Origin of the sequence: Streptomyces sp. NPDC090741, assembly GCF_044769045.1 — a bacterium.
Classification (GTDB): Bacteria; Actinomycetota; Actinomycetes; order Streptomycetales; family Streptomycetaceae; genus Streptomyces.
The window spans coordinates 168,543-223,214 of the sequence record NZ_JBIVXF010000004.1 but is presented as its reverse complement, the minus strand read 5'-3'; the positions used below and the strand labels follow the sequence as shown (position 1 = coordinate 223,214).

The 54,672-nt window shown below is 72.9% G+C and carries 56 protein-coding genes and 1 tRNA gene (2 of these 57 running past the window's edge); 34 read left to right on the top strand and 23 right to left on the bottom strand.

Annotated features, from left to right (window positions below):
• Together ACIQU4_RS13130 and ACIQU4_RS13125 are read left to right on the top strand one after the other, a co-directional pair.
• Positions 1–446, top strand: the 3' portion of a protein-coding gene (locus ACIQU4_RS13130; RefSeq protein WP_403728837.1) for an MFS transporter. Its footprint begins 1,093 nt before the window's first position; 446 of the gene's 1,539 nt are visible here — the last part of the coding sequence; its start codon lies beyond the left edge, outside the window; its stop codon occupies positions 444–446.
• A 664-nt stretch (positions 447–1,110) separates the two neighbouring features.
• Positions 1,111–2,088: an RNA polymerase sigma factor RpoD/SigA gene (locus ACIQU4_RS13125; protein ID WP_403728835.1), complete on the top strand. Its 978-nt coding sequence runs from the start codon at positions 1,111–1,113 to the stop codon at positions 2,086–2,088.
• Between the two features lie 115 nt (positions 2,089–2,203).
• On the opposite strand, the gene ACIQU4_RS13120 is transcribed toward ACIQU4_RS13125, so the two are convergent.
• The gene (locus ACIQU4_RS13120; protein WP_403728833.1) at positions 2,204–3,154 is read right to left on the bottom strand and encodes a helix-turn-helix transcriptional regulator; all 951 of its coding nucleotides are present in this window, start codon (positions 3,152–3,154) and stop codon (positions 2,204–2,206) included.
• Positions 3,155–3,218: 64 nt separating this feature from the next.
• On the opposite strand from ACIQU4_RS13120, the gene ACIQU4_RS13115 reads away from it, so the two are divergent.
• The 3 genes from ACIQU4_RS13115 (at position 3,219) to pfkB (ending at position 6,541) form a co-directional block, all read left to right on the top strand.
• Positions 3,219–4,712: an MFS transporter gene (locus ACIQU4_RS13115; RefSeq protein WP_403728831.1), complete on the top strand. Its 1,494-nt coding sequence runs from the start codon at positions 3,219–3,221 to the stop codon at positions 4,710–4,712.
• A gap of 123 nt (positions 4,713–4,835) precedes the next feature.
• Positions 4,836–5,594, top strand: coding sequence for a DeoR/GlpR family DNA-binding transcription regulator (locus tag ACIQU4_RS13110; RefSeq protein WP_403728829.1), 759 nt, complete (start codon positions 4,836–4,838; stop codon positions 5,592–5,594).
• Positions 5,591–6,541 carry a 1-phosphofructokinase gene (gene pfkB, locus ACIQU4_RS13105; RefSeq protein ID WP_403728827.1) on the top strand — a complete coding sequence of 317 codons (951 nt, stop codon included), beginning with the start codon at positions 5,591–5,593 and terminating at the stop codon, positions 6,539–6,541. Before ACIQU4_RS13110 ends, pfkB begins: the two co-directional genes overlap by 4 nt.
• 39 nt (positions 6,542–6,580) lie before the next feature.
• Here pfkB and ACIQU4_RS13100 read toward each other — a convergent pair whose 3' ends face one another.
• Complete coding sequence (locus tag ACIQU4_RS13100; protein ID WP_403728825.1) at positions 6,581–7,363, bottom strand: DUF6227 family protein; 783 nt, start codon at positions 7,361–7,363, stop codon at positions 6,581–6,583.
• 192 nt (positions 7,364–7,555) lie between these two features.
• Between ACIQU4_RS13100 and ACIQU4_RS13095 the strand changes: the two genes are divergently transcribed.
• On the top strand, positions 7,556–8,197 hold the full coding sequence (locus ACIQU4_RS13095; protein ID WP_403728823.1) for a vitamin K epoxide reductase family protein: 642 nt from the start codon (positions 7,556–7,558) through the stop codon (positions 8,195–8,197).
• A 115-nt stretch (positions 8,198–8,312) separates the two neighbouring features.
• Here the strand turns inward: ACIQU4_RS13095 and ACIQU4_RS13090 are convergent, their stop codons facing one another.
• Positions 8,313–8,723 (bottom strand): rodlin, encoded by a 411-nt coding sequence (locus ACIQU4_RS13090; RefSeq protein WP_403729604.1) that lies wholly within the window; start codon positions 8,721–8,723, stop codon positions 8,313–8,315.
• Between the two features lie 282 nt (positions 8,724–9,005).
• On the opposite strand from ACIQU4_RS13090, the gene ACIQU4_RS13085 reads away from it, so the two are divergent.
• Positions 9,006–9,599 carry a hypothetical protein gene (locus ACIQU4_RS13085; protein ID WP_403728822.1) on the top strand — a complete coding sequence of 198 codons (594 nt, stop codon included), beginning with the start codon at positions 9,006–9,008 and terminating at the stop codon, positions 9,597–9,599.
• Positions 9,600–9,765: 166 nt separating this feature from the next.
• Positions 9,766–10,005 (top strand): chaplin, encoded by a 240-nt coding sequence (locus ACIQU4_RS13080; protein ID WP_403728821.1) that lies wholly within the window; start codon positions 9,766–9,768, stop codon positions 10,003–10,005.
• Between the two features lie 111 nt (positions 10,006–10,116).
• On the opposite strand, the gene ACIQU4_RS13075 is transcribed toward ACIQU4_RS13080, so the two are convergent.
• The 5 genes from ACIQU4_RS13075 to ACIQU4_RS13055 form a co-directional block, all read right to left on the bottom strand.
• The gene (locus ACIQU4_RS13075) at positions 10,117–10,467 is read right to left on the bottom strand and encodes a hypothetical protein (protein WP_403728820.1); all 351 of its coding nucleotides are present in this window, start codon (positions 10,465–10,467) and stop codon (positions 10,117–10,119) included.
• Positions 10,468–10,634: 167 nt separating this feature from the next.
• Positions 10,635–11,822, bottom strand: coding sequence for a chaplin (locus ACIQU4_RS13070; protein ID WP_403728818.1), 1,188 nt, complete (start codon positions 11,820–11,822; stop codon positions 10,635–10,637).
• A 119-nt stretch (positions 11,823–11,941) separates the two neighbouring features.
• The gene (locus tag ACIQU4_RS13065; RefSeq protein WP_403728816.1) at positions 11,942–12,175 is read right to left on the bottom strand and encodes a chaplin; all 234 of its coding nucleotides are present in this window, start codon (positions 12,173–12,175) and stop codon (positions 11,942–11,944) included.
• Positions 12,176–12,432: 257 nt separating this feature from the next.
• The gene (locus ACIQU4_RS13060) at positions 12,433–12,843 is read right to left on the bottom strand and encodes a rodlin (RefSeq protein WP_384713776.1); all 411 of its coding nucleotides are present in this window, start codon (positions 12,841–12,843) and stop codon (positions 12,433–12,435) included.
• A 142-nt stretch (positions 12,844–12,985) separates the two neighbouring features.
• The gene (locus tag ACIQU4_RS13055) at positions 12,986–13,213 is read right to left on the bottom strand and encodes a chaplin (RefSeq protein ID WP_403729600.1); all 228 of its coding nucleotides are present in this window, start codon (positions 13,211–13,213) and stop codon (positions 12,986–12,988) included.
• Positions 13,214–13,402: 189 nt separating this feature from the next.
• Here ACIQU4_RS13055 and ACIQU4_RS13050 point away from each other — a divergent pair, with 189 nt between their 5' ends.
• The 9 genes from ACIQU4_RS13050 to ACIQU4_RS13010 are packed head-to-tail and all read left to right on the top strand — an operon-like array spanning position 13,403 to position 24,317.
• Entirely contained in the window at positions 13,403–14,527 is a 1,125-nt protein-coding gene (locus ACIQU4_RS13050; RefSeq protein ID WP_403728814.1) for a DUF3344 domain-containing protein, read from the top strand.
• 19 nt (positions 14,528–14,546) lie between these two features.
• Complete coding sequence (locus ACIQU4_RS13045; protein WP_403728812.1) at positions 14,547–15,764, top strand: glycosyltransferase family 4 protein; 1,218 nt, start codon at positions 14,547–14,549, stop codon at positions 15,762–15,764.
• Positions 15,761–17,278, top strand: coding sequence for an exopolysaccharide biosynthesis polyprenyl glycosylphosphotransferase (locus tag ACIQU4_RS13040; protein WP_403728810.1), 1,518 nt, complete (start codon positions 15,761–15,763; stop codon positions 17,276–17,278). Before ACIQU4_RS13045 ends, ACIQU4_RS13040 begins: the two co-directional genes overlap by 4 nt.
• Positions 17,278–18,690, top strand: a complete 1,413-nt coding sequence (locus tag ACIQU4_RS13035; protein ID WP_403728808.1) for an O-antigen ligase family protein — start codon at positions 17,278–17,280, stop codon at positions 18,688–18,690. Before ACIQU4_RS13040 ends, ACIQU4_RS13035 begins: the two co-directional genes overlap by 1 nt.
• Positions 18,687–20,435, top strand: coding sequence for a murein biosynthesis integral membrane protein MurJ (murJ, locus tag ACIQU4_RS13030; protein WP_403728807.1), 1,749 nt, complete (start codon positions 18,687–18,689; stop codon positions 20,433–20,435). Before ACIQU4_RS13035 ends, murJ begins: the two co-directional genes overlap by 4 nt.
• A complete protein-coding gene (locus tag ACIQU4_RS13025; RefSeq protein WP_403728806.1) occupies positions 20,425–21,201 on the top strand; it encodes a polysaccharide deacetylase family protein in 777 nt (258 codons plus the stop codon). The genes murJ and ACIQU4_RS13025 overlap by 11 nt, the downstream gene beginning before the upstream one ends.
• 5 nt (positions 21,202–21,206) lie before the next feature.
• Positions 21,207–22,436, top strand: coding sequence for a glycosyltransferase (locus ACIQU4_RS13020; RefSeq protein ID WP_403729597.1), 1,230 nt, complete (start codon positions 21,207–21,209; stop codon positions 22,434–22,436).
• On the top strand, positions 22,429–23,178 hold the full coding sequence (locus ACIQU4_RS13015; RefSeq protein ID WP_403728804.1) for a lipopolysaccharide biosynthesis protein: 750 nt from the start codon (positions 22,429–22,431) through the stop codon (positions 23,176–23,178). The genes ACIQU4_RS13020 and ACIQU4_RS13015 overlap by 8 nt, the downstream gene beginning before the upstream one ends.
• Positions 23,175–24,317, top strand: coding sequence for a GNAT family N-acetyltransferase (locus ACIQU4_RS13010; RefSeq protein ID WP_403728803.1), 1,143 nt, complete (start codon positions 23,175–23,177; stop codon positions 24,315–24,317). Before ACIQU4_RS13015 ends, ACIQU4_RS13010 begins: the two co-directional genes overlap by 4 nt.
• A gap of 5 nt (positions 24,318–24,322) precedes the next feature.
• Here ACIQU4_RS13010 and ACIQU4_RS13005 read toward each other — a convergent pair whose 3' ends face one another.
• Complete coding sequence (locus ACIQU4_RS13005; protein WP_403728802.1) at positions 24,323–25,996, bottom strand: glycosyl hydrolase; 1,674 nt, start codon at positions 25,994–25,996, stop codon at positions 24,323–24,325.
• 294 nt (positions 25,997–26,290) lie between these two features.
• Between ACIQU4_RS13005 and ACIQU4_RS13000 the strand changes: the two genes are divergently transcribed.
• The 5 genes from ACIQU4_RS13000 (at position 26,291) to ACIQU4_RS12980 (ending at position 31,694) form a co-directional block, all read left to right on the top strand.
• Positions 26,291–27,640, top strand: coding sequence for an ATP-grasp domain-containing protein (locus ACIQU4_RS13000; RefSeq protein WP_403728800.1), 1,350 nt, complete (start codon positions 26,291–26,293; stop codon positions 27,638–27,640).
• Between the two features lie 92 nt (positions 27,641–27,732).
• The gene (locus tag ACIQU4_RS12995) at positions 27,733–29,007 is read left to right on the top strand and encodes an NAD(P)-binding domain-containing protein (RefSeq protein WP_403728798.1); all 1,275 of its coding nucleotides are present in this window, start codon (positions 27,733–27,735) and stop codon (positions 29,005–29,007) included.
• Between the two features lie 18 nt (positions 29,008–29,025).
• Positions 29,026–29,325: a hypothetical protein gene (locus tag ACIQU4_RS12990; protein ID WP_387286222.1), complete on the top strand. Its 300-nt coding sequence runs from the start codon at positions 29,026–29,028 to the stop codon at positions 29,323–29,325.
• Between the two features lie 12 nt (positions 29,326–29,337).
• On the top strand, positions 29,338–31,425 hold the full coding sequence (locus ACIQU4_RS12985; RefSeq protein WP_403728796.1) for a SpoIIE family protein phosphatase: 2,088 nt from the start codon (positions 29,338–29,340) through the stop codon (positions 31,423–31,425).
• Positions 31,426–31,514: 89 nt separating this feature from the next.
• Positions 31,515–31,694 carry a hypothetical protein gene (locus tag ACIQU4_RS12980; RefSeq protein WP_403728794.1) on the top strand — a complete coding sequence of 60 codons (180 nt, stop codon included), beginning with the start codon at positions 31,515–31,517 and terminating at the stop codon, positions 31,692–31,694.
• A gap of 56 nt (positions 31,695–31,750) precedes the next feature.
• Here ACIQU4_RS12980 and ACIQU4_RS12975 read toward each other — a convergent pair whose 3' ends face one another.
• Positions 31,751–32,191, bottom strand: coding sequence for a DUF6299 family protein (locus ACIQU4_RS12975; RefSeq protein WP_403728793.1), 441 nt, complete (start codon positions 32,189–32,191; stop codon positions 31,751–31,753).
• 164 nt (positions 32,192–32,355) lie between these two features.
• Between ACIQU4_RS12975 and ACIQU4_RS12970 the strand changes: the two genes are divergently transcribed.
• The gene (locus ACIQU4_RS12970) at positions 32,356–32,949 is read left to right on the top strand and encodes a hypothetical protein (protein WP_403728792.1); all 594 of its coding nucleotides are present in this window, start codon (positions 32,356–32,358) and stop codon (positions 32,947–32,949) included.
• Positions 32,950–33,005: 56 nt separating this feature from the next.
• Positions 33,006–33,497, top strand: coding sequence for a DUF5949 family protein (locus ACIQU4_RS12965; protein ID WP_403728790.1), 492 nt, complete (start codon positions 33,006–33,008; stop codon positions 33,495–33,497).
• Positions 33,498–33,609: 112 nt separating this feature from the next.
• Here ACIQU4_RS12965 and ACIQU4_RS12960 read toward each other — a convergent pair whose 3' ends face one another.
• Positions 33,610–34,878 (bottom strand): cytochrome P450, encoded by a 1,269-nt coding sequence (locus tag ACIQU4_RS12960; RefSeq protein ID WP_403728788.1) that lies wholly within the window; start codon positions 34,876–34,878, stop codon positions 33,610–33,612.
• A gap of 63 nt (positions 34,879–34,941) precedes the next feature.
• Entirely contained in the window at positions 34,942–36,096 is a 1,155-nt protein-coding gene (locus tag ACIQU4_RS12955; RefSeq protein ID WP_403728787.1) for a low temperature requirement protein A, read from the bottom strand.
• A 252-nt stretch (positions 36,097–36,348) separates the two neighbouring features.
• Between ACIQU4_RS12955 and ACIQU4_RS12950 the strand changes: the two genes are divergently transcribed.
• Positions 36,349–36,579 carry a hypothetical protein gene (locus tag ACIQU4_RS12950; protein WP_403728785.1) on the top strand — a complete coding sequence of 77 codons (231 nt, stop codon included), beginning with the start codon at positions 36,349–36,351 and terminating at the stop codon, positions 36,577–36,579.
• A gap of 4 nt (positions 36,580–36,583) precedes the next feature.
• Here ACIQU4_RS12950 and mscL read toward each other — a convergent pair whose 3' ends face one another.
• From mscL to ACIQU4_RS12935, 3 genes are all read right to left on the bottom strand, one after another.
• Positions 36,584–37,072 carry a large conductance mechanosensitive channel protein MscL gene (gene mscL, locus ACIQU4_RS12945; protein ID WP_403728784.1) on the bottom strand — a complete coding sequence of 163 codons (489 nt, stop codon included), beginning with the start codon at positions 37,070–37,072 and terminating at the stop codon, positions 36,584–36,586.
• 123 nt (positions 37,073–37,195) lie between these two features.
• Positions 37,196–37,705, bottom strand: a complete 510-nt coding sequence (locus ACIQU4_RS12940) for a hypothetical protein (protein WP_403728782.1) — start codon at positions 37,703–37,705, stop codon at positions 37,196–37,198.
• Between the two features lie 148 nt (positions 37,706–37,853).
• Positions 37,854–38,180: an ArsR/SmtB family transcription factor gene (locus ACIQU4_RS12935; RefSeq protein WP_403728780.1), complete on the bottom strand. Its 327-nt coding sequence runs from the start codon at positions 38,178–38,180 to the stop codon at positions 37,854–37,856.
• Between the two features lie 113 nt (positions 38,181–38,293).
• Here ACIQU4_RS12935 and ACIQU4_RS12930 point away from each other — a divergent pair, with 113 nt between their 5' ends.
• Positions 38,294–39,274, top strand: coding sequence for a zinc-binding alcohol dehydrogenase family protein (locus ACIQU4_RS12930; RefSeq protein WP_403728779.1), 981 nt, complete (start codon positions 38,294–38,296; stop codon positions 39,272–39,274).
• A gap of 142 nt (positions 39,275–39,416) precedes the next feature.
• Here the strand turns inward: ACIQU4_RS12930 and ACIQU4_RS12925 are convergent, their stop codons facing one another.
• The 5 genes from ACIQU4_RS12925 to ACIQU4_RS12905 form a co-directional block, all read right to left on the bottom strand.
• Entirely contained in the window at positions 39,417–39,698 is a 282-nt protein-coding gene (locus ACIQU4_RS12925) for a hypothetical protein (RefSeq protein WP_403728777.1), read from the bottom strand.
• A 13-nt stretch (positions 39,699–39,711) separates the two neighbouring features.
• On the bottom strand, positions 39,712–40,545 hold the full coding sequence (locus ACIQU4_RS12920) for an S-methyl-5'-thioadenosine phosphorylase (protein WP_403728776.1): 834 nt from the start codon (positions 40,543–40,545) through the stop codon (positions 39,712–39,714).
• An 84-nt stretch (positions 40,546–40,629) separates the two neighbouring features.
• Positions 40,630–40,935, bottom strand: a complete 306-nt coding sequence (locus tag ACIQU4_RS12915) for an FmdB family zinc ribbon protein (protein WP_403728774.1) — start codon at positions 40,933–40,935, stop codon at positions 40,630–40,632.
• A gap of 67 nt (positions 40,936–41,002) precedes the next feature.
• Positions 41,003–42,337 carry an MFS transporter gene (locus tag ACIQU4_RS12910; RefSeq protein WP_403728773.1) on the bottom strand — a complete coding sequence of 445 codons (1,335 nt, stop codon included), beginning with the start codon at positions 42,335–42,337 and terminating at the stop codon, positions 41,003–41,005.
• A gap of 407 nt (positions 42,338–42,744) precedes the next feature.
• Positions 42,745–44,202, bottom strand: coding sequence for a potassium/proton antiporter (locus ACIQU4_RS12905; RefSeq protein WP_403728771.1), 1,458 nt, complete (start codon positions 44,200–44,202; stop codon positions 42,745–42,747).
• Between the two features lie 289 nt (positions 44,203–44,491).
• On the opposite strand from ACIQU4_RS12905, the gene ACIQU4_RS12900 reads away from it, so the two are divergent.
• The gene (locus ACIQU4_RS12900) at positions 44,492–47,344 is read left to right on the top strand and encodes a penicillin acylase family protein (RefSeq protein ID WP_403728770.1); all 2,853 of its coding nucleotides are present in this window, start codon (positions 44,492–44,494) and stop codon (positions 47,342–47,344) included.
• Here the strand turns inward: ACIQU4_RS12900 and ACIQU4_RS12895 are convergent.
• On the bottom strand, positions 47,334–47,948 hold the full coding sequence (locus ACIQU4_RS12895) for a 5-formyltetrahydrofolate cyclo-ligase (protein WP_385589403.1): 615 nt from the start codon (positions 47,946–47,948) through the stop codon (positions 47,334–47,336). The genes ACIQU4_RS12900 and ACIQU4_RS12895 overlap by 11 nt on opposite strands.
• A gap of 96 nt (positions 47,949–48,044) precedes the next feature.
• Between ACIQU4_RS12895 and galU the strand changes: the two genes are divergently transcribed.
• The 7 genes from galU to ACIQU4_RS12860 all read left to right on the top strand — a co-directional run bounded on the left by galU (position 48,045) and on the right by ACIQU4_RS12860 (position 53,402).
• Entirely contained in the window at positions 48,045–48,947 is a 903-nt protein-coding gene (gene galU / locus ACIQU4_RS12890; protein ID WP_403728768.1) for a UTP--glucose-1-phosphate uridylyltransferase GalU, read from the top strand.
• Between the two features lie 4 nt (positions 48,948–48,951).
• Positions 48,952–50,292 carry a gephyrin-like molybdotransferase Glp gene (gene glp / locus ACIQU4_RS12885; RefSeq protein WP_403728766.1) on the top strand — a complete coding sequence of 447 codons (1,341 nt, stop codon included), beginning with the start codon at positions 48,952–48,954 and terminating at the stop codon, positions 50,290–50,292.
• Positions 50,293–50,366: 74 nt separating this feature from the next.
• Positions 50,367–50,846, top strand: a complete 480-nt coding sequence (gene moaC, locus ACIQU4_RS12880; RefSeq protein WP_403728764.1) for a cyclic pyranopterin monophosphate synthase MoaC — start codon at positions 50,367–50,369, stop codon at positions 50,844–50,846.
• A 95-nt stretch (positions 50,847–50,941) separates the two neighbouring features.
• Complete coding sequence (locus tag ACIQU4_RS12875; protein ID WP_403729594.1) at positions 50,942–51,463, top strand: molybdenum cofactor biosynthesis protein B; 522 nt, start codon at positions 50,942–50,944, stop codon at positions 51,461–51,463.
• A 17-nt stretch (positions 51,464–51,480) separates the two neighbouring features.
• Positions 51,481–52,071, top strand: coding sequence for a GNAT family N-acetyltransferase (locus ACIQU4_RS12870; protein WP_385589397.1), 591 nt, complete (start codon positions 51,481–51,483; stop codon positions 52,069–52,071).
• 155 nt (positions 52,072–52,226) lie between these two features.
• Positions 52,227–53,252: a hypothetical protein gene (locus ACIQU4_RS12865; protein WP_403728763.1), complete on the top strand. Its 1,026-nt coding sequence runs from the start codon at positions 52,227–52,229 to the stop codon at positions 53,250–53,252.
• A 76-nt stretch (positions 53,253–53,328) separates the two neighbouring features.
• A tRNA-Ala gene (locus ACIQU4_RS12860) sits at positions 53,329–53,402 on the top strand.
• 144 nt (positions 53,403–53,546) lie between these two features.
• Here ACIQU4_RS12860 and ACIQU4_RS12855 read toward each other — a convergent pair.
• Together ACIQU4_RS12855 and ACIQU4_RS12850 are read right to left on the bottom strand one after the other, a co-directional pair.
• The gene (locus ACIQU4_RS12855; RefSeq protein ID WP_403728762.1) at positions 53,547–54,278 is read right to left on the bottom strand and encodes a hypothetical protein; all 732 of its coding nucleotides are present in this window, start codon (positions 54,276–54,278) and stop codon (positions 53,547–53,549) included.
• Positions 54,271–54,672, bottom strand: the 3' end of a protein-coding gene (locus ACIQU4_RS12850; RefSeq protein WP_403728761.1) for a putative T7SS-secreted protein. Its footprint extends 4,248 nt past the window's final position; the window shows 402 of its 4,650 coding nt (coding positions 4,249–4,650); its start codon lies beyond the right edge, outside the window; its stop codon occupies positions 54,271–54,273. Before ACIQU4_RS12850 ends, ACIQU4_RS12855 begins: the two co-directional genes overlap by 8 nt.

The window sequence follows — 54,672 nt, the reverse complement described above, 5'->3', positions numbered from 1 at the left end:
ACCCGGCGCTGATCCTGCCGGCGCAGCTGCTGCTGGGCCTGGGCATGGGTACGGCGTTCATGCCGGCCATGTCGCTGGCCACGCACGGGGTGAACCCGGCCGACGCCGGTGTCGCCTCCGCCATGGTCAACACCTCGCAGCAGGTGGGCGGCGCCATCGGCACCGCCCTGCTGAACACGATCGCCGCCTCGGCGACCACCGCGTACCTGACCGACCACGCGGCCGCGGTCGCGGCGGGCGGCCCGGCGGCGAAGCTGATCCAGGCCCAGGCGATGGTGGAGGGCTACTCCAGCGCCATCTGGTGGGCCGTCGGCATCCTCGTCGCCAGCTCGACCATCGCGCTGACGCTGATCACCACGGGCCGGCCGGGTGTCGGCGGTCCGGTCGCCTCCGGTGACGGCGCGGGTGCGGACGCCGATGTGAAGATTCCGGTGATCGCCCACTGACGCGGCTCGGGGAACCCCGGGAATGACTGACGACCCCGTGCCGTTCGCATGCGAACGGCACGGGGTCGGTCTTTTTGTTCGCGTTCGGCCCGTCCCGCCGGGCCCGGTGACGTCCTCGCCGACGGTGAACCTAGCCCTCGGGGAGTTCCATGGCCTTCCGTGCCTGCCACGGGACGTCGTCCGGGTCCGACGGCGCGGTCATGGTGCAGCGCCTCCTCTCGGTCTGGGCGTCGCCGGCCGGGCGGCACGAGCGACCCTTCGAAGCCAGGAGGTGGCCGACCATGCCGCGGGAATATGCCCGCCCTCTCGTTCGGACGGGTGGGGCGAGGCTGCGAGGGCGGGCGCCGGTTTGGGGTGGATGGGCCACTTGTCGTGTATCGAGCGATTCGCTGGCCGGGCCAGGCAACCAGAAGCGGGCGAGGGTCGTCTTCAAGGGCGGAGTGCGCAGGCCACGGCAGGTGCCGCGGAGTGTGACGACGGTCACGTGAGCGCGGTGGCGGAGCAGGATACTGCAAGATCCCCAAAAAGAGAGACCAACGTGGGAATTCTGTCCCGATTCCAGTCGTTGTTTCCTTCGGAAGCGGGCACTCGGGAGAGTGTCCAGGGACGCAGAGCCGCGTTCCAGTAGCCGCACCGCGACCTAACTCATTGCAAGGGAGCACGCATGGCAACCCGCGCCGTCGCCCGTCGTCAGTCCAGGGGCAGCGCCCGCGCTGTGGGCGGGGAGATCGCCGACCGCGACCTGGTGGGCATGTACCTGGACGAGATCGCGCGCACCCCGTTGCTCGACGCGGCCAAGGAAGTGGAGCTCTCGCAGATCATCGAGGCGGGCGTGTACGCCCAGCAGATCCTCGACGGCGAGATGGAGCGCGAGGGCGAGAGCCCGGCGCGCGAGGAGCTGGAAGCGCTGGCCGCGGAAGGGGAGCGGGCCAAGGAGATCTTCATCCGCTCCAACCTGCGCCTCGTCGTCGCCGTCGCCCGCCGCTACCCGCGCAGCGGCCTGCCCCTGCTCGACCTGATCCAGGAGGGCAACGCCGGCTTGGTGCGCGCCGTCGAGAAGTTCGACTACGCCAAGGGCTTCAAGTTCTCCACGTACGCCACCTGGTGGATCCGCCAGGCCATCACCCGCTCCATCGCCGACCAGTCCCGCACCATCCGCCTCCCCGTCCACCTGGTCGAGGAGCTCGGCCGGATCCGCCGCGTCCAGCGCGAGTTCAACCGCGAGAACGGCCGGGACCCGGAGCACGCCGAGATCGCCGCCGAGCTGGACTCGACGGAGAAGCGCGTGGGTGACGTACTGGACTGGGCGCGCGACCCGGTCAGTCTGAACATGTCCGTGGACGACGAGGGCGAGACGCAGTTCGGCGACCTCCTGGAGGACACCTCCGCGATCTCCCCGGAGCAGTCCGTCCTGTCCCTCCTGCGCAGCGAGGAGCTGGAGGACCTGCTGGGCAAGCTGGACCAGCGCACGGCCTCGATCATCAAGATGCGGTACGGCATCGACGACGGCCGCGAGCGGACCCTGACGGAGGTCGGCAAGCAGCACGGCCTGACCCGCGAGCGGATCCGCCAGATCGAGAAGCACGCCCTGCTGGAGCTGAAGCGGATGGCCCGCGACACGGGCTTCGACGCGGTGGCCTGACCCGGCCCGCGGCCGAGCCCCCGCGGCGCGGCCGCCCCTGAACGAGCCCCCGGTGCCTATCCCCCCCAGGCGCCGGGGGCTCCCTCGTACCCGGCTCACCCCGGCCTGCCCCTGCTCACCCCTGCGGGGGTACGGCCGCCGTGAGCCGGGACGCCAGCGCGCGGGCCGCGGCGGCCAGGAAGTCCGGAGTGTGCACCGTGAAGGAAACCGCGGTCAGCGCCAGCCGGGCCGCCACCCACTCCGGGGAATCCCCGCTGGAGAACCGCACCCGGCAGCCCCCGTCCACGGGCTCGGCATACTGGCGCAGCCACCCCGGCAGCACCTCGGCCGGGGCCGCGAACGACACGTCCACCGCGTACGTCTCCCCGCCGTGCAGCCCGCGCCGAACGAACTCCGCCGCGTCCATCGGCAGCTCCCGCGGCGTGAACCGGGCGCCCGTGGCGAACGGCTCCGCCACCCGGTCCACCCGGAACGTCCGCCAGTCCCCCCGGTCCAGGTCGTACGCCACCAGGTACCACCGGCTCCCCGTGCTCACCAGCCGGTACGGCTCCACCAGCCGCCGGGAGTCCGCCCCGTCCCGCGCCCGGTACGCGAACCGCAGCCGCTCCGGCCCCGCCACGGCCGCCGCCATCGTGGTCAGCGTGCGCGGATCGATGCTGGCCCCGTCCCCGCGGGTCACCGCGATCGTGGCCGACTGCAGCGCGCCCACCCGGCGCCGCAGCCGTCCCGGCAGGACCTGTTCCAGCTTCGCGAGGGCCCGTACGGACGCCTCCTCGACCCCCTCGATCGCGTGTCCGGCGCCCGCCCGCAGCCCCACCGCGATCGCCACCGCCTCCTCGTCGTCCAGCAGCAGCGGAGGCATCGCGGCCCCCGCCACCAGCCTGTACCCGCCCTCCGCGCCCAGCGTGGCCTCCACCGGGTACCCGAGCTCCCGCAGCCGCTCGATGTCGCGCCGGATCGTGCGCGGGCTCACCCGCAGGCGCTCCGCCAGCTCGCTCCCGGGCCATTCGCGCGGGGTCTGGAGCAGGGAGAGCAGGGTCAGCAGCCGTGCCGGGGTGTCGGTCATACGATCCACATTGCCATGGGAAATAGGACACCATCTGACCTAGATCCCGTCTAAGTTTCTCTCCATGACCACCGAGACACCCAGCCCGACCGCCGACCGCCGCCGTTGGCTGGCGCTCGCCATCGTGATGACCGCGTCCTTCATGGACCTGGTCGACGTCACGATCGTCAACATCGCGATACCCAGCATGCGCCAGGACTTCGGCGCTTCGACCAGCGCGATCCAGTGGATCACCGCCGGCTACGCGCTCGCCTTCGCCGCCGGCCTGATCACCGGCGGCCGTCTCGGTGACATCTTCGGCCGCAAGCGTCTCTTCCTCGTCGGCGTTGCCGGCTTCACCGCAGCCTCGCTGCTCTGCGGCATCGCGGCCGACCCCGCCATGCTCGTGGCCTCCCGCCTCCTCCAGGGCGGCATGGCGGCGCTGATGGTCCCGCAGGTCCTGGCGATCATCCACGTCACCTTCCCGCCCCAGGAGCGCGGCAAGGTCTTCGGCATGTTCGGAGCGATCGTCGGCCTCGGCGCGGTCTCGGGGCCGATGCTCGGCGCGCTGCTCACCGAGTGGAACCTCTTCGGCCTCGAATGGCGCACGATCTTCCTGATCAACCTGCCCGTCGGCATCGCGGCCGTCATCCTGGGCCGCAAGTTCATCTCCGAGTCCAAGGCCCCCCAGGCACTGCGCCTGGACCTGGTCGGCGTCGTGCTCGCCACCCTCGCGCTGGTCCTGCTGATCTTCCCGCTCACCCAGGGCCGGGAGAACGGCTGGCCGCTGTGGGGCTTCGTCTGCATGATCGCGTCGCCGCTCGTCTTCGCCGCCTTCATCGCGTACGAGAAGTACAAGATCAAGAAGGATGGCTCCCCGCTCGTCGAGCTCTCCCTCTTCAAGGTCAAGAGCTTCGCCGGCGGCATCGCGGTCCAGCTGGCCTTCGGCCTGGCCACCGGCATCTTCTTCCTGGTCTGGACGCTCTACATGCAGATGGGCCTCGGCTGGACCCCCCTGCACGCGGGCAGCACCGGCATCCCCTTCTCCATCGCCGTCTCCGTCGCCGCCGGCCTCTCGGTCGAGAAGTTCGTCCCGCGTTTCGGCCGCAAGGTGCTCCAGGCCGGCGCGCTGGTCATGGCCGCGGGCCTGCTCCTCTACATCTGGGAGTCCGCGCGCTACGGCATGGGGATCGGCTCCTGGCAGATGGCCGCCCCGCTGGTCGTCATGGGCATCGGCATGGGTCTGATCGTCGCTCCGCTGAACGACACCATCCTGTCCCAGGTGCCGCGCGAGCACGCCGGCTCGGCCTCCGGCCTGATCAACACCACCGGCCAGATGGGCAACGCGCTCGGCCTCGCCCTGACCTCGGTCGTCTTCTTCGGGTCGATCGAGGACGACAGGGTCCTCGGCGCACCGTACGTCGATGCCTTCCGCGGTGCGCTGTGGTGGGTCGTGGCGGTGCTCGTCGTGATCTTCGCGGTGATGTTCGTGCTGCCGCGCAAGCAGATCCCGATGGACGAGCGCGAGGGCGGCGCGCAGGACGCCCCGGCCGCGCCCGAGGCGGTCCCGGCCGGCTAGCCGACTCCGGCACCTTTCCGACGGGCATGTCCGCTTCTGTTGGCGGGCGTGCCCGTTTGCTTTGGTTTGCGCTGGTCGCGTCGTACAGTGGGGCGTAATCCGCAGAAACGGGCGTGAATCCACATGTACGCACCGGAACGCCAACAGGAGATCCTCCGGCTCGCCCACGAGGCGGGCCGCATCGACGTCCTCTCCCTCGCCGACCGCTTCCAGGTCACCGCCGAGACCGTACGCCGCGACCTCAATGCCCTGGACCGGGCCGGCCTGGTCCGCCGCGTGCACGGCGGGGCCATTCCGGCCGGCCGCCTCGACTTCGAACCGGACCTCACCGAACGCGAGGCCACCCGCGCCGACGAGAAGGACCGCATCGCGGCCGCCGCACTCGCCGAACTCCCCGAGGGCGGGAGCATCGTCCTCGACGCGGGCAGCACCGTCGCCCGCCTCGCCGCCGCCGTCCCCGTCGACTGCGCGCTCACCGTGGTCACCCACGCGCTGCCCGTCGCCGCCCGCCTCGCCGACCACGCCGGCATCGACCTCCACCTCGTCGGCGGCCGCGTCCGCCACCGCACCCGGGCAGCCGTCGACGCCTGGGCCCTGCGCGCCTACGCGGAGATCCGCGCCGACGTCGCCTTCCTCGCCGCGAACGGCTTCTCGTCGCACGGCCTCTTCACTCCCGACCTCGCGGAAGCCGCCGTCAAGCGGGCCGCGATGGCAGCCGCCCGCCGGGTGGTGCTGCTCGCAGACTCCTCGAAGGCCGGCCATGAGCACTTCGCGTGCTTCGGCTCCTTCGCGGACGTGGACCTCCTGATCACCGACCAGGGGCTCGCCCCTGCCCAGCAGGCGGCCATCGAGGCCGCCGGTACGGAAGTCGTGCTCGTATGATCCTCACCGTCACCCCGAACCCCTCCCTCGACCGGACGTACGAGGTCCCCCCGCTGGAGCGCGGCGCGGTGCTGCGCGCCACCGGCGACCGCGTCGACCCCGGGGGCAAGGGGGTCAACGTCTCCCGCGCGGTGGCCGCCGCGGGAGTCCTCACGACGGCGGTCCTGCCGCTCGGCGGCGCCCCGGGCGCACTGATCGCCGAACTGCTGGGCGTCCAGGGCGTGGACGTCACGGCGGTGACGGTCGCCGGCCAGACCCGATCCAACATCGCGCTCGTCGAACCGGACGGCACCGTCACCAAGATCAACGCACCCGGCCCCGAACTCACCGCGGAGGAATCGGCCCTCCTGCTGGAGACCGTCCGCACCGCCGCCGGCCACCCCGACTGGATCGCGGCCTGCGGCAGCCTCCCGCGCGGCCTGGCGCCCGAGTGGTACGCCGACCTGGTCGCCCGCGCCCGCGAGGCCGGCGCCCGGGTCGCCCTGGACACCTCGGGCCCGGCGCTGACCGCCGCCCTGCCGGCCCGCCCGGACCTGGTGAAGCCCAACGCCTCGGAGCTCGCCCAAGCGGTCGGCCGCCCGCTGGCCACCCTCGGCGAGGTCACCCGGGCGGCCCAGGAGCTCCGCTCCCGGGGCGCGGCTGCGGTGCTGGCCTCGCTCGGCGCGGACGGCCAGCTCCTGGTGAGCGCCGAGGGCACCTTCCACGGCACGGCCCCCGTGGCCGTCGTCCGCAGCGACGTCGGGGCGGGCGACGCCTCCCTGGCCGGGTTCCTCATCGCGGGCGGGACCGGTCCCAAGGCCCTCGCCTCGGCCCTGGCCCACGGCGCGGCCGCGGTCCAGCTCCCCGGCAGCGCCATGCCGACCCCCGCCGACCTGCGCCCCGAGGCGGTCCGCATCACCGGGAACCCGCCCCCGAACCTCCGCCTCTCCGCTCCCGCCCTGCCCTAGGTGTATTGCCCAGTGAGGTCGTGTCCGCCCGGGAAGCCGTCATCTCACCCGCGCGCGCAGCTCCATCGCCCCGCGGGCGGCCGCCTCGCTCTCGTACACCTCGCACATGTGCCTCCCGTCCGGCGTCGCCGTGTGCTCGACCTCCCACAGGCTGAGCTCGCTCCCGTCCAGCAGTACGAACGAGTGCTCGTACAGGTTGAATCCGGCTCCCCGCCCTTCCGCCGTGAACGGCCGGGTGCCGAACGCCTGGGTGATCTGGTGGGCGTACGCCGACCTCAGCAGCAGCGCCGTCCCCTCGCCGGGCCGGTCCGGGTTCTCCGCCCGCCGCAGCACCCGGCGGGCGTGGTCGGCGGACTCCTCCACCGCGTACTCCCGGTGCCGCTGCGCCGGCGTGGTCGCCGCGAACAGTGCGCTCAGTGCCGCCACATCGGTGTCCGGCTCCTCCTCGGCGGCGGCGAGCGCCGGATCCAGCGCCGGGTCGAAGGCCGCCTCCGCCGGGGCCTCGCCGAACAGCCGGGCCACGGCCAGGCAGGCCTCCGCCTTGCTCACGAAGACCTCGTGCCGGATCGTCCGGTCGCCCACCAGCCGGTACACCAGCTCCCACAGGGACACCGAACCGCCGTCGGACAGCAGGTACGTGTGCCGGTGGGTCTCCCGCCACAGTCCCGCCGCCGGGCTGTGGTGGGTGGTGTACAGCGAGGAGCTGTGGGCGAGCGCCGAGCCGAGGCGCTCGACCAACCGGTCCGGCAGGTCGAAAGAGTTGAGGGCGCGGCCCAGGAGTCGCTCGAGGTGCGCCTCGGTTGTCTCGTACGGATCGCTCAAGGTGGGTCTCCAGGCCGTCGCAGCTTGTGACTTAGCGGAAGCTCAACGTAGCCCCTGGCTCTGACATCACGTCCGGGGTTCGGTAAAACGTCCGGGAAGCATCCGGGGTTCCCGCCACCCCTTCAGGTCAACTTGTCCCGGGATGAGCATGGTTCGCCCGGGTCTGTGCCGGAGCGCGGGAACATGGCCCGTATGGCAACGAAAACAGTGGGCCTTCCCCGCCAGCAGGGGCTGCCCCACAGCAGACACGAGGGCGAACCGGAGGCCGGCCCGCGGGCGTTGGCCTGGCTGCTGGCGCTCACCGGGGCCGCCGGGGTGCTGGCCTCCTGGGTGATCACCCTCGACAAGTTCCTCCTGCTGGAGGACCCGGACTTCAAGCCCGCCTGCAGTCTGAACCCCGTGGTCTCCTGCGGCAGCGTCATGAAGAGCGACCAGGCGGCGGCCTTCGGCTTCCCCAACCCGCTGCTGGGGCTGGTCGCGTTCGGGGCCGTCGTGTGCGTCGGCGCGGGCCTGCTGGCCGGCGCCCGCTACCGCGGCTGGTTCTGGCTGGGACTGAACGCCGGGATGGCCTTCGGAGTCGGCTTCTGCACCTGGCTGATGGTCCAGTCCCTGTACGAGATCAACGCGCTCTGCCTGTGGTGCTGTCTGACCTGGGCCGCCACCCTGCTGATGTTCTGGGCGGTCACCGCGCACAACATCCGTACGAGCGCGCTGCCCGCGCCCGGCCCCGTACGGACCTTCTTCACCGAGTTCGGCTGGGCCCCGCCCGCCCTGCACATCGGCGTGATCGGGATGCTGATCCTCACGCGGTGGTGGGAGTTCTGGACCGGGTGACCGTGGCCGTCCGGCACGCCCGAGGGCCCCGGCAGCTGGAGGCTGCCGGGGCCCTCGTCACATCGCTCCACGGGCGCGAGGGGCCCGGGCCGCGGGAAAGCAGGGGGAGCGGGGATCAGCTGCCGATGGAGCCGTTGCCCGACAGGACCGGGATGTTGTCCAGGATGTGGGAGAGCGACTCGTCGCCCTTGGCCTGGGTGGAGTTCTCGGTGCACTGCTGGTTCATCGGGTTGGACAGGACGTTGATGTCCTGGACGCCGACGTTGAGGGCCGCGAGGATCGACTGCGCGTTGACCTTGACCGGCAGGCCGATGCAGGGCTTGTTGAGGGTGCCCTGGACCAGGCTGAGCTGCGGGCTCAGCGGGCCTTCGGTCTTCTGGTTGCCGTAGATCTGCTGAGCACCGTTCCCGTTGACGGTGTTGATCCCGTTGTCGTTGCCGATGGCCATGGCCGGGGCGGCAACAGCAGCGCCCGCGCCGACGGCAGCGGCGGTGACCGCGGCAGCAGTCATGATCTTCTTGAGCATCATTGGTCCTTTTGTCGCACGAGTGCCCGCTAGTGGAGCGCCCTGGTCAACTGTCCTTCCCGGGGGTTGGTTCCGCTGCTTCACTCAAACGGCCCGCTCGGCCCGAGGATTTCCCCGCCCCGGGTGAGCCTTCTGCGGACGCGTGCGCGAAGGCCGTACGAAGCGCCCAGGGACGGCCGGGCCGCTCAAGCTCCGGTTGCGCTCCGTAGAAGGTGTTCGCACGGTGGGTGAGGAGACGGATCGCTCGGGTCCGCCTCTGTGCGACCACCGTAAGGAACCGCCATGCACCGCACGAAGCCGTCCCGCATCCGCGTCCTCGTCCCGTCGGCCCTCGCCGTCGTCATACTCTCCGGCGCGGTCGCCCCCGCGGGCGCCGCGGACGGTGACACGGCCGCCGCCGCCAGGAAACGAGTCGCGGCCGCCCAGCAGCAGATCGACCGCCGCGTGGCGGCCGCCGGCCCGCTGGACGACCTCCTCGCGGGGATCACCGCGACCCTGGACGGACTCCTCAAGTCTCTCCAGACCCTCCTGCCCGGGGTGACGCTCCCGCCGATCAAGCTGCCGACCCTGCCGAACCTCCCGACGATCCCGGACATCCCGGCACTGCCGATCCCCTCCGTCCCCGAGATCCCGGAGATTCCCGGGATTCCGGAGATCCCCGACATCCCCGACATCCCCGACATCCCCGTCTCCAAGCCGGCCGCCCCGGTCTCCAAGCCGGCGCTTCCCGTTCCGGCGGTACCGGCGGCGCCCGCGGTGCCGGTGGCGCCCGCCGTCCCGGCGAAGCCGGTAGTGGTCAAGCCGGCACCGGTACTGCCGGCCAACCCGGTCCTGACACCGGTGGAGATCGTGCCGGAGGTGCCCGGCCTCCCGTAGCGGGCAGGCACATAGCAGATGACGGCCCGAAAACCGCGCGTGATTACGACTATTGAGCTGAACAGGTCTGATTGCGCGCGGGGCCGTGTCGTCCGGGAGGCTGGACCGTTTCGCTCGGTGTGAGCCCCGCGTCGGGGCAGAACATCGAACAGAAGGTGCACTTCCCATGAACTCTGCCAAGAAGGCCGCCCTGGTCCTGGCCTCCGCCGGTCTCGCTGCGGCTGGTGCCGCCGGCTCCGCCATGGCCGACTCGTCGGCCGAGGGCGCGGCCGTGGGCTCCCCCGGTGTCCTCTCGGGCAACCTGGTCCAGGTCCCCGTTCACGTGCCGGTCAACGTCTGCGGCAACACCGTCAACGTGATCGCCCTGCTGAACCCCGCGTTCGGCAACACCTGCGTCAACGCCTGACGTCAGTCGGCGCACCTGACCGTGGGCGCCACCGGCCTCGCCGGTGGCGCCCACGGTCTTTTTGTTCCCACGGTTCCCGCGGATCCCGCCGGGGGCGGGGGACCCGACCGCTCAGTGGGCGGCCCCGCCGTTGAGCTTCACGCCGCCGAGGAGCTCGGACGCCTGCGTGGCCCCGTTCGCCACCTTGAGCACCTCGCCCGGCGCATCGTTGCGGACCTTGTTGACGCGCTGCGCGGTGTCCACGACCTGGGTGACGGTCTCGCCCTGTTCGGCCACCCCGTTGCTCAGGGTCTGCGGGAGCGACTCGGTGACCGGGGCGAGCGAGTTGACGGCCTCGGTGGCCCCGCTCGTCAGGCTCATGGGGGGCATCGCGGCCGGCGCGGCGGCCGCGAAGGCGGGAGCGGCGGCGCCGAGCGCGGCAACGGAGCCGGCGATGACCGCGGCGACCTTCGTGAGCTTCATTATCGAAATCCTCTTCTTTCGTGGACAGAGGCGTCGGCGGCGACCGTCGCGCCGCTTTCGCCCTGCGTAACGATTCCCCGCCGCTCCGGAAACGCGTACGGCAACGGCCGGAGAATCCGACGAGGGATTCTCCGGCCGATATTTCTTCCGATTACCGGTATTGCCGGTCAGGCGATCCGGGACCTCCGGTACAGAATGGCGCCGCCCAGGATCAGCGCCGAGGCGAGGGCCGCCGCCGCACCCGGCTGACCCGCGCCGGTGTCGGCGAGCGCCGGCGCCGACACCTGCGCGGGGGCGGGCGCCGGAGCGGTTACGGGTACGGGTACGGGGGCCGGAGCGGCCGGCGTCACCGGGACGGGTGCCGGTGCGGGCGCCGGCGCCAGGTGGATCGGCGTGTCACCGGCGGGGGCGGCCGGCGGCTGATCGGCGGGACGGGCGACCTCGGGTGCCGGTGCCGGTGCGGGCGCGGGCGCCGGGTGCTCCACGAACTGGCTGCCGTGCGGCGGCGCCGGTACGGGGGCCTCCTCGGCGACCGGCGCGGGGGCCGGGAGCGGCCGGGGCGCCTCCACGACCGGGGCGGGCCCCGGAGCCGGTGCGGGGAGCGGTACGGGCGCCTCGTGGACCGGGGCCGGCAGGGGCGCCGGCGCCGGCCGCGGCGGCGCGGGTACCTCGTGGACCGGGGGCTTCGGGGCCGGGTGGGGGATGCGCTTCGGCCCGGGGTGGGGCCGCGGCTGCGGCCGCTCGGGCGCCGGGGGAGCGTGGTGGGCCACCGGTGCCGGGGCCGGGAGGGCGTGCGGATGGTCGTCGCACTTCTCCTCGTCCGGGCCTCCGTACCCGCCCGACTCACTCGACTCACGCGACTCACGCGACTCGCCCGATCCGCCGTAGCCGCCCTCGTCTCGCGACTCCTCGTGCCGTGGGGCCGCGTGCCGGGGCGCATGGCGGCGGGCCTCCTCGTGACGGGGCTCCTCGCGGCGCTGCTCCGGCAGCGCGTGCCGGCCGCCCTGGTGCTCTTCGAGGTAGCGCTCGAAGGCCTCGGCGTGTTCGGGGCTGAGGTAGCGCTCGTAGTCCTGACCGGCGTGGTGGGTGTCGGAGCCGGTCGTGGTGGCGCAGGTGTTCCCCATCGCGGGGTTGAGCGCCGCACCGCCGTCCACGCTGTTGCCGCACACGTTCGGCGAGAGGGTGATCGGTACCGAGACGCTGTTGCCGGACAGCACGCCCGGCGAATGCGAGGCCTCGGCCATCGCCCCCGGGTGCGCGTAGGCCGCGCCGGTCGCGATCGACAGCAGGCTCGAGGCGGCCGCCGCCGTGAGCACCCCCTTGCCCAGTACCTGTCGGCTCAGTACCTGTCGCATGGGTCCTTCCCTGTCTACCGGCTCTCCCGCCGGTGCTGAATCGAAGGCGGCCCCGGAGTGCACCGCCGTGCACTCCGAGGCCACCCCGAGGAGGTTTGCCCTGGCGGGCAGGCGCTTCGTCAGGCGTTGACGCAGGTGTTGCCGAACGCGGGGTTCAGCAGGCCGATCACGTTGACGGTGTTGCCGCAGACGTTGACCGGGACGTGCACGGGAACCTGGGCGAGGTTGCCGGAGAGCACGCCGGGGGAGCCGATGGCCTTGCCGTCGGCGACCGCGTCGGCCATGGCGGGCGAGGCGGCACCGGCGGCCATGAGAATGCCGGCGGCCAGCACCACTGCCTTCTTGTACGTCATTTGTTTTCGATCCTTCCCGCAGGGGCGTGTCCACTGCAGAAATAACAACGAGTGGGTCCGGGAAAAGAAACCGAAGATTTTCGCAGGCGGCTCCGCAATTCACCCGTGCGTACGCCGCCCGGAATTCGCGGCGGATTTATGCGCTATTCGTTGCGCAGTCGAGCCGTGCGGCCGAGCGGTGTGGACAAGCGGTGTGGACAAGCGGCGAGGCCGCCGCGACCCGGAGGGTGCGGCGGCCTCGCTTGCGCGGGCTGCGGTCAGCTGCCGGCGGAGGCGTTGCCCGACAGGACCGGGATGTTGTCCAGGATGTGGGAGAGCGGCTCGTCGCCCTTGGCCTGGGTGGAGTTCTCGGTGCACTGCTGGTTCATCGGGTTGGACAGGATCGGGATGTCCTGGACGCCGACGTTGACGAGCGCGAGGATCGACTGGGCGTTGACCTTGGCCGGCAGCGCGATGCAGGGCTTGTTGAACGAGCCCTGGATGAGCGCCATCTGGGGGCTCATGGTGCCGTAGGTGGCCTGGTTGCCGTAGATCTGCGAGGCGCCGTTGCCGTTGACGGTGTTGATGCCGTTGTCGTTGCCGATCGCCATCGCCTGCGGGGCCATGGCCGCACCGATGCCCACGACCGAGGCTGCGGCAGCCGCAGTGGCCATCATCTTCTTGATCATTGTCATCCCTTTTTTGCTGGATTGCCCGGTGGTGGAGCGCCCGGCTCAACGGCCGGGTCCGCGTTCGGGTTGCGTGACTTCACCCGGATGCCTTGGTTTCGAGCGACCCGATTGACGTTTGGGCTGACAGTCGGACCGACGGTCAGGAGTTGACGCAGGTGTTGCCGAACGCCGGGTTCAGTGCGCCGATCACGGTGACCGTGAGGCTGCAGACGTTCACGGGGACGTTGACCGGGACCTGGACCAGGTTGCCGCTCGCCACTCCGGGGGACCCCGCCGCGATGCCCTCCGCCGCCGAGTCCGCGGAGGCGAGGCCCGCGCCGCCCATCAGCGCCGCGGCACCGGCGACCGCCAGGGTGGTGGCGCGCATCAGCCTCTTCTTCATCTCCGTTTTTCCTTTCGGTTCGAACGATGGTGCACCGCATAACGACCCGCCGCCTGCGAGGGTGCGTGTTATCGCCCAAAAGGCCGTACGGGCGAGTCCGGCGTGATTTCCAGCCTGATTTCTGACAAAGTTCACTACTGTTTTGTCCCCCTGATCGAAAATGGAGACAGGGTCATGGGTTCGTCCCGCAGAATCCTCGGCACGCTCGGTCTGCTGTCCTGCCTCGTACTTTCGGTGAACGTCCCCGCAGCGTCCCGGGCCGCGGCCGCCCCACCGGGCCCCGCCACTCCGGCCGCGCGGGAAATGGCCAAGATCCCCTTCACCCAGCGTTACCAGGCCGTCCAGCGCGGCGGACTGGTCCGCGCCTCCAACTCCTCCATCGCCTGCCTCCGGGAGGAGGCGCCGGACGCCGAGCCGTGCGCCGAGGTCAAGCGGGGCGCGGCGGGGGTCAACAGCGATTTCGACATGTTCTACAGCGAGGTCGACAAGGACCCGGACACCTACAACTCCACCCGGGCCGAGCTCAAGGTCCCGCAGGGCGCGAAGGTCTCGTACGCCCGCCTGTACTGGGGCGGGAACCTGCGGGTGGGCGAGCAGAAGCCGCCGGAGGACAACGGCCGGGTGCTGCTCGCCGAGCCGGGCGGGGCCTACAAGGAGGTCCTCGCCGACACGGTGATCGGCCACCGGACGGACGCGGGCAGCGATGCCTACCAGGCCTCGGCCGACGTGACCCCGCTGGTCCGCAAGGGCGGCGCCGGGATGTGGACGGTGGCCCAGCTGAACATCGCGATGGGCCACTCCGAGGTGGGCGCCTGGGGCGGCTGGACGCTGGTCGTGGCGTACGAGCACCCACAGGAGCCGGTGCGCCGGATCTCGGTGTGGGACGGCTTCGAGTCGATCGCCGCGGGCGCCGGCGCGGGGGCCGGCGAGACGGTCGAGATCGCCGGGCTGGACGCGGCCGCGGGGTCGGCCGGGAAGGCCGGCGTGGTCGCGTACGACGGGGACCGCGGGACTCTCGGTGACTCACTCACCGTGACATCCGACAGTGGCCGCCGGGTCAACGTCAGCGATGCAGAAAATCCTTTTAATGATGTTATGAATTCCACGATCACGGAATTCGGGGATCCCTCGTTCGTGCGACAGCCCGAACATATGAATAATCTCGGATATGACGCGGACGTGTTCGACCTGAGTCCCGCCCTGTCCGGTGGCGCCCGCAGCCTGAGCTTCAGGTTCACGGGCGAAAGCCAGGGTCAATTCCTCGGCGTGCTCTTCGTTCAGACAGATGCGCGCCGCTGAACGTAGGAGACCACTCCGCGTGCCGACACAGCCTTCCCCTGCGCAGCCCTCACCCGCGCAGGCTCCGATTCCCCGCCCCCTGTCCGTCCTGCACCTCGTCCAACCCGTCGACGGCGGTGTCGCCCGTGTCGTCGTCGACCTCGTCCGCGCCCAGACGGCCGCCGGCCTGCGGACCGCCGTCGGCTGCCCGCGCGGCGGACAGCTCGCCGACGCCGCCCGCGCGGCCGGGGCCGAGGTGCTCACCTGGCGCGCCGGCCGGGCCCCCGGTCCCGACCTGCCCGCCGAAGTCCTCGGCGCCCGGCGGGTCATCGGCCTGTTCGGGCCCGACGTCCTGCACGCCCACAGCGCCAAGGCGGGCCTCGCCGGGCGGCTCGCCGTGCGCGGGGCCGTGCCCACCGTCTTCCAGCCGCACGCCTGGTCCTTCGACGCCGTCGGCGGGGCCACCGCCGCGCTCGCCCTGCGCTGGGAGCGGTTCGGGGCCCGCTGGGCCGACCGGGTGCTCTGTGTCAGCGAGGCCGAACGCCGGGCCGGGGAGGCCGAAGGGATCACCGCCCACTGGTCGGTGATCCGCAACGGCGTGGACCTGGACCACTTCCGCCCCGGCGGCCCCGACCGTGACGCCGACCGGGCCCGGGCGCGTACCGAACTGCCGTTGCCCGCCGCCTTCCTGGGCGACGGGCCGCTCGCCGTCTGCGTGGGCCGGCTCTGCCAGCAGAAGGGCCAGGACATCCTGCTCCGGGCCTGGCGGGAGGTGCTCGGCAACGTCCCCGAAGCCCGTCTCGTGCTCGTCGGCGACGGCCCCGACACCGAGCGGCTGCGCCGCAGCGCGCCGCCCGGAGTGCTCTTCGCGGGGACCGCCCCCGACATCCGACCGTGGCTTCGGGCCGCCGATCTCGTTGTACTGCCGTCGCGGTGGGAGGGCATGGCGCTCGCCCCGCTCGAAGCCATGGCCTGCGGCCGACCGGTCCTGGTCTCCGACGTCAGCGGTGCCCGGGAGAGCCTGCCGCCCGGCCAGGGCCGGCTCTGCCTGGTGCCGCCGGAGGACCCGACGGCCCTGGCGAAGGCCCTGGGACGGCTGCTCGCCGATCCGCGGCTGCTCGCCGAACTCGGAGAGCAGGCCGGGCAGCACGCCCGGACCGACTTCGACGTGCGGCGGACCACGGACGCGGTCACCGGTCTGTACCACGAACTGCTGGGCAGACCCCGGCCCTTGAACCAGGAGCGCATCAGCCGATGACGATGGACAGCGCACCCGCCCGGCCCACCGGGCAGGGCGGCACGGGGCCCGCCGGCGGCACCGCCGGCACCGCAGCCGTCCGACGGTCCGTGACCGCCATCCACCCCCCACGCCGGCCCCGGGCCGACCAGGCCAGACCCCTGCTGCGGCCACAGCGGGTCCGGCGCCGCGACGGGATCCTCCCGCTGCTGACCGCCGATGCGCTGGCCGCCGTACTCACCACGACGGCCCTGTCCGCGCCCGGGACGGCGGTGCCGGCAGGGGCGGCCGCCCCGATGGCCGTGCTGGCCGCCGCGCTGCACGCGCAGGCCGGGCTGTACCGGCCGCGGCTCGCGCCCTACGCGCTGCTGGAGCTGCCCGCGCTGGCCGGGCGGGCAGCCGCCCTGTGGTGCGCCTTCGCCGCCGTCATGGCCGCCGCGGCGCCGGGCCGGGCCCTGAGCTGGCCGGCCCTGCTGGCCGCCGTCTGTCTGCAGACCGTACTGACCTGCGCCGGGCGCGGGTTCGCCAACCAGCTGCGCCGCCGCGCGGCCCGCCGCCGGCCCGCCTCGGCCCTCGTCGTCGGCCCCGGCGCCGGGGCGAGCGCGGTCGCCGCCGCCCTGCACGGTCGCCCCGAGTACGGGCTGCGGCCCGTCGGGCTCGCCGCCACCGCCGCCCCCGAGGAGGGCGGCGGCGCCGTACCGGTGCTCGCCACGCACGAGGACATCCGGCGCGCGGTCATCCAGAACTCGGTCCGGCACGCGGTGTTCACCCGCCCGCCGGAGGCCGACGAGCGCACCGCCGCCCTGGTCCGCCTCTTCCACGACCACGGCTGCCGGCTCTGGCTCGCCGACCCGGCCGGCACCGCCAAGGTGACCGGCATGAGGGTGGCCCAGCCCGCCGACCAGCTGTGGGGGTACGCCGTACAGCCGCTGCTGCCACGCCCGTCGCGGCCGGTGGAGCGCTGGGTGAAGCGGGCCGTCGACGGGCTGCTGGCCGCGCTCGCGCTGCTCGCCGCCGCGCCCGTCATGGGCGTGTGCGCGCTGGCCGTACGGATCTCCGACGGGCCCGGGGTGATCTTCCGGCAGGAGCGCGTCGGGCTGTACGGGCGCCCCTTCACGCTGCTGAAGTTCCGCACCCTGCGCGCCGACGAGCACGAGTCCGCCACCCGGTGGACGGTCGCGGGCGACAACGGGATGAGCCCGGTCGGCTCCTTCCTGCGCAAGTCCTCGCTGGACGAGCTGCCGCAGCTGTGGAACGTCGTACGGGGTGACATGAGCCTGGTCGGACCGCGGCCGGAACGGCCCTTCTTCGTGGCGAAGTTCAGCAGCGTGCACCCCGGCTACGAGGCCCGGCACCGGATGCCCGTCGGCATCACCGGGCTCGCCCAGATCAACGGCCTGCGCGGGGACACCTCCATCGAGGACCGGGCCCGCTTCGACAACCACTACATCGACACCTGGTCGCTGTGGCAGGACCTGTGGATCCTCGCCCGCACCGCGGCCTCCTTCTTCCGCTTCCGGCTGGGAGGCAGCTGATGAGCCTCGCCGTATCGCCGTTCGGCGCCCGGCCCGACAGGGCGGGGCTGCTGCGGCGGCACTGGCCGCTGCTGCCGCTCGCCGCGACCGTCCTGCTGCTCCTCGCCCCGATCGCGGCGGGCGACGCGAGCACCTCCGGCAAGGTCGGCCCGGCCGACGCCGCCTCGCTGCTGCTGGTCCTGGTCTGCGCGGTGCAGGCGCTGCGCGGCCGGGTGCGGGAGCTGAGCCCGCTGGGCGTGCTGGTGCTCGGAGTGCCCGCCGTGGGGCTGGCGGTGGCGACCGCGACCGCCGGGGACCCGTACGCGGCGATGCCCGGGTTCGTGCGCTACCTCCAGGTGTTCGTGCTGGTCCCGGCGGCGATCGTGCTGCTGGTGCGCGACGCCGGGGAGTTCCGGCTCGCCGCCGGGTGCTTCGTGGTGCTGGCGCTGGTGCAGGGCGCGGTGGGGGTCGTGCAGTTCGCGACCCACACGGGGGCCTCGTACCAGGGCGAGGACATCCGGGCCGTCGGCACCTTCGGGCCGGGCGATGTGATGGGCATGGCCACGGTGGTGGCGTACGGGCTGGTCGTGGCGACCGCGGTGGCGCTGGCTCCGGGACTGCCGGGCCGGGTACGGCGGATGGCGGGCGGCGCGGCCCTGGCGCTGGTGGTGCCGCTGGTGCTGTCGTTCAGCCGGGGCGCGTGGATCGCCACGGTCGGCGCGGCGGTGCTGGTGATGCTGCTCGCCGGGATCCGGCGGGCGCTGAAGGTGCTGCTCGCGCTGGCCGCGGCCGGGGTGGTCCTGATGGGCGGGCTCGGGGTCGGCTCCGAGATGGTCGCGGAGCGGCTGACCTCGATCACGCAGGTCTCCAGCGCCCCCGACCAGTCGGTGACCGACCGCTACACGATGTGGGCCGCCGCCGAGTCGATGTGGCGCGAACGGCCGGCGGTCGGGGTGGGCCTCAAGGGCTTCCCGGCCAACCGGGACGGGCACTCCTCGCTGGGGCTCTCCTCCGGCAGCGACACCGCCGGCGCGGGGCAGGCGTACATCCGCCAGCCGCTGCTCTCCCCGCACAACATGTACCTGCTGGTGCTGAGCGAGCAGGGGCTGATCGGGCTGACCGCGCTGGCGGGCGGCTGGGCGGCGCTGCTCGTCGCGGGTCTGCGGCGGTGCGTCACCGGCGGTTCCTCGCTGCGGGACTGCGGGCTGATCGCGATCGGGCTGTTCGTCTGGCAGCTGACCGACTTCCTGTACGCGGACATCGGCGGGCCGTCCACCGTCCTGACCGGGGTGATCATCGGCCTGGCGGCCTGGTGGGCGCTTCCGTCCCGGGGGGATGCGGGTCCGGACGCCGCCGGCTCCGGATCGGCTGCGGGCGGGCGCACCGGCCTCGCGGCCGGCCTGCGCGTCGTACCGGGTGCGGCCGGCCGGTGACGGACACGACGCCCTGGCGGCGGCCCGCGGCCGCGGCGACCGAAGTCGCCGCGGCTGCGGGCCGTGCGCCGGGCCCGGCCCGTTCGCGCGCGGCAGGCCTCCCCGGGGCCCTCGCCGGCGGCGGCTCGCCGGGCGGGTCCGGGCCGGCTCCGCTGGGGCGGTTCCTGGCCAAGGCCGCCGCCGTCACCGCCGGACTGACCGCCGCCGGGGCGGTGTTCGGGCTGTTCCGGGACCAGACCATCGCGCACCTCTTCGGGGCCGGGCACGACAGCGACGCCTTCCTGATCGCCTGGACCGTGCCCGAGATGGCCTCGACGCTGCTCATCGAGGACGCCATGGCGCTGCTGATGGTGCCCGCGTTCAGCCAGGCCCTGGCCCGGCGGGCGGCCGCCCGCGCCGGGCTCACCCGCCAGGAGGCCCGCGCGCAGGACCCCGTACGGCTCCTCGTGGGCGCGACCCTGCCGCGGCTGACGGTGCTCCTGGCCGCCGTCGCCTCCCTGCTCGTCGTCGCCGCGCCGCTCGTCGTCGCCGTGCTCGCGCCCGGACTGCCCGACCCGGCGTTGGCCGTGGAGTGCACCCGGATGACCGCGCTGACCGTGCTGTCCTTCGGGGTCGCGGGGTACTTCAGCGCCGCGCTCCGGGCACACCGCTCGTTCGTGCCGCCGGCCGCGATCTACGTGTCGTACAACGTCGGGATCATCGGGACGATGATCGCCCTGCACGCGGTATGGGGGGTGCGGGCCGCCGCGGCCGGGGTCGCCGCGGGCGGGCTGCTGATGGTGCTCGTCCAACTGCCCGCGTTCATCCGGAACGTGGGCTTCGGGCCGCCCCGCGCCAAGGGCGCGCCGCGCAGCCAGCGCGACCGGGACCGGCCCACCCTCATCGCGTTCGGCCTGATCGCCCCGGTGATCTTCTTCGCGGTGTTCCGGCAGTCGCAGGTGCTGGTCGAGCGGTTCCTGGCCGCCTCGCTGCCGCCCGGGGCCATCTCGCACCTGAACTACGCGCAGAAGGTCGCGCAGATGCCGATGGTGCTGTCGCTGATGATCTGCACCGTCACCTTCCCCGTCGTCGCCCAGGCCATGGCCGGCGGAGAGCGCGAGAAGGCCCGGCGGCGCGTCGAACAGGACCTCGCGCTGGCCTCCCTCGCCGTCCTCGTGGGCAGCGCCCTCGTCATCGGGTACGCGCCCCAGATCATCCAGGTCCTCTTCGAACGCGGCGCGTTCACCCACCGCGACACCCTGGCCACCGCCTCCGTCATGCGGGTCTACGCCCTCGGACTCCTCGGCCACTGCCTCGTCGGGGCGCTGTCCCGGCCCTTCTTCTCGACCGCCCGGCCCACCTGGTTCCCGGCGCTCGCGATGGGCGCCGGACTCCTCGTCAACATCGTGGCCGGAGCCTTCGCCGTCCGCTGGTGGGGCACGTACGGCATCGCCGCCGCCAACGCCGCCGGCATCTCCACCGCCGCCGCCCTGCTGCTCACCGGGCTCGGCTCGCGGATCGTCGCCATCCAGGTCCGCCGGGTCGCGCTCAGCATCGGCCGGCTCTCCGTCGCCGCCGTCGGCGCCTGCGGCACCGGCTGGATCGCCGGGCCGATGATCCCCGACCCGCTGCTCAGCGCCGCGCTCGGCTGCCTGCTCGTCCCCGCCATGTTCGGCGCCTGCGGCATGGCCATACGGGCGTTGGAAATCACCGCCCTCCCCGCCCAGATCACCCAGATGACCCAGAGGTTCCGCAATGCCCGCTGACACCCGCACGGCGCCGGCCGCCGCGAAGGTCCCCGCCCGCCGGACCGCCTCGCCGTGGGTCCTGATGTACCACTCGGTCGCCGAGTTCACCGACCCCGCCGAGGACCCGTACGGCATCACCGTCACCCCGGGCACACTGGAGGCGCAGCTGCTGTGGCTGCGCTCGCGGGGCCTGCGCGGGGTGTCCGTCGGCGAACTGCTCCGGGCCTGCGCGGCCGGGCGCGGCGCCGGGCTCGTCGGACTGACCTTCGACGACGGCTACACCGACTACCTGACCCGGGCGCTGCCGCTGCTGCGCAGCCACGACTGCACCTCCACGCTGTTCGTGCTGCCCGGACGGCTCGGGGTGGACAACGTGTGGGACCCGCTGGGCCCGCGCAAGTCCCTGCTGACCGCCGAGGGCATCCGCGAGGTCGCCGCCGCCGGGCAGGAGATCGGCTCGCACGGGCTGCTCCACCAGGACCTCACCGCGGCCGCCGACGACATCCTCCAGCAGGAGCTGCGGGGCAGCCGGGAGCTGATCCGGGAGCTGACCGGGACCCTGCCGCAGGGGTTCTGCTACCCGTACGGGCACCTCGACGCGCGGGTCGTCGAGGCGACGCGAGCCGCCGGTTACGGGTACGCGTGCGCCATCGACCCCGGCCGGCTGGCCGGGCCGCACGCCCTGCCGCGCACCCACGTCAGCCAGGCGGACGGGCCCGGGCGGCTGCGGATCAAGCAGCTGCGGCACCGGGTGCGGGAGCTGCGCCGGGCGGTGCGCCCGTGAAGTCGCTGCGGGCGCTGCACGTCATCACCGGGCTCGGGGTCGGCGGCGCCGAGCAGCAGCTGCGGCTGCTGCTGCGGCACATGCCGATGCGCTGCGACGTGCTGACGCTGACCAACCCCGGGCCGGTGGCCGAGGGTTTGCGGGCCGACGGGGTCCGGGTGGTGCACCTGGGGATGCGGGGCAACCGCGACCTGGGGGCGCTGCCGAGGCTGGTGCGGTTCATCCGGCGCGAGCAGTACGACCTCGTACACACGCACCTGTACCGGGCCTGCGTGTACGGGCGGCTCGCGGCCCGGCTCGCGGGGGTCGGGACGACCGTGGCCACCGAGCACTCGCTCGGCGAGGGCGAGATCGAGGGCCGGCCGCTGACGGGCGGGGTACGGGCGCTGTACCTGGCCAGTGAGCGGCTGGGCGCGGCGACCGTGGCCGTGTCGGACACCGTGGCGGCTCGGCTGGAGGGGTGGGGGGTGCCGGCCGCGCGCGTGCACGTCGTACCGAACGGGATCGAGGCCGTCCGCTTCCGCTTCGACGAGGGGGTGCGCCGGACCACCCGGGCCCGGACCGGGCTGCCGGAGCGGGCCTTCGTGGTCGGCGGGGTCGGGCGGCTGGTGCCGGGCAAGCGGTTCGACTCGCTGGTGCGGGCGGTGGCGGCGCTGCCGGGGGCGCACCTGCTGCTGGCCGGGGAGGGGCCGGAGCGGGCGGCGCTGCGGCGGCTGGCCGCGGAGCTGGGCGCGCAGAGCCGGATCCACCTGCTGGGGGAGCGGGACCCGCTGGGCGACAGCGCGGACGGGCGGACGCCCGGGATCCCGGCGCTGCTGGCCGCCATGGACGTGTTCGTGTCGCCCTCGCGGGAGGAGGCGTTCGGGCTGGCGGTGGTGGAGGCGCTGGCCGCGGGGCTGCCGGTGCTGCACGTCACCTGCCCGGCGATCGACGACCTCCCGGCCGCGGAGGCGCCGGGGGCGCGGCGGATCGGGACCGGGACGGAGGAGCTGGTCGCCGCCCTGCGCGGGCACATGGAGGCGGGGGCGCGGCGCCTGCCCCAGCCGCCGGTGGCCCGCCGCTACGACATCGCCCGCAGCGCGGAGCGCCTCCTCGCGGTCTACGCCCTGGCCCTGTCGGGGCCCCGGCCCGCCCCTGCGCCCGGGGGCGGCTTGATCGACGCACCACCGACGGGGTCCCCCGAGCCGGGGCCCGAAACCACTCCCATCCCTCCAGGAAGGCACGTACATGGCTGACACCGCCGATCAGAAGAAGGCCGAGAAGAAGGCCGAGAAGAAGGCCGAGAAGAAGGCCGACCAGAAGAAGGCCGATCGCCGCCGTCTCAAGGTGCGCCTGCTGCCGCCGCCCGCGTGGTGGCCGTTGCCCGCCGCCGCCGTGCTGGGGCTGGCCGCGGGCGGGGCGTACGGGGTGCTGAAGGCCCCCGAGTACGCCGCGACCAGCTACGTCGTCGCCGTCCCGAACGAGACCACCGAGCCGGCCACCGCCCTCGGCTTCGCCCAGGCGTACGCCCGCATCGCCACCAGCAGTTCCACCCTCGCGTACGCCCAGCCGCGCGCGGGCATCAGCGCCGGCCGGCTCCGTACGCAGGTGCGCGCCGAGACCTCCCCCGAATCGCCGATGATCGCCATCACGGGGACGTCGAAGAGTGCGAACGAGGCCGCCGACATCGCCAACGCCGTCGCCGACGCGCTCTCGCTGAGCAGCAATCAGGCCGCCAAGAACACCGGCGTCCAGCTGCTGCTGTTCAGCCAGGCCGTCGCGCCGAGCGAGCCCGCCTCGCCGTCCGCCGCCATCAGCGGGGCCGTCGGGCTGTGCGCCGGCGGACTGCTCGGCGGGCTGTGGCTGCTCGCCCGGCCCGCCGGCCGCACCCGGCGGCCCGAGGAGCAGCTCGTTGCCGGGCCCGTCGTCGAGGAGTACGCCTCCCTGCCCGCCCAGGGCGACCACACCGAGACCAAGGAGAAGGAGTCCGTGCGATGACTACGGGCTCCACCGGGGCCCTGTCGGTGACGCTGTGCCGCGACCCCCGGCAGTTCGCCGCGCTGGAAGAGCCGTGGAACCGGCTCTTCCGGGCCTGTCCCACCGCCACCCCCTTCCAGAGCCATGCCTGGCTGCACTCCTGGTGGCTCTCGTACGGCCGGGACGGGCGGCTGCGGATCGTGCTCGTACGGCGCGGCGAGGAACTCGTCGGCGCGTGCGCGCTGATGCTCGTCCACCGGCCGCTGCCGCTCCTGGTGCCGCTCGGCGGCGGCATCACCGACTACTTCGACGTCCTGGTGGCGGCCGAGTACGCCGACCAGGTCGTCCCGGCGCTGGCCCACGGCCTGCACCGGGCCGCCCGAGGCGCGGTCGTCGACCTGCGCGAGGTACGGCCCGGGGCCGCCGCCGAGGCGCTGTACGGGCAGTGGCCGGGGATCCGGAGCAAGCTCACCGACTCCACCTGCATGGAGCTGCCCGCGCTGCCCTTCGACGAGCTCGTGAAGAGGATGCCGGCCTCCGGGGCCCAGCGGGTCCGGGCCAAGCTGCGCAAGACCGACGCGGCCGGGATCGAGGAGCGCGAGGTCACCGAGCAGGAGGTGCCGCGCGCCGTACGGACGCTGCTGCGGCTCCACGAGAAGCAGTGGCGCGGGCGCGGGGTGACCCCGGAGCACCTGAGGCCCCGCTTCGCCGAGCACCTGACCCGGGCCACCCGGCGGATGGTGCGGGCCGGCGAGGGCCGGCTGACGGAGTTCCGGCTGGACGGGACGGTGGTGGCCGCCAACGTCACCCTGCTGTCGGCGGCGTTGAGCGGCGGCTACCTGTACGGGGCCGACCCGGACCTGCGGACCCGGAAGGTGGACGTGGCCACGCTGCTGCTGCGCTACGAGGCGGGCCGCGCCCTGGCGGAGGGCCGCCCGGTGGTGAGCTTCCTGCGCGGCAACGAGCCGTACAAGAACCACTGGCGGCCCGAGACCGTCGTCAACCAGCGGTTCCTGCTGGCCAGGACGGCGCTCGCGCCCCTGCTCCGCCTGCACGAATCGCAGGTGACGGGGCGCGAGCGGGCGGTGGACGCGCTGCGCGAGGCGCTGCCGGCCGCCAGGGACTGGCGGGCGCGGCTCAACGAACTGCGGGTCCGATGACGGCTCTACCAGGGCCAGAAGCCGGAGTCCTTGCCCCAGTCGATCTTGACGCAGACCGACTGCTTGCCGACCAGCTTGGAGAGCCACTCGCCGAAGTTGATCGGCACGCACCACTCCGTGGTGTTGGCGGGCGGATCGGTCGGCTCGGGCTTCGGCACGACCGGAACCGGGACCGGGACCGGGGGCAGCACCGGCGAAGGCTCCGGGACGGGGACCGGACTCGGGCTCGGGCTCGGGTCCTCCGGGGTCTGCGGCGACGGGACCGCCGGCGAGGGCACGGGATCGGGAACCGGCTCGGGGGAGGGGCTCTCGGGAGCCGGGACCTGCGGGCTCGGCTCGACCGGCTCCGGGGACACCGGGACCGGGACGGGGGCCGGGACCGGGACCTCGGGCGACGGAACGGCCGGCGAGGGCACGGGCACGGGCACCGGCTCGGGGACGGGCACCGGAGCGGGCTCGGGTACGGGGCTCGGGCTGGGGCTCGTGCTCGGAGTCTCGGGCGACGGGACCGGCACCGGGATCTGCGGGCTCGGGATCACCGGCGAGGGCACGGGGATCTCGGGGGTCGGGATCGACGGGGTCGGCATGACCGGGGTCGGGATCGACGGGGTCGGCATGACCGGGGTCGGGATCACGGGCGTCGGGATCACGGGCGTCGGGATGACCGGCGTCGGAACCACCGGGGTCGGGATCACCGGATCCGGCCGCTCGGGTGCGAGCGCCGCCCGGAAGGCCTTCGCGGACCGGGGGTTCTGCTTGCACTGCCACACGCCGTGCGGACAGTAGTCGGTGATGGTGTGGTAGAGCGGCTTGTGCTGCTCGATCCACTTCAGCATGCGCTGTACGTACACCGGGTTGTCCCCGTGCCGGAACAGTCCCCACTCCGGGTACGAGATCTCTTTGCCATGCGCTTTCGCGAAGTCGACGTGCTGCTGGAGCCCGTACGGCTGGCTGACCATCTCGTCGAAGGTCTTGCCGGGAGCCTGGTCGTACGAATCCATGCCGACGATGTCGACCACATCGTCGCCGGGGTAGCACTTGGTCCAGCCGATCGCGTCCGACCCGCGGTTGGGGGCGAAATCGAACTTGAACTCCTGTCCGGGGACGGAGCGCATCGTGTTGACGATGCGGTTCCAGTACTCCTTCCAGCCCTCCGGGTCCGGCGCGCAGCGGTGCGTGTACGTGGCGCCGTTCATCTCCCAGCCGAGCACGATCACCGTGTCCGGGACGCCCAGCTCCACCAGCCGGTGGGCGAGCTTCTCGAAGTGGTGGTCGAACTCGCCCTCCGCGCCCGCCCGGATCAGCCGGGCCACCTCGCGGTCGGGGACGTGGTCCTCGTTGCGCTGCTGCATGGGCACGTTGAGGACGAAGAGCCGGTCCGGCCTGGCCCGGCGCCACTGGGCCCAGGCCTCCAGGAAGTCGGGGTTCTCGATGCGGGCCCACCGGTCTCCGGGCAGGTAGGTGTGCCCGACCCGGATCTCCTTGCCGCCCAGCCAGCGCGACAGCTGCGGGATCCGGGCGACTCCGGTCTGGCCGGAGTCGAGAAATGCGCCCATGGCGATGTCGGAACCCTTGGGCTGCTCCTTCTCGGGGGCCGCGAGCGCGGCCCCGGTGGCGAGCAGTCCGGCCGTCACCGTACCGATGCAGGTGCTCGCCAGTCGGCGGTGTGGTCTGGGCATGGCGTCTCCCGAACTTTCCTGAATCGGTGTGCTTGTCAAAGACGTTAGGCATCACATCTGACGAATGGCCTGTCCGGTGACCGCCGCCTAGGCCATTCGCAGCTGCGTATCCTCCCCGCTTGGTCCGACTAGGTGAAAGACACCGTTCCCATGCACGCGTTCGACGGCCATGTGCCCGCAGTAGTGCTCAGACTCGATCGGAATCCGTTCCACCACGGAACCCTCGGCGCCGTCAGATCGCTCGGGCGCAGGGGCGTGGAGGTCCATGCCGTCGTCGAGGCCGGGGGAGGTCCCATGGGGCGTTCGCGCTACCTGCGCGCCGTACATCCCGGGCCGGCCGGGGGGTTGGACCCCGAGGCCCCGGAGACGCTGCTGGAGTGCCTCGTCGGGGTGTCGGAGCGGATCGGCAGGCCTGCGGTGCTCGTGGCGATGGACGACCTGAGCGCCATCGCCGTCGCGCGGATCGCGCCGATGCTCGACGGGCGGTTCCGGATCCCCCATCAGCCCGACGGGCTGCCCGCCCGGGTGGCGGACAAGGCGGAGCTGTCACGGCTGTGCGCGCGCTGGGACGTTCCGCACCCGGAGACGGTGATCCCGGCGAGCGGGGCCGAGGCGGCGGAGGCCGCGTGGCGGCTCGGCCTGCCGGTGGTGGCCAAGTGGAGCCGGCCCTGGCTGCTGCCCGCGGGCGCCGGACTGCGCAGCACCACGCTCGTGCACACCGCCGCCGAGGCGCGCCGGCTGTACGAGTGCACGCAGGAGGCCGGGAGCCGGCTGCTGCTCCAGCGGTTCCTGCCGGCCGGGACGGACACCGACTGGTTCTTCCACGGCGCGTTCGGCCGGGGCGGGCACCCGCTGCTCGCGGGGTCGGGCCGCAAGGAGCTGTCCTGGCCGGTGCGGACGGGGCTGACGGCGGTGGGGCGCTGGCTGCCGGATCCGGCGGTGGAGGAGGCGGGGCTGCGGCTCGCCCGGCGGCTGGGCTACCAGGGAATCATGGACCTGGACTTCCGCCGGGACGAGAAGGGCTGCTTCCGGCTGGTGGACTTCAACCCCCGGCCGGGCGCGCAGTTCCGGCTGTTCACGGACGCGGGCGGGCTCGACGTGGTCCAGGCGATGTACCTGGACCTGACGGGGCAACGGGTCCCGGAGCCAGCGGGCGGTCCGGGGCGGGTGTTCGTCGCGGAGAACTACGCCCTGCTGGCGGCGGTCCGCGGCCGCCAACTCCCGTGGCGCTCCCCGGCGGGCGACCGGGACGCCGTCCCCGCTCCGGCGCGGGCCGAGGACGCCGGGGCCGGGGCCGGGCAGGGCCGCACCGCGGGCGAGCGGCCCGGTGGCGAGCGGCCCGGTGGCGAGCGGCCCGGGCCCGTACGGGTGGCGCCGCGGGCGGAGCGGGGGCGGGTGGAGGCTGCCTGGTTCGCCGCCGACGACCCGATGCCGTTCTTCGCGATGCTCGCGGCGTTCCTCGGCCGGGGTGCGGGGAAGGGCGCGCGCGCCCTGCGCGGTGTCCCGGCGCACGGCCGGCGCACGGCGCGCGCCGTGGTGCGCGCCCCGCGCCAGCGCGCCCGCGACCTGACCCCGCCGGCCGCCCCGACCGCCCCGGGGACCCCGGCCGCCCCCGCCGAACCGGACGAGCTGGTGACCCGATGACGCCCCTCCACCCGCCTCCGCCGCCCGCCCACCGCTGGAGGTCCGGGCAGGTCCGCAGGGCCCATGAGACTGGAGGGACAGCGGTGACGCGGATGGACGATCTCGTCGTGGTCGGCGCCGGGCCGTACGGGCTGTCGATCGCCGCGCACGCGGCGGCGGCCGGGCTCGGCGTACGGGTGCTCGGACGGCCCATGGCCTCGTGGCGGGACCACATGCCCGAGGGCATGTACCTGAAATCGGAGCCCTGGTCCTCCAACCTGTCCGCGCCCGGCGGCCGGCACACCCTCGCCGCGTACTGCGCCGGCCGCGGCATGGCGGCCGAGCACGGCAGCCCGCTGCCGATCGACGTGTTCAGCTCGTACGGCATGTGGTTCGCCCGGCACGCCGTGCCCGAGGTGGAGGAGGTGACGGTCACCGAGGTCTCCCCGCAGGGCGACGGCTTCCTGGTCCGCACCGCCGAGGGGCCGCCGCTGCTCGCCCGGACGGTCGTGCTCGCCGTCGGGGTGATGCCGTTCGTCCACCTCCCCGGACCGCTGCGGGAGCTGCCCCCCGGGCACTGCTCGCACAGCAGCGGCCACCGCGACCTGGCCCGGTTCGCCGGCCGGGAGGTCGCCGTGATCGGGGCCGGGCAGGCGGCCCTGGAGACCGCCGCCCTGCTGGCGGAGAACGGGGCCCGGCCCTGCCTGGTCGCCCGCCGGTCCCGGCTGAACTGGAACACCGCGCCCCAGCCGCTGGAGCGCCCGGTGCTGCGCGCCCTGCGCGATCCGCACAGCGGTCTCGGCACCGGCTGGCGCAGTTGGGCGTGGTCGGAGCTGCCCTGGGCGGTGCGCCGGCTGCCCGCGCCGACCAGGGAGCGGATCGCGGCGACCGCGCTCGGGCCCGCCGGGGCCTGGTGGCTGCGGGACCGCTTCGAGCGGAGCGTCCCGGTGCTGCTGGGGCACCGGCTGCACCGGGCGGTGGCGGTGGGCGAGCGGACCCGGCTCGGGCTGACCACCGCGGCCGGGGAGTCCGTCGTACTGGACGTCGCGCACGTCGTCGCGGCCACCGGGTTCACCCCGCACCTGGGGCGCCTGGAGCTGCTGGACGCCCGGCTGCGGGCCGTCCTGGACACCGTCGGGGACGGCGGCACGCCCGAGCTGAGCGCCGGTTTCGAGTCCTCGTGGCCGGGACTTTTCTTCGCGGGGCTGCTGACGGCTCCCTCATTCGGCCCTTCCATGCGATTCGTGCATGGTGCGGGGTTCACGGCGGGGAGACTGGTCGCAGGAGTCCGAAAGCGCCTCGGCGCCCCGGGCGGGCCGGCGGGCTCCACCGGGACCGTACGGCCCGACCGGGCCGGTGCCGGGCATCCGAAGACGTCTCTGCGGTGAGGTCGAGAGGGGACCGCGATGAGTGCGGAGCAGCGAGCACAGGGCGGCCGTGGCTGGGTGCGCATTCCCGCGAGCCGGGCGGAGCAGCCCGGCGCGGCCAGGCCCGGCGCGAGGCCCGCGCCGAGGCCCGCGGCCAGGGCCGCCGCCTCGCCTTACGCCCCTCCCGCCCACACCCCTCCCGGGCACGCGGCACCGGACCAGCCGACGATCTACCTCTCCCTCGTCAAGCGCTGGCAGGAGGCCGGGCGCACCCTTCCGGGGCATCCTGACGAGGAGTGGGAGCGGCTGATCTCCCAGCCGTGCTGGCCCGGCCGTTAGGTGGTGTGTCTCGTGGCAGCGGCGGAGCGCGACAGATCCGGGCAGGGCAGCCGGGACCCCGTGACGGGGCCCGGCGAGCGGCTCGCGCTGAACGGCATGGGCAGCTTCGAGTGGGACCTGGCCGCCGGGACGCTGACGCTCGACGAGTCCGGGCTCGTGGTCTTCGACCTGGAGCGGGAGGAGTTCGACGACACCCCGGAGGGGCTGGGGCTGCGCATCCCGGCCGACGACGGCGCCCGGCTGGCGGAGTCCACGCAGGTGGCCCTGGACGGCGGCATGGAGACGTACGGCTCGTACTTCACCGTGCAGCGGCGCGACGGCGTCGACCAGTGGACGCACACGCAGGGCCGGATCCTGCGCGACGCCGACGGGCGGCCCCGGCGGATCGTCGGGATCGTACGGGACGCGACCGCCGAGCTCGCCCACGCCACCGTGCTGCGGAAGCTGGAGTCGGCGCGGGCCCAGCAGGCCACGATCGTGCAGCGGACGACGGAGGCCCTGTCGCGGGCGGTGACGGTCGACGACGTCACGGCCACGCTGACCGGGGCGGGGGCGCTGGAGCGGCTCGGCGCGGACGGGCTGGCCCTGGGGCTGGTCGAGAACGGCGCAATCAAGATCATCGCGCTGAGCGGGGAGTCGCTGGAGATCCTCAGCGAGCGCCAGTTCACCCGGCTGGACGGCTCGCTGCCGCTGTCGCAGGCGGTGCTCACCCGCAAGGCGCGGTTCGTCACCTCCCTCACCGAACTGGCGGGTGAGTTCCCGCTGCTTGCGGACTACCTGCGCCGGATCCGCTTCGACGCCGCCGCCTATCTGCCGCTGATCGCGCAGGCCAAGGCGATCGGCGGGCTGGTGCTGTTCTACCGGCGGCGCAGCGAGTTCAGCCCGGAGGAGCGCAACCTGTGCCTGGGCCTGGCCGGCATCGTGGCGCAGTCCCTCCAGCGGGCCCTCCTGTTCGACCAGGAGCGGGAGTTCGCCACGGGCCTGCAGGCCTCGATGCTGCCGCGCCGGATCCCCGAGATCAGCGGCGGGGAGATCGCGGTGCGCTACCACTCCGCCTGGAGCGGGCGGGAGGTCGGCGGGGACTGGTACGACGTGATCGCGCTGCCCCGCGACCGGGTCGGCATCGTCGTGGGCGACGTACAGGGCCACGACACGCACGCGGCGGCGATCATGGGCCAGCTGCGGATCGCGCTGCGGGCGTACGCGGGGGAGGGCCATCCGCCGTCCACCGTCCTGGCCCGGGCCTCCCGCTTCCTGGCCGAACTGGACACCGAGCGCTTCGCGACCTGCATGTACGCACAGGTGGACCTGGAGACCGGCGGCGTACGGGCGGTGCGCGCGGGCCACCTCGGGCCGCTGATCCGGCACACGGACGGGCGCACGGGCTGGCCCAACGTACGGGGCGGTCTGCCGCTCGGGCTGGCCTCGGTGTTCGAACAGGAGGACTTCCCCGAGACCCGGCTCGACCTGGTCCCCGGGGAGACGCTGGTGCTGTGCACCGACGGCCTGGTCGAGGAGCCCGGCACCGCCATCACCCAGGGCATGGAGGCCCTCGCCCACGCCGTGCGCAGCGGCCCGCAGGAGGCGGGGGCGCTCGCCGACCACCTGTCGGACCGGCTATGGGAGCGCTGGGGCTCCGGGGACGACGTGGCCCTGCTGGTGCTGCGCCGGGCCCCCGACCCGGGCACCCACCGGGCTCCGCGGATCCACCAGTACATCCACCAGGCGGACCCGGAGGGCCTCTCGGAGGCCCGCTACGCCCTGCGCCAGGCCCTGCGCGACTGGGGCATGCCGGAGCTCGCCGACGACGTGGAACTGGCCGCAGGGGAACTGCTGGTCAACGCCCTGCTGCACACGGACGGCGGGGCGGTGCTGACCATGGAGGTGCTGCCGGAGCCGGTCCGGCGGATCCGGCTGTGGGTCAAGGACCGCTCCAGCGTCTGGCCGCGCCGGCGCACCCCGGGGGAGGCCGCGACCACCGGTCGCGGGCTGCTGCTGGTGGACGCGCTGGCCACGCACTGGGGCGTGGAGTCCCGGGGCGACGGCAAGGCGGTGTGGTGCGAGTTCGACGTCGCGGGCAGCGTGCGCAGCGTGGGGTGACCGCACGATCACCCCGAGTTGTGGGATGTCGGGGCCGGAGTGATGATGCGGTCCATGGAACGGACTACCACACGGACCGGGATCCCGCCGTGCACCGGCTGAACAAGCGGCCGGGCAAGGGGGCCACGACCGCTCTCCTCGCGCTGCTCCTGCTGGCCGTCGGCGTACCGACGGCCGTGCACCGTACGGCCGGGCGCCCGCACACGGATCCCGGCTGCCGGACCGTCGCGTTCATGTCGATGACCGGCGTGGCCCCCGCCTGCCGGTAGCGGCGGCTACCGGCCGCGGGTGGGTCGGGTCGGCTCTGCGGCGGCTCCGCGGTGGCTCAGCCGCGCTTCTCCTCCAGCCAGATGTCCCGCCCGGTCTCCGCCAGGTGGGCCACGCTCAGCTTGAACCCGGAGTGCAGGCTCGCCGCCTGGAGCCGGGCCTCCGCGCCGGCCGCGCCCGGGTGCAGGTCCACCAGCTCCAGCGAGGCGGACGCGGACCAGTCGTGCTCCTGTCCGTCGCAGACGGCCTCCTCGCCGCCGAAGCCCAGGCGGGTCGAGTCCTGGGTGAGCGTGACCTGGATCTGCACTCCCCGGGGTGACGAGGGCTCGCACCTGTAGGTCCCGAAAAGGGTGACGTGGCCGTCTTCGGAAAGGTGACCGACTTCCTGTACGGAAATCTGATTGTCGTGGGAGTGGGCGTCGGCCGGTGCGGTGAATGCGGTGGCGGCGGCCAGTGCGGAAAGAACCGTCACGGCCAGGCGGCGGGTGGAAACTCGCATGAATCCTCCATGGGGGGTGGGTCGGCACAAAAGCACCGAAACGCATTGTGCTGGCAGATGGCGGGCAACTCCTTCCGCACACTCGTGTCGGTGTGTGCAATTGCCCGCTCGGGCGCGTGAGACTGGCCGGAATACCTCACCGAAGGTCCCCGAAGGGATCACTCATGCGCCAGTCCGCTCCCGTCCTCGCCGCCGCCCTCCTGCCCTTGCTGCTGTTCGGTGCCACGGCCTGCTCCGGCGCCCCCGAGGGGGCCGCGCTCGCCCCCGCCGCGGCGCCCGCCGTCCCGGTGGACGACGGCGCGCCCGGGGCCGAGGGGGCCCCGGGGGCGGCCCGGGCCGCCTCGAAGGATGCCCATGTGGGCGACTCCGTACGGGTGCGCGGCCGCCAGATGGGCCGGCACCTGCAGGCCGTGCTCAACGCGTACGTCGACCCGGCGGTCAGCGTGGAGAAGGACTACGCCCCGCCCGCGGGCAAGCGCTGGGTGGCTGCCTCGATGTCGTTCGTCAACGTCGGCGGGGACTCGTACGGGGACCTCGGGCAGATGTGGGCGTACGACAGCGCGGGCGGTCGCCACGGTGTTGTGCCGACCGGTGAACTGACCACCGGAAAACCGCTCGTCTTCGATTCCCTCGCCGTCGGCCAGCGGGCCGAGGGATGGGTGGTGTTCGAAATCCCGGAAAAGGCGCGCATTGTGCGGCTCCAGTACCAGGACGCGAACGTGCAGGCGAATTCCGGAGAAGGATTCTGGGCCGTCTAGCCCGCGCGGGTGAAAGGCCGAAAAGGCGCGGCGGAGAGAGCACTAGGGTGCGGCGCATGACTTCAACTCAAGCCGAAACCGACCGGTCCCGTCTCGGCACCCTTTCCGTGCTCGCCTGGATCGGCGACCCCTCCGAGGGCCACGACATCCCGTACCTGCTCGCCTACACCCTCGGCGACGGGCCGCAGGGGCGGGAGGCCGGCGAGACGGCCGCCCGCGGGCTGCTGGAGGAGATCGGCCTGCCCATCGGCGACGTGGTCATGGACGGCACCCGCAACCCGGCCGGCTTCCCCGTGCAGATCGTGCTCGCGGACAACCAGGTCGCGCTGACCCTGCCGGGGCTGAACGCGACCTGCACCGCCCCGGACGAGTGGGTAGCCGCGGCCAACGAGAGCGGCCAGGCGTACTTCCTGTTCGCCACGCGCGCCTGGCCCGAGGCCGTCCCGGGCAAGCCGGTCGACCCGAAGACCCTCCAGGAGTTCGCGGGCGACGAGTCCGTGCTCACGGGCAGCGCCCACTGCGTGCTCGCGGTGCGGCGCCTCCAGTAGGGGCGCTTCCCGGGATCCGCTCCCGGGAATCCGCTTCCCGGGATCCCCGGGGGATCTCACTCCCTGCTCCGGCCGCCGGGCTCCCAGCCCGCCCGGTGGCCGGCCGCGCCCCTCAGGGGCGCTCGAAGGCGAACTTGAGCGAGCGGACCCGGTTGTCGAAGTTCGAGCCCGCCAGGTCCGGCAGCCCCACCGCCCGCAGCCCCACCGGCCGGGTCAGCAGCTCGCGGAACAGGGCCTTCATCTCCACCCGGGCCAGGTGCGCGCCCAGGCAGAAGTGCGGGCCGCCGCCGCCGAAGCCCAGGTGCGGATTGGGCGAGCGGGTGATGTCGAAGGCGTCGGGGTCGGGGAAGAGCGCCTCGTCGCGGTTGGCGGAGGCGTAGTACAGCACCACCTTGTCGCCGGGCCGGAACAGGTGCCCGCCCAGGGTGTGTTCGGCGGCCACCGTCCGGCGGAACTGGATGATCGGCGTCGAGTGGCGGATCATCTCGTCCACCGCGCCGTCCGCGTACGTCTCGAAGTCCCCGAGCAGCAGGTCCCGTTGGGCGGGGTGGTCGGTGAGCAGGGTCAGCCCGTGGGTGATCGCGTTGCGCGTGGTCTCCACCCCGGCCACCATCAGCAGCGAGAAGAACGCGCCGAGCTGGCGGGCGTTCAGCGCCTGTCCGTCCACGTCCGCGCTGACCAGGGCCGAGATCAGGTCACCGGTGGGGTTCTTGCGCCGCTCCCGGCCGATGCCCGCGACCATCCGCTGCATCTTGGCCAGGGCCCGCAGCCCGCGCCCGGGCATCCGCAGCCGTGAGGCCAGCCCCCGCTCGACGCCGATGTTCTCCGAGGCGTGGTTGACGCGGTCGGCGATCTCGGCGCGGTAGCGCTCCGGGATCCCCATCATGTTGCAGATGACCTCCAGCGGCAGCCGGGAGGCCACGGCCGTGACGAACTCGTCGGGCTCCTGCGCCAGTACGTCGTCCACGATCCGGGCGGCCACCGCGTGGATGTCCGCCTCGGCCGCCGCCAGCAGCCGCGGGGTGAACGCCCGCTGCACGATCTTGCGCAGCCGGGCGTGGTCCGCGCCGTCCAGGTTGACCATCGAGTCCCCGAACAGCGCCCGCACCCACCGGGCCGGCTCGGGCGTGGTCACCCCGGGCGCGCTGGCGAACACCTTGGGCAGCCGGCTCGCCTCCTGCACGTCCGCGTGCCGTACGAGGGCCCAGTGCCCGCGGCCCTTCCCCTCGGGCACGTAGACCGGGGAGTCCAGGGCCCGCAGCCGGGCGAACGCCGCGAGCCGCGCCGCCGGGGGCTGCTGCCAGAACGCCGGGTCGGCGAGCTCCCCGTACTCCGCCACCGCCGCGCCCGTGTCCGCGTACCGCTGTACCGGGACCTTCATCGTTTCTTCTCCCTGTCGCCGGCGCGCTCGCCGTGGCCGCCGCGGCCGCGGAGCCCGCCGTCCTCACGCACCAGAACGCTCGCGGTGGGCCAAGGTCACGCCCACCGCGACGGAGGCCGCGGCGACCAGCCCGGCCCACAGCACCGCCTGCGCGCCGGTCCACGCGCAGGCGAGGATCGCCAGCGCCGTGAGCGGCAGCACCAGCTGCTGGGCGGTACCGCGCTTGAAGTGGCGGGAGTGCAGGAGCCAGACGAAGGCCAGGAAGAGCGCCGCCGGGATGCACACCGAGAGATTGGCGGACAGGGCCGAGATGTGGGCCGCGCCGACCGTGTGCTCGATCGCCACCTCGATGCCGGCGCCGATGGCCGCGGCCGACGCGAAGATCACGTAGTGCCCGTACCCCCACGGGATGGCCTCGCGGTTGCTCTGCAGCCGGTCGTGCGCGGGGACTGCGAAGTAGATCCACCAGGCCGCGAAGACCAGCAGCAGCCCACCGGCGGCGATCGGCAGCAGCTCGCCCAGCGCCTCGTGCTCGTCGATCGCCGACTGGACCGCGACCGTGCTGGCGGCGATGGTCTCGCCGAGCACGATGATGGTGAACAGGCCGTACCGCTCGGCGATGTGGTGCGGATGCCACTGGGTCTGGTAGCTCCGCTCGGCGAGGAGCGGAATCAGCAGCTCCACCATCACGAGCACCAGGAACAGCCATCTGCGGGACTGCTCGGGTGCCGCCAGCAGCGCCACCCAGCCGACCTGGCAGAGCAGCAGCCCCACCGCGTACGTGAGCGCCGTGCGCCGGGCCGGACCCTGCTCCCCGGCGGCGGCGCGCAGCCACTGCGCGGTGAGCGCGAGCCGCATCACCACGTAGCCGAGGACGGAGATGGTCCAGTCGTTGTCGTTGAAGGCGCGCGGGATCCCGGCCGAGTAGATGAGCACACCGGCGATCTGCACCAGGGTCGCGATCCGGTACGGCACGTCGTCGACGTCGTAGGCGGAGGCGAACCAGGTGAAGTTCATCCAGGCCCACCACACCCCGAAGAACACGAAGAGGTAGCCGGTGATGCCGGCGCCGACATGGCCCTCGGCGAGCGCGTGGACGAGCTGCCGGCCGGCCTGCGCCACGGCGACGACGAAGCAGAGGTCGAAGAACAGCTCCAGTGGGGTCGAGGCCCGGTGGCCCTCGTCCCGGCTGCGGGAGGTCATCGGTACGTACGTCATACCGCACAGGACAGCAGCCGTACGCCGGTCGGCAGGCGAGGCGCGCGGCGCCGACGGGGCAGCGGACCCCGCCATCACGGACCGGACGCCGGAGGATCCGTCCTTCCCGGTCATCTTCCGGAGCCAGCACCTGAAGGGCCTGACGTTGGTTCTACACCCGGCCGGGCGCCGAGGCCCCCGGCTGACCCCGGGCCGGGGTCAGGGCGGGAGCAGGGTCGCAGGCCCGGGCGGGGGCGGCCGTACCCTGGAGGCATGAGCAGCGCCCCCGCCTCCGACCCGCAGTCCTCGCAGTCCTCGCGGCCCGAGCCCCGGCCCGAGGCCGCTCCCGCGGCGCGGCCCAAGCCCCGGCTCGTCTTCGACGACCCGCTGGACCAGCAGTCCTCGGACGACACCGACCGCGGGTGGGGCGAGCGGCCGGCCTCCGCCGGGAGCGCGGCCGACTTGGCCCGCTTTCTCGACGAGAAGCCGCCGCACCACGTCTGACCTTCTAGTACCCCGAGCCGTGGCGGCCGGATCCGCCACCCTGACGCTGGGCGACCAGCTCGTCCCGGATCTCCTTGAGGACCACCAGCTCGGTGATCTCCATGGTCTCCTGGACGCCCTCCTTGGCCCGGCGGCGCTGCTCCATCCTGGCCAGGTACTTCGCCATCGGCAGCACCATCAGGAAGTAGACGACCGCGGCGGTGATCAGGAAGGTCAGCGTGGCGTTCAGCACCGAGCCCCAGAGGATGTTCACGCCGATGGCCTCCCCCTTCGCGTCGATGCCGCACGGGCCCTTCAGGCAGGACGTGTAACCGTCCAGGCTCTTCGTCCCGATGGCGCCGACCAGCGGGCTGATGATCCCCTTCACCACCGAGTTCACGATGTTCGTGAACGCGGCGCCGATGACGACCGCCACCGCCAGGTCGACCACGTTGCCGCGCATCAGGAAGGCCTTGAAGCCTGCCAGAACGCTCTCCTTCTTCTTCTCGCTCACCACTGAGCCTCTCTTCGAATCCGCCGAACATGGAGCCAACGGTTCCGAAAGCTACGGCAGTCCGGGCACGGCGTGTCCAATCGGGGCCTGACTTGAGCCGACTTGACTGCACTCCAGTCCGGTTCAGCACAACGTCACCGCCAGTCGTGCCATCGCGCCCGCCCCGACGAGGGCCCGCGCGGTATCCCGGGGCACCGACAGGACCACCAGCGCCCCGGCGTCCCCCACGCCCTTATCCGGATCGGGCACTTCGGCCACGCGGGCGCCCGCGGCCACCACCCGGGGCGGGCCCGCGCGCTCCGCCGCGACCACGTCCACCCGGTCCCCGGGCCGCAACAGCCGCACCGTCGCCGCGTCCGCGATGCGCACCGGCGCCGACACCCACCGCACGGCCGCCGGCGCCGGTTTCACCTCCGGCGGCGCGGCGCCCCGCGAAGCCTGGGCCTGCGCCGCGCCCACCACCGCCAGCGCGGCCGCCAGGACGGCCAGGCCGGCCGACGCGGCCCGCCGCCGACGCCGTACGGCGCGGCGCAGCCGGTCCGCGCCCCGGCCCGTGCGAAGCGGGGGAAAGGCCGGTACGGGGCGCGCGGGGGGACACGTAGAAGAGGAAGAGAAGCACGAGGTCTTGGACATGACGGCCACCACCGGCGAATCGAGTTCCGATGCCCGGACCCTGCGCCCGGACACCCCTCACGATCCGCCGCCCCGCGAAATCCCGCTCGCACCTGTGGACAATCCCCAGCCTGTGGAAAACCCCGTCACCCACACGAGTGGGCCGCCGTCAGGCTCCGGGGATCTCCTCGCGCAGGACCAGGGCCAGCAGCCCCGGGAACCGCGCGTCGAACTCCGCGCGCCGCAGCCGGTTGACGCGCCCCCGCCCCTGGTCGCGCTGTTCCAGCAGCCCCGCCGCGCGGAGCACCGCGAAGTGGTGGCTGAGGGCCGCCTTGCCCACCGGCACGTCGAAGGTGCCGCAGCTGCGCTCCCAGTCGGCCGCGCCCGCCAGTTCCCGTACCAGCCGCAGCCGCACCGGGTCGGCGAGGGCGGCGAGGGCGGTCTGGACGGGTACCCCGTCGGGGTGGGTGTGCTCGGGTTCGGCCCGGTGTCCCATCGCGGTCCCTCCCTGGGTGCCGGCGCGGCCTTGCGGAATGTTCGATGAAAACCGTACATTCGTGGTGCGCAGTGTTCGTATTTCATTGAACAGTCTAGCCGGGGGTACCAGCCATGCACGCAATCGAGTTCCGGGAGACGGGCGGACCCGAGGTGCTCCACATCGCCGAGGTCCCCGTACCGGAGCCGGGCCCGGGCGAAGTGAGCATCGACGTCGCCTACGCCGGAGTCAACTTCGCCGACGTCCTGGCCCGGGCCGACGGCTACCGCGTCCCGGCCCTTCCCTTCCGCCCCGGCCTGGAGATCTCCGGCCGCATCCGGGCCGTGGGCCCCGGCGTGGACGGCCTGCGCCCCGGCCGGGAAGTCGCCGCCCTCACCTCGCACAGCGGCTACGCCGAGGTCGCCGTCGCCCCTGCCGCCACCGTCTTCGCGCTCCCCGAAGGCATCTCCCTGCGCACCGCCGCCACCCTGCCGACGGTCCTGCCCACGGCCCAGGGCCTCGTGCACCGGGTCGGCCGGCTGCGCGCCGGGGAGACCGTACTCGTTCAGAGCGCGGCGGGCGGCGTCGGCACGGTCGCCGGCCAGCTCGCCAGGCTCGCCGGGGCGAGCGCCGTCTACGGGGTCGTCTCCCGCCCCGAGAAGGCCGGGGAAGCCCTCAAGTACGGCTACGACGAGGTGTTCGTCGGCGACGGGTTCACCGAGGGCGTGCGCCGAGCCACCGGCGGCCGCGGAGTCGACCTCGCCCTCGACCCCGTCGGCGGCGACACCTTCCGCCGCAGCCTGGACTCCCTCGCGCGCTTCGGCCGCCTCGTCGCCTTCGGGAACGCCGGCGCAGCCGCCCCGTGGCAGATCGGGCAGTCCGAGCTCAACCCGCGCGGGCTCTCCGTCGGAGGCTTCTCCGTCCTCACCCTCGCCCAGGACGACCCCGAAGCCCTGCGCGCCCTCGCCGCCGATTCCTTCCGCCTCGCCGCGAGCGGCCGGATCGAGCTTCCGGTCACCGCCGAGTTCCCGCTCGACCGGGCGGCAGAGGCGCACCGGCTGCTGGCCGGACGCGCCACCACCGGCAAGCTGCTGCTGCGGGTCGCGGGCGAGTGAGCGCCGGGTCGCCACGCGCCGGTCCGTACGCGGCGCAGCGCGGCCACCGGGTCGGCGGCCCGCGTCACCGACCGGCCCACCACCGGGTGCGATGCCCCGGCGGCGGAGCCGCGCGGCGCAGTTCCCGTACGCATGACCGGCGTCAGAGTGCCGTGGGAGTCCTCGTGGTGGCGAACCGCACCACCGCGTCCCGGAGTTTGTCCGTCACGGGCTCGAACCCGCTGTCCGCGGAGGCGGCCCGCGAGCGGTGCACGCCGCCGTCGGGGCCGATGGCGTACGAGGTTCCGACGCCGACGCCGACGCCGACGCCGACGCCAACGCCGACGCCCTCGCTCGCGAAGACGAAGGCGTCACCGACGGCGTCGCCCGCGGCGTCGAGCTCTACGCAGTCGTCGAGGGCGAGGGTGAGGGCGTCCTCGGTCACGGCAGTTAGATGGTCACGGCAGTTCGATGCCGAGGTCCCAGCCGTCGTGGGCGTGGGTGCACAGGCAGGCGCGGGATTCCGTTGCGGGGAGGGCCGACACCGCGTCGAAGAGGACCTCGCGCAGGCGGCCGACGTTCTCGCCGAACACCTTCAGGACCTCGGTGTGGGACACGCCCTCGCCCGTCTCCGCACCCGCGTCCAGGTCGGTGACCAGCGCCATCGACGTGTAGCAGAGCCCCAGCTCGCGGGCGAGGACCGCCTCCGGGTGGCCCGTCATGCCGACGACCGACCAGCCCATCGCCGCGTGCCACTTCGACTCGGCGCGGGTCGAGAAGCGCGGGCCCTCGACCACGACCATCGTGCCGCCGTCCACCGGCTCCCACTCCCGGCCCCGCGCCGCCGCCAGCGCCACCGAGCGGCCCACCGGGCAGTACGGGTCGGCGAAGGTGGTGTGCACGACGTTCGGCACCGAACCGTCGGGCAGCGGCTCGCCGTCGAAGAAGGTCTGGGCGCGGGACTTCGTACGGTCGACCAGCTGGTCGGGAACGAGCAGCGTGCCCGGACCGTACTCGGCGCGCAGGCCGCCGACCGCGCACGGGCCGAGCACCTGGCGCACGCCCACCGAGCGCAGCGCCCACAGGTTGGCCCGGTAGTTGATCTTGTGGGGCGGGACCTTGTGGCTGCGGCCGTGGCGCGGGAGGAAGGCGACCTGGCGCCCGGCCAGCTCGCCGATGAAGAGGGAGTCGCTCGGGGGCCCGTACGGGGTGTCCACCTGGATCTCGGAGACGTCGTCCAGGAAGGAGTAGAAGCCCGAGCCGCCGATGACACCGATCTCTGCGTTAGCCATGCGGCCACCCTAACCGGGCATGCGTAAGGCCCCGCCGCCCGGAAGGGGCTGCGGGGCCTTACGAAAAGCGGACGAGATCAGAGGTCAGGCAGCCGACGTGGAGCTGGAGCTGGAGCCGGTGCCCGTGCTCGACGTCGAGGACGTCGACGAAGCGGCCGGTGCGGCGGCGGGCGTCGACGGCTTCGAGGCGGCAGGGCTGCTGCTCGACGAAGCGCCGCGGCTGTCGTTCCGGTAGAAACCGGAACCCTTGAAGACGATGCCGACCGCGGAGAACACCTTCTTCAGGCGTCCGTGGCAGTTCGGGCACTCGGTCAGTGCGTCATCGGTGAACTTCTGCACGGCCTCAAGGCCCTCACCGCACTCGGTGCACTGGTACTGGTAGGTCGGCACGAATTTCCTCCTGGCACTCTGACTCGATGAGTGCTAACGACGTTCCATGGTGACGTATTCCGGCCGATCAGTCCACCGTCACCGGCACGCGGTGACCGACACCACGCTCGCTCACCCGCGCAGCAGGGGCCGCCGGAGCAGCGGCGGCAGGCGATCCCGCCGACGAGTTGATGATCCGGCTCGGTGCCTTCGGGGCCAGGCTCGACCGCAGCGCGAGCAGGGTCGCCAGTGCCAGCACGGTGCCCGCCATGGGCACCAGGAAGCCGTACGAGGACCCGTGCGCGTCCGTCAGGCGGCCGGCCAGGGTCACGGCGGTGGCCTGACCGAAGGCGACGGCGCCGGTCAGCCAGGTGAAGGCCTCGGTCCGGGCGTTCGCCGGGATCAGGGACTCGATCATCGTGTAGCCGGTGATCAGGGCCGGGGCGATGCACAGGCCGACGGCCAGGCCGAGCGCGCCCAGCAGGATCATCGAGTGCGCGGTCCACAGGACCGAGGCGGCCACGGTGAGGCCGGCGTAGCCGAGCAGCAGCCGGCGGCGCGGGCCGATCTTCCAGGCGATGGCGCCGCAGGCGATGCCCGCGGTCATGTTGCCGGCGGCGAAGACGCCGTACAGCAGGCCGTTCGCGCCCGGGTTGCCGATCTCGTTCGAGAAGGCGGCCAGCGACACCTGCATGCCGCCGAAGACGGCGCCGATGCCGAGGAAGGCCACGATCAGGACGCGCAGGCCCGGGAAGGACAGCGCGGAGGCGTGCTTCTCGCCCCCGGCCGGGGTGGCGTGCGCCTTCGGCTGGGTGGCGCGCTGGGCGGCGAAGACCAGGCCGCCGGCCAGCGTGAGCACGGCCTCGGTGATCAGGCCGGCGGCCGGGTGGACGCCGGTGCACAGCGCGGTGGCCAGCACCGGGCCGACGACGAAGGTGAACTCGTCGGTGACGGACTCGAACGCGGCGGCCGTCGGCAGCAGCGGGGAGCCCTCCAGCTTGGCGGCCCAGCGGGCCCGGACCATCGGTCCGACCTGCGGGACGGAGGCGCCGGCCGGGACGGCCGCCAGGGCCAGCGCCCACACCGGAGCGCCCAGCAGCGCGAGCGCCACGAGGGTGCTGACGGCGGCGGAGTGCATGAGGACGGCGGGGACCAGGACGGCGCTCTGGCCGCGACGGTCGGTGAGCTTGCCCATCACCGGGGCGGACAGCGCCATCGAGACGCCGGTGACGGCGGCGACGATGCCGGCGCTGGCGTAGGAACCGCTGGTGTGCTGGACGAGCAGCAGGATGCTGATGGTCAGCATGCCGAAGGGGAGTCGGGCGGCGAATCCCGGGAGGACGAAGCCGATGGCGCCGGGCGTGCGCAGGAGCTGCCCGTAACCGGGGCGGGCGGACTTGTCGGTCGTGACCGCGGATGTCACGGCCTGGCCTTTCCGCTGCCTGGTAGAGCGTCCCCGTCTGCGGACGGTGTGCCGCCTCGTGAGCGACCGCACCCGTACATGTGGGAGCCCCGAGAGCTGTCCTCTTGCGCAGAACCGAGTGATACCTGGGCGCCCACTGCGGGAGGGAGCCACGGCCGCTTTGCGGTCGCGCCAGCTCTGCGTCAGGCAGAGTTGGTTCGATGTGGTGTGCCTTTATCGTACAGGCAGACCGGGTGTGTGTCCTGTGATTCCGGCGACATCCGGTGTCTTCACCTGCGATTAACTGGAAGTTCGCATTCCGGAGCCCGTGAAAGCGGGGTGAAACGGCCCGCAAACCCCGAAAACACAGAATTAGAACGACACTCTAACGCTCTGTTGAAGTCGGGTGCGGGCCGCGAAGGCCCTGCTCAGCGCCCGTTCGAGCCCGTCCCGAGCCATCCGGCCAGCTTGCCGCCGCGCGCCACCGCCCGCAGCCGGGCCTCCGCCGCGTCCCGTACCGGATCCGTGGCCACCACCAGCAGCTCGTCCCCGCGCCGCAGCACCGTCGACGGCAGCGGTACGAAGCTCTTCGCGTCCCGGACCACCAGCGTCACCGACGCCCCCGGCGGCAGCCGCAGCTCGCTCACCTCGACGCCGTGCATCCGCGAGGCCTCCGGGATGGCGAAGGACAGCAGGTGTCCGCGCAGCTTCTCCAGCGGCGCCGACTCGATCCCCAGATCGGCGGCGCCCGCGTCGGAGTCGCCGAGCTCCAGCTTGCGCGCGAGCCAGGGCAGGGTCGGCCCCTGGACGAGCGTGTAGACGACGACCAGGACGAAGACGATGTTGAAGACGCGGTCGCTGCCCTCGATCCCGGTCACCATCGGGATGGTCGCCAGGATGATGGGCACGGCGCCGCGCAGCCCCGCCCACGACATCAGGGCCTGCTCCTGCCAGGGCAGCCGGAACGGCAGCAGGCTGACGAAGACCTCCAGCGGCCGCGCCACCATGGTCAGCACCAGCCCGATGATCACGGCGGGCCAGAAGTCCTGGGCCAGCTCGTGCGGGGTGACCAGGAGCCCGAGCAGGACGAACATGCCGATCTGGGCGATCCAGCCGAGCCCGTCCGCGAATCCCCGGGTCGCCGGCCAGTGCGGGAGCTTCGCGTTCCCGAGCACCATCGCGGCCAGGTACACGGCGAGGAAGCCGGAGCCGTGCGCCATCGCGCCGGCCGCGTACGCCGTCACCGCGATCGCCATCACGGCGATCGGGTAGAGACCGGAGGCGGGCAGGGCCACGTGCCGCAGACCGTACGCCCCCAGGAAGCCGACCGACAGGCCGATCGCGACGCCGATCGCCAGCTCAAGGGCGATCTTGCCGATCAGGACGTACCACTGGTCCACCGGGCCGACGGTCGCGAAGGCGACGACCAGGATGACGACGGGAGCGTCGTTGAAGCCCGACTCGGCCTCCAGCACACCCGTGACCCGGGAGGGCAGCGGCACCTTGCGCAGGACGGAGAAGACGGCCGCGGCGTCGGTCGAGGAGACGACCGCGCCGATCAGCAGCGCCTGCCGCCAGTCCAGCCCGACCAGGTAGTGCGCGCCCGCGGCCGTGACGCCGACGCTGATCGCGACGCCGACCAGCGACAGCACGATCGCGGCCGGCAGGGCCGGTTTGATCTGTTTCCACTTGGTGCCCAGACCGCCCTCGGCGAGGATCACGACGAGCGCGGCGTAGCCGATGACCTGGGTCAGCTCGGCATTGTCGAAAACGACGTTGCCTATGCCGTCCTGGCCTATCGCTATGCCTATGCCGAGGTAGATGAGCAGGCTGGGGAGGCCGCTGCGTGAAGAGATGCGTACCGCCGCGACGGCGACGAGCAGCACGAGCGAGCAGACCAGCAGGAGCTCATTGAGCGTGTGGACGGTCAGCGGGCGGCCCTTTCCTCAAGTCGCCCGGCGGAACGTTCCTCCAGGCGACAAGTCCGGCAAGATCGGCAGGTACTTCGTTACCTTACCTAATATTTGACGCGCCCTTTACGCGATAACCACATTGTGAAACCCCTGTTCGGCCCTGTCCTCGTCACCTCGACCCCTGGCGGATCAACGGACCCGGTCCTGCGCCTATGGTTGCTCCCAGCACTCCCAGGACCACCCTGCCCCTCTAAGGACAGCGATGCCCGCCAACGAAACCGCTCCTCCCGTCAAGAAGAGGGGACGACGCGCCCGTCTGATCGTGCTCGTGCTGGTCCTGGCGCTCCTCACGGGCTTCGGGTACGGGACGTACTGGAGCATGGACAACGTCCGCGCCTCGTTCCCCCAGGCCACCGGCACCCTCAAGGTCCCCGGCCTGACCGGGACCGTCGAGGTCAAGCGCGACTCCCACGGGATTCCCCAGCTCTACGCCGACAACGACGACGACCTCTTCCGCGCGCAGGGCTTCGTCCACGCCCAGGACCGCTTCTGGGAGATGGACGTCCGCCGCCACATGACCTCCGGCCGGCTCTCCGAGATGTTCGGGCCCGACCAGGTCGAGACCGACGCCTTCCTGCGCACGCTCGGCTGGCGCCAGGTCGCGCAGGCGGAGTACGACACGAAGCTCTCGGCCGAGACGAAGAAGTACCTCCAGGCCTACGCCGACGGGGTCAACGCGTACCTGAAGGGGAAGTCCGGCAAGGACCTCTCCGTCGAGCACTCCACCCTCAAGCTCAGTGACGACTACCAGCCCGAGCAGTGGACGCCGGTGGACTCGGTGGCCTGGCTCAAGGCGATGGCCTGGGACCTGCGCGGCAACATGCAGGACGAGATCGACCGCGCGCTGATGTCCAACAAGCTCACGCAGGCGCAGATCGACGAGCTCTACCCGCCGTACCCCTTCGACCGCAACAAGCCGATCGTGGACGCGGGCAAGATCGACGGCGGGAAGTACGCCCCCCAGGGCGCGGCCGCGGGCTCCACGGGCCCGGGCTCCGGCAAGGGCTCCGGCGCCGCCGCCACCGGCTCGCAGGCCTCGACCGGCGCGCAGGGCTCCACCGCCCCAGCCAACCCCACCGGCCTCGCGGACGACACCACCGCCCAGGGCGCCACCGTGGGCCTGCGCAACTCGTTGACCTCCCTCGCCGCGACCCTGGACAAGGTCCCGGCGATCCTCGGCCCCAACGGCAGCGGCATCGGCTCGAACTCCTGGGTCGTCTCCGGCCAGTACACGACCACCGGCAAGCCGCTGCTCGCGAACGACCCGCACCTGTCCCCGCAGCTGCCCTCGGTCTGGTACCAGATGGGCCTGCACTGCCGCACGGTCTCCAACCAGTGCAAGTACGACGTCGCCGGCTACACCTTCTCCGGCATGCCGGGCGTGATCATCGGCCACAACGCCGACATCGCCTGGGGCATGACCAACCTCGGCGCCGACGTCACCGACCTCTACCTGGAGCAGGTCAAGCCCGAGGGCTACGTCTACGACAACAAGGTGGTCCCCTTCACGACCCGTGAAGAGGTCATCAAGATCGCGGGCGGCAAGAGCAAGAAGATCACCGTCCGCACCACCAACAACGGCCCGCTGATCTCCGACCGCAGCGACGAGCTCGGCACGGTCGGCAGCCGCGCCCCCGTCTCCAGCTCGGCCCCCGACCGCGGCAACGGCTACGCCGTCGCCCTGCGCTGGACCGCCCTGGACCCCGGCAAGTCGATGGACGCGGTCTTCGCCCTCGACCGGGCCAAGGACTTCGCGGGCTTCCGCGCCGCCGCCCGCGACTTCGAGGTGCCGTCGCAGAACCTGATCTACGCCGACAACAAGGGCCCCGCGGGCAACATCGGCTACCAGGCCCCGGGCCGCATCCCGATCCGCGGCGCCGGCGACGGCCGCATGCCGGCCCCGGGCTGGGACTCCAAGTACGCCTGGAAGGGTGGCAAGGACGGCAACGCGGGCTACATCCCGCAGGACGAGATGCCGTACGACTACAACCCGGCGCGCGGCTACATCGTCACCGCGAACCAGGCGGTCGTCGAGAGCGGGACCGGCGCGGGCAAGTACCCGTACGTCCTCACCACCGACTGGGGCTACGGCGCCCGCAGCCAGCGGATCAACGACCTCATCGAGGCGAAGACCAAGGACAACGGCAAGATCTCCACCGACGACATGCGCACCATGCAGATGGACAACAGCAGCGAGATCGCCGCGCTGCTCACCCCGATGCTGGCCAAGATCGAGGTCTCGGACCCCGACGTGCGCTCCGCGCAGAAGCTGCTGGAGGGCTGGAACTACACCCAGGAGCCCGACTCGGCGGCGGCCGCGTACTTCAACGCGGTCTGGCGCAACATCCTCAAGCTGTCCTTCGGCGACAAGATGCCGAAGGAGCTGCGGATCGAGGGCAGCTGCATGAACGTCCAGGAGGAGAGCAGCGGTCCGGTCGACGACCTGGCCAAGACGGTCCGCGAGTGCGGTGCGCGCGACGCCGACTCGGCGCAGCCGGACGGTGGAGACCGCTGGTTCGAGGTGGTCCGCCGCCTGGTCAAGGACGAGAAGTCGGCGTGGTGGCAGACGCCGGCCGCCCGCAACCAGCCGGCGACCGCCACCCGCGACCAGCTGTTCGCGCGGGCCATGAAGGACGCCCGCTGGGAGCTGACCGCCAAGCTCGGCAAGGACCAGTCCACCTGGAGCTGGGGCCGCCTGCACCAGCTGACGCTGAAGAACCAGACCATCGGCACCGGGGGCCCGGGCTTCCTGCAGTGGCTCCTCAACCGCGGCCCGTGGAACCTGGGCGGCGGCGAGGCCACCGTGAACGCGACCGGCTGGAACGCCTCCAGCGGGTACGGGGTCACCTGGGTCCCGTCGATGCGGATGGTCGTGAACCTCAACGACCTGGACAAGTCGCGCTGGATCAACCTGACCGGCGCCTCGGGCCACGCGTACCACGACAACTACACGGACCAGACGACGATGTGGGCCAAGGGCGAGCTGCTGGACTGGCCCTTCGGCAAGGAAGCCGTGGACAAGGCGACGACGGAGACCTTGACGCTCAAGCCGTGAATCTGACCACCCCCGACGGGGTGGCCACCGCCTGAACGGGGTGGTCGTGCGGTTCCTCCGGGACCCGCGCGACCACCTCTTCGTCGTAGAGGAGCACGACCAGCGCGGGATGCGCCCCGGCGCGCGCCAGGCGCGCCAGCACCCGGTCGTACGAGCCCCCGCCGCGCCCCAGGCGCATCCCGCGCCCGTCGACGGCCAGCCCGGGCAGCAGGACGGCGTCGGCGCCGGTGACCGCGTCCGGCCCGAGCCGGGGCCCGGCCGGCTCCAGCAGCCGCATCTTCCCGGGGTGGGCGGCCTCGGCCAGGCTGCCCGGGCCCTCGTACGCGGCCCAGTCGAGGTCGTTGTCGGGCAGCAGGACGGGCAGCAGCACCCGCTTCCCGGCCGCGCGCAGGGCGTCCAGCAGATCGCGTGTGCCGGGTTCGGATCCGACGGAGACGTACGCCGCCACCGTCCGGGCATCGGCCAGCTCGGGCAGTTCACAGGCGGAGCGGGAGAGCGCGCGGGCCGACGTACGCAAGGAATCGGGGGACAGGGCCCGGCGGGCGGCGAGGAGTTCCCGGCGCAGCCGGGCCTTTTCGGACGAGTGGGGCGGGTTCTCTACCACAGCTGACTCTGATTTCCTTTCGAATCGGGGCAATGTCGGATGTATTCACCGGAATCAAACCCGGAGCGGTCTGCGCGACCCACTATCGTTCTGCCCATGAATCAGTTGCACCCTGTGATCAAGAAGGCCGTGATCCCGGCCGCAGGTCTCGGCACCCGCTTCCTTCCGGCGACCAAGGCGACGCCCAAGGAAATGCTCCCGGTCGTGGACAAGCCGGCCATCCAGTACGTGGTCGAGGAGGCCGTGTCGGCCGGCCTGGACGACGTCCTGATGATCACAGGACGTAACAAGCGCGCACTCGAAGACCACTTCGACCGCAACTACGAGCTGGAATCGGCCCTCATCGCCAAGGGCGACGACGACCGGCTCAAGAAGGTCCAGGAGTCCAGCGACCTGGCCACCATGCACTACGTCCGCCAGGGCGACCCGCGCGGCCTCGGCCACGCCGTCCTGTGCGCCGAGCCGCACGTCGGCGACGAGCCCTTCGCCGTCCTCCTCGGCGACGACCTGATCGACCCGCGCGACCCGCTGCTGCGCCAGATGACCGACGTCCACGCCCGCAGCGGCGGCACGGTCATCGCCCTCATGGAGGTCGACCCCGCCAACGTCCACCTGTACGGCTGCGCCGCCATCGAGGCCACGGACGACGAGGACGTCGTCAGGATCACCGGGCTCGTCGAGAAGCCCGACCCGCAGGACGCGCCCAGCAATTACGCGGTCATCGGTCGGTACGTCCTCGACCCCGCGATCTTCGACATACTGCGGGAGACCGAGCCGGGCCGCGGCGGGGAGATCCAGCTCACCGACGGCCTGCAGAAGCTGGCCGCCGACGAGACCGTGGGCGGCCCGGTGCACGGCGTGGTCTTCCGGGGCCGCCGCTACGACACCGGGGACCGCGGGGACTACCTGCGGGCCATCGTCCGCCTCGCGTGCGAGCGTGAGGACCTGGGCCCGGAGTTCCGCACCTGGCTTCACCGTTACGTCACGGAGGAGATGTAGGACCTTGAGCAGCCGCGCACCGCAGGACTCCGGCCACGGCACCCAGCGCCTGTGGTCGGTCGACGAGCACCTCGCGGACGTCCTCGCCGCGATCCGGCCGCTGGAGCCCATCGAGCTCCAGCTGCTCGACGCCCAGGGCTGTGTCCTGGTCGAGGACGTCACCGTGCCCGTCGCCCTCCCGCCCTTCGACAACAGCTCCATGGACGGGTACGCCGTCCGCACGGCCGATGTCCAGGGTGCGAGCGAGGAGTTCCCCGCGGTGCTGACGGTGGTCGGGGACGTGGCGGCGGGCAGCGGTGAGCTGCCCACCGTCGGCCCCGGCCAGGCCGCCCGCATCATGACCGGAGCCCCGCTGCCGCCGGGCGCGGAAGCCGTCGTACCGGTCGAGTGGACCGACGGCGGTACGGGCGGCGGCGCGTCGGCCGGCATGACCCCGGCCAGCGCGGCCCCCGAGGGCGCCGGTGGCGAGGTGCGGGTGCACCGGGCCGCCGAGGCGCGGGCCCACGTCCGCGCGCGCGGCAGCGACGTCCAGGCCGGGGACCTCGCGCTGGCCGCGGGCACGGTGCTCGGGCCGCCGCAGATCGCGCTGCTCGCCGCCATCGGGCGGGGCACCGTACGGGTGCGGCCGCGCCCGCGCGTGGTCGTGCTGTCCACCGGCAGCGAGCTGGTCCAGCCGGGCGAGTCGCTGGCCGCGGGGACGATCTACGACTCGAACAGCTTCGCGCTGGCCGCGGCCGCGCGCGACGCCGGGGCGATCTCCTACCGGGTCGGGGCCGTGGCCGACGACGCCGAGACCCTGCGCTCCACCATCGAGGACCAGCTGATCCGCGCGGACCTGCTGGTCACCACGGGCGGCGTGAGCGTCGGCGCGTACGACGTGGTCAAGGAGGCGCTGTCCTCGGTGGGCAGTACGGACGAGGAGGCCGACGGCGGGCGGATGGACTTCCGCAAGCTCGCGATGCAGCCCGGCAAGCCGCAGGGCTTCGGCACGATCGGCCCGGACCACACCCCTCTGCTGGCCCTGCCCGGCAACCCGGTGTCCTCCTACGTCTCCTTCGAACTGTTCGTGCGTCCCGCGATCCGCGCGCTGATGGGCCTGGCGGACGTCAGCCGGCCCAGCGTGCGGGCCGCCCTGAAGGCCGACAAGGCGCTGGGCTCCCCGGCCGGCCGCCGCCAGTTCCTGCGCGGCAAGTACGACGCGGAGAGCGGCACGGTCAGCCCGGTCGGCGGATCGGGCTCCCACCTGATCGCGGCACTGGCCCACGCCGACTCCCTGATGGTCGTACCGGAGGACGTCACCTCGGTGGAGCCGGGGGCCGAGCTCGAAGTGGTCCTGCTCGGCTGAAGTACGGCCGGTGCGGGTAGCGTGTTGCACCACACAGGCCCTTGCGGGGCCCGGAGCGGGAGCGGCACGAACCTATGAGCACGCACAGCAGGCTGACGCACATCGACGAGGCCGGCGCGGCCCGGATGGTGGACGTCTCGGAGAAGGACGTCACGACGCGGACGGCACGGGCCAGCGGGCGCGTGCTCGTCTCCGCGCGGGTGATCGAGCTGCTGCGCGGCGAGGGCGTGCCCAAGGGTGACGCCCTCGCCACCGCGCGGATCGCCGGGATCATGGGCGCGAAGAAGACCCCCGACCTGATCCCGCTCTGCCACCCGCTCGCCGTGTCCGGCGTGAAGGTGGACCTGTCGGTCGCCGACGACGCCGTAGAGATCCTCGCCACCGTCAGGACGACCGACCGTACGGGCGTCGAGATGGAGGCGCTGACGGCCGTCGCGGTCGCCGGGCTCACCGTGATCGACATGGTGAAGGCCGTCGACAAGGGCGCCGTCATCACGGATGTCCGGGTGGAGGAGAAGACCGGCGGGAAGTCCGGCGACTGGACGCGCGCGTGAACGCCCCGCGCGGCGGCGACGCCTTCAGCCACGTGCCCGTACCGGCCGGCGGGAGCGGGGCGGTCGCGGCCGCGGAGCCGGATGCGGCGGGCGAGGTGCGCGAGCCCGAGCGCGCCCTGCGCGGGCTCGTGGTCACCGCCTCGAACCGCGCCTCGGCGGGCGTGTACGCCGACCGGGGCGGGCCGTTGCTGGCCGAGGGGCTGGAGAAGCTCGGCTTCACGGTGGACGGCCCTCGGGTCGTCCCCGACGGGGATCCGGTCGAGCGGGCGCTGCGCGAGGGCGTGGCCGCCGGGTACGACGTCATCCTGACCACCGGCGGTACCGGCATCTCGCCGACCGACCGCACCCCGGACGCCACGGCGCGGGTGCTGGACTACGAGATCCCGGGCATCCCGCAGGCCATCCGCGCCGAGGGCCTGGCGAAGGTGCCGACCGCGGCCCTGTCCCGGGGGCTGGCGGGCGTGGCCGGGCGCACCCTGATCGTGAACCTGCCGGGCTCGACGGGCGGGGTGCGCGACGGCCTGGCCGTCCTGGCCCGGATCCTGCCGCACGCCGTGGACCAGATCCGGGGCGGCGACCACCCCAGACCGGCGGAGCCTTACGGGAGCGCGAGCTGAACGGACCCTCCTGGCCGGTGGTGCTCACCGACGGCGACGTCACGCTCCGGCCGATAAAACTGCGGGACCAAAGCGCCTGGCGCGAGGTCAACCGGCGCAACCGCGACTGGCTCCGCCCGTGGGAGGCGACGATTCCGCCGCCCGCGCCCTGGGGGCCGGTGATCCACCGGCCGACGTACCGGCAGATGGTCCGCCATCTGCGGGCCGAGGCGAACGCGGGGCGGATGCTGCCGTTCGTCATCGAGTACCAGGGGCGCCTGGTCGGCCAGCTGACGGTCGCCGGGATCACCTGGGGCTCGATGTGCGCGGGCCACGTCGGCTACTGGGTCGACCACGAGGTGGCGGGCCGGGGCGTGATGCCGACGGCGGTCGCGCTCGCCGTGGACCACTGCTTCACGAAGGTCGGGCTGCACCGGATCGAGGTGTGCATCCGACCGGAGAACGGGCCGAGCCGGCGGGTCGTGGAGAAGCTGGGCTTCCGTGAGGAGGGGCTGCGGCCGCGCTACCTCCACATCGACGGCGCGTGGCGCGACCACCTCGTGTACGCGCTGACGGCGGAGGAGGTCCCGGAGGGACTGCTGCGCCGATGGCACCGGGCTCGCGCATAAACGAATAACTGTTCGAATTACCGGAGGGCGGAACCGATTCGCCCATAACCTGATCCGAAGAATCACAAAAAAAGTCCGTGATATCAGCCGGTTTCGCGCGACACACCGGCCCAATTGGCGGATCCGCCCGGCCGCGCCCCTCTACGGTATGAGGTGTGAGCAGCAGCGGCCTCATCTACGCAGTCATTGTCGGGGCCTGGGCCGCCTACTTGGTGCCCATGTGGCTCCGGAGGCAGGACGAGCTGAACGAAGCCCGTCCGACGGAACGCTTCTCCACTGCCATTCGGCTGCTTTCCGGCCGGGCGGGAATGGAGCGCCGTTACGCCAAGGGGCTGCGTGAACGCGGCGACCAAGAGGCCGGTCCCCAGCACCGCGCGGACCCGGACGCCGCGACGGAAACGGTGAATTCCGTGGACGCCGACGCCCGGGCCGTCGTCGTACCCCCGACCAGGGCGGAACCGAGGTCGGCCGTGGCGGAGCGGCACCGGCGCGAGCAGCGCCTCCAGGTGCTCGCGCGCCGCCGGCGCACCACCGCGCTCCTCTTCCTGATCTTCACGCTCGGCGCGATCGTCGCCGCGGTCGGCGGCCTTGGCTACCTCTGGGCGCCCGCCGTGCCCGCCCTGCTGCTGAGCACGTACATCGTGCACCTGCGGGTCCAGGAGCGGCGCCGCTACGAGTTCACGATGGACCGGCGGCGCGCCGAGGCCGCCGCCCGGCAGCTGCGCGAGAACCGCCCGCGCCGCCGCGAGCCGGAGGCGACCGCGGGATCCGAACCGGACCCCGCGCCACCGGTCTCCCCGCAGGAGGCCGGACGGCGCGCGCTGGTCGAGCAGACCGACCACGCCGAGTGGGTGGACCAGCAGCGCGAGCGCGAACGCGGCCCCGCCCGCGGTGACAGCTGGGAGCCGGTCCCGGTCCCGCTGCCGACGTACGTGACGGCCCCGGTCGCCCCGCGCGCCACCGGCCCGGTGACCCCGGACGCCTGGAGCGCGACCCGCTCCAGCACGGCCGAGCCGACGGACCCCCGGCTGCGGGCCCAGCCCTCGCCGGCCGCGAAGCCCGAGGCGAAGCCGGACCAGAAGCCGCACCCCAACGCCCGCCCGCGCGGCCAGGGCCGCGGCCGCACGCCACTGTTCGACCAGTACGAGAGCGACGACCGCCCCCGCGCCGCGAACGAGTGACCGGACCTGCGCGGACGCTCCCCGCTATCGGTTTTGGAGCACCAGCGCGGGGATGCTAATGTTTCACACGTCGCAAGGGCCTGTGGCGCAGTCTGGTAGCGCACCTCGTTCGCATCGAGGGGGTCTGGGGTTCAAATCCCCACAGGTCCACAAACGACAGTTTTCGAGTAGCTCTCGGAAACGTCCCGAGATCCCGTCCGGTCGAAAGACCGGGCGGGATCTCGGCGTTTGCGGGGCGTTTGCGGGGAGTGCCTCGGGCAGGGCCCGAACGGGCCCTGCCCGGCAGCCGGTTGATCAGCCGGTGGCCCGGTCCAGCAGGGGGGCCGCCCAGGCCGGGAGGGCGGACGGCGACGGGCGGGCCGGGCGCGGGTCCGTCGTGATGCCGATGCCGCCCGCCGGATCGCCGTACGCGAAGCTCGCCGACCACCACAGCCAGGAGCGGACGAACAGGTTGGCGCTCCACGCCAGGGCGAGGGCGCCGCGCTGGGCCGGGGTCTCGTACCAGTAGCTGGTGAGCACCACGGCGCGGGAGACCGCCTCGTCCGTGTCTGCCGGGCGGGAATCGGCGCAGAGCCCGGCCGCCAGTACGGACGCGGTGAACCGGTTGTCCGTGAGCAGCCCGCCGGCGTCGCGGACGACCGCGTCCACGAGGTCCGGCGGGAGGGCCAGGGCGTACCGCTCCAGCCGGGCCGGCAGTTCGGACAGCGCCGGATCGCCGGCCGTCTCCGGCCCCGGGACCACCCGCAGGTCGCTCAGCAGCCGGGCGTCCGCCGCCCCGGAGGCCAGCGCGTGCACGTAGGCGAGTGCGCGCAGGGTCTGCCAGCGGCACAAGGTGTCCAGCTGGGCGATCCGCGAGGCGCGGAAGGCCAGCCGCACCGGCCAGTCGGCCGCCCGGACCTCCTGCCCGAGCGCCCGCAGGTCCGCGGGCACCGGGGCGGGGAAGACCAGGCTCTGGCCGGGGTCGTAGGACGGCTTCGAGCGGTAGCCCGGCCACTGTTGCGCCCCGGTGGGGCCTTCGCTACTCATTGACTTCATCCGGTTTCGGGGTTCGCCACTTCGCCGCATCCTTGCCGTCTCGCGGAGTGATGTAGTTCGAGATGTCCTTCTCCTCGATGTGGTAGGCGTGGATCATATGGTCCTGGCGGATGATCACCACCGGGTTGCCGTCTCCGTCCCTGAGGCCGCGGTCGATGATGATCCGGGCCCCCGACGCATCGTCCACGTAGCTGGCCGGCGCGCGCAGCTGGCCCTTCAGGTACTTCTCCAGCTTCGCCTCGTCACCCCCGATGCCCGACAGGTAGTGGTTCTCCTTGCCGCTCTCCGCCTCGTTGAGCTGGTGGTCGACGCCCTGCGCCGTCCGGGTGCTGTCCGAGTACGGAGCCAGCCCGAACGGGTCGCACCACTGGTGCGGGTTCGAGAC

What these genes read in the sequence shown, in the direction of transcription:
- moaC (WP_403728764.1), top strand. Translation starts at nt 50,367, where the DNA reads ATGAGCACGCACAGCAGGCTGACGCACATCGACGAGGCCGGCGCGGCC.
- ACIQU4_RS12900 (WP_403728770.1), top strand. Translation starts at nt 44,492, where the DNA reads ATGCCCGCCAACGAAACCGCTCCTCCCGTCAAGAAGAGGGGACGACGC.
- ACIQU4_RS13090 (WP_403729604.1), bottom strand. Translation starts at nt 8,723, where the DNA reads ATGCTCAAGAAGATCATGACTGCTGCCGCGGTCACCGCCGCTGCCGTC.
- ACIQU4_RS13070 (WP_403728818.1), bottom strand. Translation starts at nt 11,822, where the DNA reads ATGCGACAGGTACTGAGCCGACAGGTACTGGGCAAGGGGGTGCTCACG.
- ACIQU4_RS12920 (WP_403728776.1), bottom strand. Translation starts at nt 40,545, where the DNA reads ATGGCTAACGCAGAGATCGGTGTCATCGGCGGCTCGGGCTTCTACTCC.
- ACIQU4_RS12990 (WP_387286222.1), top strand. Translation starts at nt 29,026, where the DNA reads ATGAGTGCGGAGCAGCGAGCACAGGGCGGCCGTGGCTGGGTGCGCATT.
- ACIQU4_RS13115 (WP_403728831.1), top strand. Translation starts at nt 3,219, where the DNA reads ATGACCACCGAGACACCCAGCCCGACCGCCGACCGCCGCCGTTGGCTG.
- ACIQU4_RS13010 (WP_403728803.1), top strand. Translation starts at nt 23,175, where the DNA reads ATGACTACGGGCTCCACCGGGGCCCTGTCGGTGACGCTGTGCCGCGAC.
- ACIQU4_RS13005 (WP_403728802.1), bottom strand. Translation starts at nt 25,996, where the DNA reads ATGCCCAGACCACACCGCCGACTGGCGAGCACCTGCATCGGTACGGTG.
- galU (WP_403728768.1), top strand. Translation starts at nt 48,045, where the DNA reads ATGAATCAGTTGCACCCTGTGATCAAGAAGGCCGTGATCCCGGCCGCA.
- pfkB (WP_403728827.1), top strand. Translation starts at nt 5,591, where the DNA reads ATGATCCTCACCGTCACCCCGAACCCCTCCCTCGACCGGACGTACGAG.
- ACIQU4_RS13065 (WP_403728816.1), bottom strand. Translation starts at nt 12,175, where the DNA reads ATGACGTACAAGAAGGCAGTGGTGCTGGCCGCCGGCATTCTCATGGCC.
- ACIQU4_RS12975 (WP_403728793.1), bottom strand. Translation starts at nt 32,191, where the DNA reads ATGCGAGTTTCCACCCGCCGCCTGGCCGTGACGGTTCTTTCCGCACTG.
- ACIQU4_RS12855 (WP_403728762.1), bottom strand. Translation starts at nt 54,278, where the DNA reads ATGAGTAGCGAAGGCCCCACCGGGGCGCAACAGTGGCCGGGCTACCGC.
- ACIQU4_RS13075 (WP_403728820.1), bottom strand. Translation starts at nt 10,467, where the DNA reads ATGAAGCTCACGAAGGTCGCCGCGGTCATCGCCGGCTCCGTTGCCGCG.
- ACIQU4_RS12960 (WP_403728788.1), bottom strand. Translation starts at nt 34,878, where the DNA reads ATGAAGGTCCCGGTACAGCGGTACGCGGACACGGGCGCGGCGGTGGCG.
- ACIQU4_RS13120 (WP_403728833.1), bottom strand. Translation starts at nt 3,154, where the DNA reads ATGACCGACACCCCGGCACGGCTGCTGACCCTGCTCTCCCTGCTCCAG.
- ACIQU4_RS13050 (WP_403728814.1), top strand. Translation starts at nt 13,403, where the DNA reads ATGGGTTCGTCCCGCAGAATCCTCGGCACGCTCGGTCTGCTGTCCTGC.
- ACIQU4_RS12940 (WP_403728782.1), bottom strand. Translation starts at nt 37,705, where the DNA reads ATGTCCAAGACCTCGTGCTTCTCTTCCTCTTCTACGTGTCCCCCCGCG.
- ACIQU4_RS13085 (WP_403728822.1), top strand. Translation starts at nt 9,006, where the DNA reads ATGCACCGCACGAAGCCGTCCCGCATCCGCGTCCTCGTCCCGTCGGCC.
- ACIQU4_RS13025 (WP_403728806.1), top strand. Translation starts at nt 20,425, where the DNA reads ATGCCCGCTGACACCCGCACGGCGCCGGCCGCCGCGAAGGTCCCCGCC.
- ACIQU4_RS12970 (WP_403728792.1), top strand. Translation starts at nt 32,356, where the DNA reads ATGCGCCAGTCCGCTCCCGTCCTCGCCGCCGCCCTCCTGCCCTTGCTG.
- ACIQU4_RS13000 (WP_403728800.1), top strand. Translation starts at nt 26,291, where the DNA reads ATGGGGCGTTCGCGCTACCTGCGCGCCGTACATCCCGGGCCGGCCGGG.
- ACIQU4_RS13095 (WP_403728823.1), top strand. Translation starts at nt 7,556, where the DNA reads ATGGCAACGAAAACAGTGGGCCTTCCCCGCCAGCAGGGGCTGCCCCAC.
- ACIQU4_RS12930 (WP_403728779.1), top strand. Translation starts at nt 38,294, where the DNA reads ATGCACGCAATCGAGTTCCGGGAGACGGGCGGACCCGAGGTGCTCCAC.
- ACIQU4_RS13040 (WP_403728810.1), top strand. Translation starts at nt 15,761, where the DNA reads ATGACGATGGACAGCGCACCCGCCCGGCCCACCGGGCAGGGCGGCACG.
- ACIQU4_RS12995 (WP_403728798.1), top strand. Translation starts at nt 27,733, where the DNA reads ATGGACGATCTCGTCGTGGTCGGCGCCGGGCCGTACGGGCTGTCGATC.
- ACIQU4_RS12950 (WP_403728785.1), top strand. Translation starts at nt 36,349, where the DNA reads ATGAGCAGCGCCCCCGCCTCCGACCCGCAGTCCTCGCAGTCCTCGCGG.
- ACIQU4_RS13035 (WP_403728808.1), top strand. Translation starts at nt 17,278, where the DNA reads ATGAGCCTCGCCGTATCGCCGTTCGGCGCCCGGCCCGACAGGGCGGGG.
- ACIQU4_RS12935 (WP_403728780.1), bottom strand. Translation starts at nt 38,180, where the DNA reads ATGGGACACCGGGCCGAACCCGAGCACACCCACCCCGACGGGGTACCC.
- ACIQU4_RS13110 (WP_403728829.1), top strand. Translation starts at nt 4,836, where the DNA reads ATGTACGCACCGGAACGCCAACAGGAGATCCTCCGGCTCGCCCACGAG.
- ACIQU4_RS12965 (WP_403728790.1), top strand. Translation starts at nt 33,006, where the DNA reads ATGACTTCAACTCAAGCCGAAACCGACCGGTCCCGTCTCGGCACCCTT.
- ACIQU4_RS13060 (WP_384713776.1), bottom strand. Translation starts at nt 12,843, where the DNA reads ATGATCAAGAAGATGATGGCCACTGCGGCTGCCGCAGCCTCGGTCGTG.
- ACIQU4_RS13015 (WP_403728804.1), top strand. Translation starts at nt 22,429, where the DNA reads ATGGCTGACACCGCCGATCAGAAGAAGGCCGAGAAGAAGGCCGAGAAG.
- ACIQU4_RS13080 (WP_403728821.1), top strand. Translation starts at nt 9,766, where the DNA reads ATGAACTCTGCCAAGAAGGCCGCCCTGGTCCTGGCCTCCGCCGGTCTC.
- ACIQU4_RS13125 (WP_403728835.1), top strand. Translation starts at nt 1,111, where the DNA reads ATGGCAACCCGCGCCGTCGCCCGTCGTCAGTCCAGGGGCAGCGCCCGC.
- ACIQU4_RS13055 (WP_403729600.1), bottom strand. Translation starts at nt 13,213, where the DNA reads ATGCGCGCCACCACCCTGGCGGTCGCCGGTGCCGCGGCGCTGATGGGC.
- ACIQU4_RS12955 (WP_403728787.1), bottom strand. Translation starts at nt 36,096, where the DNA reads ATGACGTACGTACCGATGACCTCCCGCAGCCGGGACGAGGGCCACCGG.